56 protein-coding genes and 1 pseudogene are annotated in these 57,671 nt (G+C 41.1%); 22 read left to right on the top strand and 35 right to left on the bottom strand.

From position 1 onward, the window contains the following. Nucleotides 1–84 precede the first annotated feature (84 nt). The gene (locus TOL9009_RS39170) at nucleotides 85–3,387 is read right to left on the bottom strand and encodes a tetratricopeptide repeat protein (RefSeq protein ID WP_051502899.1); all 3,303 of its coding nucleotides are present in this window, start codon (nucleotides 3,385–3,387) and stop codon (nucleotides 85–87) included. A gap of 335 nt (nucleotides 3,388–3,722) precedes the next feature. Then, entirely contained in the window at nucleotides 3,723–4,067 is a 345-nt protein-coding gene (locus TOL9009_RS39165) for a hypothetical protein (protein ID WP_051502898.1), read from the bottom strand. Nucleotides 4,068–4,631: 564 nt separating this feature from the next. On the opposite strand from TOL9009_RS39165, the gene TOL9009_RS0114415 reads away from it, so the two are divergent. Next, nucleotides 4,632–5,243, top strand: coding sequence for a DUF4142 domain-containing protein (locus tag TOL9009_RS0114415; protein ID WP_029633430.1), 612 nt, complete (start codon nucleotides 4,632–4,634; stop codon nucleotides 5,241–5,243). A 79-nt stretch (nucleotides 5,244–5,322) separates the two neighbouring features. Here the strand turns inward: TOL9009_RS0114415 and TOL9009_RS47310 are convergent, their stop codons facing one another. From TOL9009_RS47310 to TOL9009_RS0114380, 8 genes are all read right to left on the bottom strand, one after another. Beyond that, entirely contained in the window at nucleotides 5,323–5,493 is a 171-nt protein-coding gene (locus TOL9009_RS47310; protein ID WP_186227560.1) for a hypothetical protein, read from the bottom strand. After that, the gene (locus tag TOL9009_RS0114410) at nucleotides 5,494–6,000 is read right to left on the bottom strand and encodes a helix-turn-helix transcriptional regulator (protein WP_313770060.1); all 507 of its coding nucleotides are present in this window, start codon (nucleotides 5,998–6,000) and stop codon (nucleotides 5,494–5,496) included. Continuing rightward, nucleotides 5,997–6,449, bottom strand: a complete 453-nt coding sequence (locus TOL9009_RS0114405) for a DUF6932 family protein (protein WP_029633428.1) — start codon at nucleotides 6,447–6,449, stop codon at nucleotides 5,997–5,999. Before TOL9009_RS0114405 ends, TOL9009_RS0114410 begins: the two co-directional genes overlap by 4 nt. 248 nt (nucleotides 6,450–6,697) lie before the next feature. After that, a complete protein-coding gene (locus tag TOL9009_RS0114400) occupies nucleotides 6,698–8,233 on the bottom strand; it encodes a peptidoglycan-binding domain-containing protein (RefSeq protein WP_029633427.1) in 1,536 nt (511 codons plus the stop codon). 62 nt (nucleotides 8,234–8,295) lie between these two features. Next, entirely contained in the window at nucleotides 8,296–8,502 is a 207-nt protein-coding gene (locus TOL9009_RS0114395; protein ID WP_029633426.1) for a hypothetical protein, read from the bottom strand. 217 nt (nucleotides 8,503–8,719) lie between these two features. Continuing rightward, nucleotides 8,720–9,610: an MBL fold metallo-hydrolase gene (locus tag TOL9009_RS0114390; RefSeq protein ID WP_029633425.1), complete on the bottom strand. Its 891-nt coding sequence runs from the start codon at nucleotides 9,608–9,610 to the stop codon at nucleotides 8,720–8,722. Nucleotides 9,611–9,621: 11 nt separating this feature from the next. Continuing rightward, nucleotides 9,622–10,005 carry an aspartate 1-decarboxylase gene (panD, locus tag TOL9009_RS0114385; RefSeq protein ID WP_029633424.1) on the bottom strand — a complete coding sequence of 128 codons (384 nt, stop codon included), beginning with the start codon at nucleotides 10,003–10,005 and terminating at the stop codon, nucleotides 9,622–9,624. 249 nt (nucleotides 10,006–10,254) lie between these two features. After that, complete coding sequence (locus TOL9009_RS0114380; RefSeq protein ID WP_029633423.1) at nucleotides 10,255–10,773, bottom strand: inorganic diphosphatase; 519 nt, start codon at nucleotides 10,771–10,773, stop codon at nucleotides 10,255–10,257. 304 nt (nucleotides 10,774–11,077) lie between these two features. Here TOL9009_RS0114380 and TOL9009_RS0114375 point away from each other — a divergent pair, with 304 nt between their 5' ends. Together TOL9009_RS0114375 and TOL9009_RS0114370 are read left to right on the top strand one after the other, a co-directional pair. Then, nucleotides 11,078–12,715, top strand: a complete 1,638-nt coding sequence (locus TOL9009_RS0114375) for an AAA family ATPase (protein WP_029633422.1) — start codon at nucleotides 11,078–11,080, stop codon at nucleotides 12,713–12,715. A 68-nt stretch (nucleotides 12,716–12,783) separates the two neighbouring features. Beyond that, nucleotides 12,784–13,158 carry a DUF1257 domain-containing protein gene (locus TOL9009_RS0114370; RefSeq protein ID WP_029633421.1) on the top strand — a complete coding sequence of 125 codons (375 nt, stop codon included), beginning with the start codon at nucleotides 12,784–12,786 and terminating at the stop codon, nucleotides 13,156–13,158. A 196-nt stretch (nucleotides 13,159–13,354) separates the two neighbouring features. Here the strand turns inward: TOL9009_RS0114370 and TOL9009_RS42580 are convergent, their stop codons facing one another. The 10 genes from TOL9009_RS42580 to TOL9009_RS45645 all read right to left on the bottom strand — a co-directional run bounded on the left by TOL9009_RS42580 (nucleotide 13,355) and on the right by TOL9009_RS45645 (nucleotide 21,466). Next, complete coding sequence (locus TOL9009_RS42580) at nucleotides 13,355–14,149, bottom strand: GUN4 domain-containing protein (RefSeq protein WP_084763364.1); 795 nt, start codon at nucleotides 14,147–14,149, stop codon at nucleotides 13,355–13,357. A gap of 7 nt (nucleotides 14,150–14,156) precedes the next feature. Continuing rightward, nucleotides 14,157–14,756: a hypothetical protein gene (locus TOL9009_RS0114360; RefSeq protein WP_029633420.1), complete on the bottom strand. Its 600-nt coding sequence runs from the start codon at nucleotides 14,754–14,756 to the stop codon at nucleotides 14,157–14,159. A gap of 114 nt (nucleotides 14,757–14,870) precedes the next feature. After that, nucleotides 14,871–15,779 (bottom strand): DUF4351 domain-containing protein, encoded by a 909-nt coding sequence (locus tag TOL9009_RS0114355; RefSeq protein ID WP_029633419.1) that lies wholly within the window; start codon nucleotides 15,777–15,779, stop codon nucleotides 14,871–14,873. Between the two features lie 136 nt (nucleotides 15,780–15,915). Continuing rightward, nucleotides 15,916–17,253, bottom strand: a complete 1,338-nt coding sequence (locus TOL9009_RS42160) for a GUN4 domain-containing protein (RefSeq protein WP_051502897.1) — start codon at nucleotides 17,251–17,253, stop codon at nucleotides 15,916–15,918. Between the two features lie 74 nt (nucleotides 17,254–17,327). Beyond that, a complete protein-coding gene (locus TOL9009_RS0114345; protein WP_029633418.1) occupies nucleotides 17,328–18,887 on the bottom strand; it encodes an Hsp70 family protein in 1,560 nt (519 codons plus the stop codon). Between the two features lie 17 nt (nucleotides 18,888–18,904). Next, nucleotides 18,905–19,156, bottom strand: a complete 252-nt coding sequence (locus TOL9009_RS43480) for a hypothetical protein (RefSeq protein ID WP_072022138.1) — start codon at nucleotides 19,154–19,156, stop codon at nucleotides 18,905–18,907. Beyond that, the gene (locus TOL9009_RS39140; protein WP_186227559.1) at nucleotides 19,110–19,757 is read right to left on the bottom strand and encodes a molecular chaperone GrpE; all 648 of its coding nucleotides are present in this window, start codon (nucleotides 19,755–19,757) and stop codon (nucleotides 19,110–19,112) included. Before TOL9009_RS39140 ends, TOL9009_RS43480 begins: the two co-directional genes overlap by 47 nt. Before the next feature lie 17 nt (nucleotides 19,758–19,774). Then, a complete protein-coding gene (locus TOL9009_RS0114330) occupies nucleotides 19,775–20,023 on the bottom strand; it encodes a DUF2997 domain-containing protein (protein ID WP_242055175.1) in 249 nt (82 codons plus the stop codon). A 743-nt stretch (nucleotides 20,024–20,766) separates the two neighbouring features. After that, complete coding sequence (locus TOL9009_RS43475) at nucleotides 20,767–20,952, bottom strand: hypothetical protein (protein WP_072022137.1); 186 nt, start codon at nucleotides 20,950–20,952, stop codon at nucleotides 20,767–20,769. 334 nt (nucleotides 20,953–21,286) lie between these two features. Next, entirely contained in the window at nucleotides 21,287–21,466 is a 180-nt protein-coding gene (locus TOL9009_RS45645) for a hypothetical protein (RefSeq protein ID WP_144238238.1), read from the bottom strand. Nucleotides 21,467–22,030: 564 nt separating this feature from the next. On the opposite strand from TOL9009_RS45645, the gene TOL9009_RS47305 reads away from it, so the two are divergent. Further along, on the top strand, nucleotides 22,031–22,177 hold the full coding sequence (locus tag TOL9009_RS47305) for a hypothetical protein (protein ID WP_186227558.1): 147 nt from the start codon (nucleotides 22,031–22,033) through the stop codon (nucleotides 22,175–22,177). Here the strand turns inward: TOL9009_RS47305 and TOL9009_RS0114325 are convergent. The 4 genes from TOL9009_RS0114325 to TOL9009_RS0114310 all read right to left on the bottom strand — a co-directional run bounded on the left by TOL9009_RS0114325 (nucleotide 22,174) and on the right by TOL9009_RS0114310 (nucleotide 25,608). Further along, nucleotides 22,174–23,145, bottom strand: a complete 972-nt coding sequence (locus tag TOL9009_RS0114325; protein ID WP_029633415.1) for a DUF362 domain-containing protein — start codon at nucleotides 23,143–23,145, stop codon at nucleotides 22,174–22,176. The two genes, TOL9009_RS47305 and TOL9009_RS0114325, sit on opposite strands and share 4 nt — an antisense overlap. Nucleotides 23,146–23,268: 123 nt before the next feature. Beyond that, nucleotides 23,269–24,702 (bottom strand): aspartate ammonia-lyase, encoded by a 1,434-nt coding sequence (locus TOL9009_RS0114320; protein ID WP_029633414.1) that lies wholly within the window; start codon nucleotides 24,700–24,702, stop codon nucleotides 23,269–23,271. Nucleotides 24,703–24,984: 282 nt separating this feature from the next. Further along, the gene (locus tag TOL9009_RS0114315) at nucleotides 24,985–25,389 is read right to left on the bottom strand and encodes a pepsin/retropepsin-like aspartic protease family protein (RefSeq protein WP_029633413.1); all 405 of its coding nucleotides are present in this window, start codon (nucleotides 25,387–25,389) and stop codon (nucleotides 24,985–24,987) included. Between the two features lie 6 nt (nucleotides 25,390–25,395). Continuing rightward, on the bottom strand, nucleotides 25,396–25,608 hold the full coding sequence (locus TOL9009_RS0114310; RefSeq protein WP_029633412.1) for a hypothetical protein: 213 nt from the start codon (nucleotides 25,606–25,608) through the stop codon (nucleotides 25,396–25,398). Between the two features lie 136 nt (nucleotides 25,609–25,744). On the opposite strand from TOL9009_RS0114310, the gene TOL9009_RS0114305 reads away from it, so the two are divergent. Then, entirely contained in the window at nucleotides 25,745–26,365 is a 621-nt protein-coding gene (locus tag TOL9009_RS0114305) for a Uma2 family endonuclease (RefSeq protein ID WP_029633411.1), read from the top strand. Between the two features lie 21 nt (nucleotides 26,366–26,386). Here TOL9009_RS0114305 and TOL9009_RS0114300 read toward each other — a convergent pair whose 3' ends face one another. Further along, nucleotides 26,387–26,665: a BrnA antitoxin family protein gene (locus TOL9009_RS0114300; RefSeq protein ID WP_029633410.1), complete on the bottom strand. Its 279-nt coding sequence runs from the start codon at nucleotides 26,663–26,665 to the stop codon at nucleotides 26,387–26,389. After that, on the bottom strand, nucleotides 26,634–26,921 hold the full coding sequence (locus TOL9009_RS0114295; RefSeq protein ID WP_029633409.1) for a BrnT family toxin: 288 nt from the start codon (nucleotides 26,919–26,921) through the stop codon (nucleotides 26,634–26,636). The genes TOL9009_RS0114300 and TOL9009_RS0114295 overlap by 32 nt, the downstream gene beginning before the upstream one ends. A 384-nt stretch (nucleotides 26,922–27,305) precedes the next feature. Here TOL9009_RS0114295 and TOL9009_RS0114290 point away from each other — a divergent pair, with 384 nt between their 5' ends. Beyond that, the gene (locus TOL9009_RS0114290; RefSeq protein WP_029633408.1) at nucleotides 27,306–28,250 is read left to right on the top strand and encodes an NAD(P)H-dependent glycerol-3-phosphate dehydrogenase; all 945 of its coding nucleotides are present in this window, start codon (nucleotides 27,306–27,308) and stop codon (nucleotides 28,248–28,250) included. A 290-nt stretch (nucleotides 28,251–28,540) separates the two neighbouring features. Here TOL9009_RS0114290 and ypfJ read toward each other — a convergent pair whose 3' ends face one another. Further along, nucleotides 28,541–29,380 carry a KPN_02809 family neutral zinc metallopeptidase gene (ypfJ, locus tag TOL9009_RS0114285; RefSeq protein WP_029633407.1) on the bottom strand — a complete coding sequence of 280 codons (840 nt, stop codon included), beginning with the start codon at nucleotides 29,378–29,380 and terminating at the stop codon, nucleotides 28,541–28,543. 294 nt (nucleotides 29,381–29,674) lie between these two features. Further along, nucleotides 29,675–30,838 carry a ferrochelatase gene (gene hemH, locus TOL9009_RS0114280; RefSeq protein WP_029633406.1) on the bottom strand — a complete coding sequence of 388 codons (1,164 nt, stop codon included), beginning with the start codon at nucleotides 30,836–30,838 and terminating at the stop codon, nucleotides 29,675–29,677. Between the two features lie 93 nt (nucleotides 30,839–30,931). Here hemH and TOL9009_RS0114275 point away from each other — a divergent pair, with 93 nt between their 5' ends. From TOL9009_RS0114275 to TOL9009_RS0114255, 5 genes are all read left to right on the top strand, one after another. After that, entirely contained in the window at nucleotides 30,932–31,555 is a 624-nt protein-coding gene (locus tag TOL9009_RS0114275; protein WP_029633405.1) for a class I SAM-dependent methyltransferase, read from the top strand. A gap of 175 nt (nucleotides 31,556–31,730) precedes the next feature. Then, a complete protein-coding gene (locus tag TOL9009_RS0114270) occupies nucleotides 31,731–32,309 on the top strand; it encodes a Uma2 family endonuclease (RefSeq protein ID WP_029633404.1) in 579 nt (192 codons plus the stop codon). Nucleotides 32,310–32,704: 395 nt separating this feature from the next. Next, complete coding sequence (locus TOL9009_RS0114265; RefSeq protein WP_029633403.1) at nucleotides 32,705–34,120, top strand: DUF2157 domain-containing protein; 1,416 nt, start codon at nucleotides 32,705–32,707, stop codon at nucleotides 34,118–34,120. Then, entirely contained in the window at nucleotides 34,113–34,349 is a 237-nt protein-coding gene (locus TOL9009_RS47300; RefSeq protein ID WP_186227557.1) for a hypothetical protein, read from the top strand. The genes TOL9009_RS0114265 and TOL9009_RS47300 overlap by 8 nt, the downstream gene beginning before the upstream one ends. Next, on the top strand, nucleotides 34,324–35,043 hold the full coding sequence (locus TOL9009_RS0114255; RefSeq protein ID WP_029633402.1) for a GDYXXLXY domain-containing protein: 720 nt from the start codon (nucleotides 34,324–34,326) through the stop codon (nucleotides 35,041–35,043). Before TOL9009_RS47300 ends, TOL9009_RS0114255 begins: the two co-directional genes overlap by 26 nt. Here the strand turns inward: TOL9009_RS0114255 and TOL9009_RS0114250 are convergent. Together TOL9009_RS0114250 and TOL9009_RS45640 are read right to left on the bottom strand one after the other, a co-directional pair. Next, entirely contained in the window at nucleotides 35,040–35,279 is a 240-nt protein-coding gene (locus tag TOL9009_RS0114250) for a hypothetical protein (protein ID WP_029633401.1), read from the bottom strand. The two genes, TOL9009_RS0114255 and TOL9009_RS0114250, sit on opposite strands and share 4 nt — an antisense overlap. A gap of 183 nt (nucleotides 35,280–35,462) precedes the next feature. After that, a complete protein-coding gene (locus tag TOL9009_RS45640; protein ID WP_144238237.1) occupies nucleotides 35,463–35,648 on the bottom strand; it encodes a hypothetical protein in 186 nt (61 codons plus the stop codon). 281 nt (nucleotides 35,649–35,929) lie between these two features. Between TOL9009_RS45640 and TOL9009_RS0114245 the strand changes: the two genes are divergently transcribed. The 4 genes from TOL9009_RS0114245 to TOL9009_RS0114230 all read left to right on the top strand — a co-directional run bounded on the left by TOL9009_RS0114245 (nucleotide 35,930) and on the right by TOL9009_RS0114230 (nucleotide 40,240). After that, nucleotides 35,930–37,093, top strand: coding sequence for a helix-turn-helix domain-containing protein (locus TOL9009_RS0114245; RefSeq protein ID WP_029633400.1), 1,164 nt, complete (start codon nucleotides 35,930–35,932; stop codon nucleotides 37,091–37,093). 25 nt (nucleotides 37,094–37,118) lie between these two features. Continuing rightward, complete coding sequence (locus TOL9009_RS0114240; protein ID WP_029633399.1) at nucleotides 37,119–37,400, top strand: glutaredoxin family protein; 282 nt, start codon at nucleotides 37,119–37,121, stop codon at nucleotides 37,398–37,400. 67 nt (nucleotides 37,401–37,467) lie between these two features. Then, nucleotides 37,468–38,964, top strand: a complete 1,497-nt coding sequence (locus TOL9009_RS0114235; protein WP_029633398.1) for a UDP-N-acetylmuramoyl-L-alanyl-D-glutamate--2,6-diaminopimelate ligase — start codon at nucleotides 37,468–37,470, stop codon at nucleotides 38,962–38,964. A 400-nt stretch (nucleotides 38,965–39,364) separates the two neighbouring features. Then, entirely contained in the window at nucleotides 39,365–40,240 is an 876-nt protein-coding gene (locus TOL9009_RS0114230) for a DUF928 domain-containing protein (RefSeq protein WP_029633397.1), read from the top strand. A gap of 171 nt (nucleotides 40,241–40,411) precedes the next feature. On the opposite strand, the gene TOL9009_RS0114225 is transcribed toward TOL9009_RS0114230, so the two are convergent. Then, nucleotides 40,412–42,634: a CHASE2 domain-containing serine/threonine-protein kinase gene (locus tag TOL9009_RS0114225; RefSeq protein WP_242055174.1), complete on the bottom strand. Its 2,223-nt coding sequence runs from the start codon at nucleotides 42,632–42,634 to the stop codon at nucleotides 40,412–40,414. Beyond that, nucleotides 42,573–47,570 (bottom strand): CHAT domain-containing protein, encoded by a 4,998-nt coding sequence (locus tag TOL9009_RS0114220; protein WP_029633395.1) that lies wholly within the window; start codon nucleotides 47,568–47,570, stop codon nucleotides 42,573–42,575. The genes TOL9009_RS0114225 and TOL9009_RS0114220 overlap by 62 nt, the downstream gene beginning before the upstream one ends. Before the next feature lie 269 nt (nucleotides 47,571–47,839). Between TOL9009_RS0114220 and TOL9009_RS39135 the strand changes: the two genes are divergently transcribed. The 5 genes from TOL9009_RS39135 (at nucleotide 47,840) to ispG (ending at nucleotide 55,282) form a co-directional block, all read left to right on the top strand. Further along, nucleotides 47,840–49,564, top strand: coding sequence for a ShlB/FhaC/HecB family hemolysin secretion/activation protein (locus tag TOL9009_RS39135; protein WP_084763215.1), 1,725 nt, complete (start codon nucleotides 47,840–47,842; stop codon nucleotides 49,562–49,564). Between the two features lie 82 nt (nucleotides 49,565–49,646). After that, entirely contained in the window at nucleotides 49,647–50,693 is a 1,047-nt protein-coding gene (gene fni / locus TOL9009_RS0114210) for a type 2 isopentenyl-diphosphate Delta-isomerase (protein ID WP_029633394.1), read from the top strand. Between the two features lie 202 nt (nucleotides 50,694–50,895). Continuing rightward, on the top strand, nucleotides 50,896–52,734 hold the full coding sequence (sppA, locus tag TOL9009_RS0114205; protein ID WP_029633393.1) for a signal peptide peptidase SppA: 1,839 nt from the start codon (nucleotides 50,896–50,898) through the stop codon (nucleotides 52,732–52,734). Nucleotides 52,735–52,900: 166 nt separating this feature from the next. Continuing rightward, nucleotides 52,901–53,866, top strand: coding sequence for a 7,8-didemethyl-8-hydroxy-5-deazariboflavin synthase subunit CofG (cofG, locus tag TOL9009_RS0114200; RefSeq protein WP_029633392.1), 966 nt, complete (start codon nucleotides 52,901–52,903; stop codon nucleotides 53,864–53,866). A 189-nt stretch (nucleotides 53,867–54,055) separates the two neighbouring features. Beyond that, on the top strand, nucleotides 54,056–55,282 hold the full coding sequence (gene ispG / locus TOL9009_RS0114195; RefSeq protein WP_029633391.1) for a (E)-4-hydroxy-3-methylbut-2-enyl-diphosphate synthase: 1,227 nt from the start codon (nucleotides 54,056–54,058) through the stop codon (nucleotides 55,280–55,282). A 168-nt stretch (nucleotides 55,283–55,450) separates the two neighbouring features. On the opposite strand, the gene TOL9009_RS48425 is transcribed toward ispG, so the two are convergent. Continuing rightward, nucleotides 55,451–55,591, bottom strand: coding sequence for a hypothetical protein (locus TOL9009_RS48425; protein ID WP_190909688.1), 141 nt, complete (start codon nucleotides 55,589–55,591; stop codon nucleotides 55,451–55,453). 38 nt (nucleotides 55,592–55,629) lie between these two features. Here TOL9009_RS48425 and ctpC point away from each other — a divergent pair, with 38 nt between their 5' ends. Continuing rightward, complete coding sequence (ctpC, locus tag TOL9009_RS0114185; RefSeq protein WP_029633390.1) at nucleotides 55,630–56,913, top strand: carboxyl-terminal processing protease CtpC; 1,284 nt, start codon at nucleotides 55,630–55,632, stop codon at nucleotides 56,911–56,913. A gap of 17 nt (nucleotides 56,914–56,930) precedes the next feature. On the opposite strand, the gene TOL9009_RS0114180 is transcribed toward ctpC, so the two are convergent. Next, entirely contained in the window at nucleotides 56,931–57,119 is a 189-nt protein-coding gene (locus TOL9009_RS0114180; protein WP_029633389.1) for a hypothetical protein, read from the bottom strand. A 219-nt stretch (nucleotides 57,120–57,338) separates the two neighbouring features. Between TOL9009_RS0114180 and TOL9009_RS47295 the strand changes: the two genes are divergently transcribed. Then, complete coding sequence (locus TOL9009_RS47295) at nucleotides 57,339–57,482, top strand: hypothetical protein (RefSeq protein ID WP_186227556.1); 144 nt, start codon at nucleotides 57,339–57,341, stop codon at nucleotides 57,480–57,482. Here TOL9009_RS47295 and ubiA read toward each other — a convergent pair. After that, a pseudogene (gene ubiA / locus TOL9009_RS47290) lies at nucleotides 57,479–57,671 on the bottom strand (4-hydroxybenzoate solanesyltransferase); the annotation flags it as partial. The gene TOL9009_RS47295 and the pseudogene ubiA overlap by 4 nt on opposite strands.

The following is a 57,671-nucleotide window of genomic DNA, read 5'->3' as shown; positions in this document are numbered from 1 at the left end:
CTACCGACAGAATCTCATTCTGAGCGCTTTTCACTTATTAGACATCCGCTAGCTAAATTATGCAAAAAACTTTTCCCGGATTTCTCACAAGTGAGAAATCCGGTTTTTGAGTTCTTGCTCCACCTTCCGCATATCGTCATTGTTATTTATAGAAGGATCTTTTTTTGCTCTTAGCATTTCTATCATCTCTAATGCTTGACGATAGCATTTATAAGCTTCTTCATCCTTCTTTAATTCATCATTCGTGTAACCCAAATGTTTCAAATCATATACTATATCTATGTGGGTTTCTAACATTTTAATTTTTATATTTAAAGCCTTTCTAAATTGATATCGAGCATCATCATAACGCTTCTGAAGTAAGTAGACCTTTCCTAAAGAACTTAAAATATTAGCTGTAGTGAGATGTTCCTCTCCTAGTAATCCTTGACTCAGCTTTAACGCTGCTCTATACCAAGCTTCAGCCTTTTTATAAACATCCTGTTCATAGTAGACTGTAGCTAGATTATGGTAACTTTCAGCTAAAGTGATATTTTCCTCTGTTGGGAGACGTTTACACATCCACAATGCTTTAACATATAGAAAACGAGCCTCTTGCCACTTTTTCTGTTCACGATAACAATATGCTAAGTAGCTTAGGCATTCTAGTTTAATGGGGAGTTTTTCCTGACAACGCCAATCTTGCACTTTATTAAAGAGTTCCTGTTGTGTATTTCTGTTTATGATATTTAATGCCTCATCAAGCCTCTGTTTAGCTTTGTCATAATCCTTAGTCAAGATGTATAGATAACCTAAACCATTCAGAGTTTGAGCGAAGTCAAGAGACTTTTCTTCGAGTTGCTCTCCCATCATTAACGCTTTTTCGTACTGGTCTTTCGCGTTTTGATAGTATCCCAGCAAGAGGTTTGAATTTCCTAGGACATTCCGAACTCTAGCTACTTGATTACTAGGTACATCAGAATGCACCTTTTCCAAATCTTTTAAGGTTTCTGTACATAGTTCTACTACTTTCCGAAAGAGATTTCGATCTTTCCAGCGAGTTGCCAAAATCTCTGTCATTGTTACTTGTATTTCTGTTTCATCCCCTAACTTTGCTAGTCGGTGAATCTCTAAAAGTCTTTCCTCTGAGATTTTTGTTTTGGTTTCTGCTTGTTCATACCATAAGTCGTATAACTCTTTTGCTGCTTTTTTATTTAAAGAGATTTCATCTAACTTCTCTAAACCCAAATAGCGGGGTACTCGTAGCAACTCCCAATCATAACTAGCTTCCAACAGTCCCAATTTTACAGCCTTATCGATGCACTCATCTAATTCATCTACAGTTTCACAAACTGCCTTTAACGCATCCTTTGGTACTGGTAACTCAAAAACTAATCCTCGTTGCAACATGTCTCGCATCAGCGAATCTTTTTCTATTTGATCGCGTAGTAGTTTGTCTAAGACTTCCTCTTTCCCAAGCAGTTCTGACAAGTTGGCTTTCAACTCATTGTAAATAAGAACTTGTAATTCCTTTAATTTCTTACTATTTTCATTTGATTTGTTTAATTTATTTAATTGATTAAATTTACTTGATTTATTTAATTCCTCGTGCAATTTCTCCAATAAGCGAGGATTACCATCCGCCAGCTTTTCCACTTGGGACTGCAAAATCTCATCTATTTGAATATTATCTGAGGCAGGGAGACGATTCCACTTCTTTTGTAAATCTGCTCCTCGCAGTGCATCTAACGGTTGTTTGTAGAAATGGTGTGATTTAGTAAAGTCGAAATCATAACGGCAGGTAATAATTATACGGTGACTAGAGTAAGTCTCTTGAATTGCCTCAACTATTGCACTCAAAACGCTTGCTGCTTCTGGTGTCAGCACATAATTATCATTACGAGGTTCCAAATTATTCTCAAAGTCATCTAGCACCAACAAAAAACTCTTTCTACCCGACGACTGGTCGAATACCCGCTTCAACCGATGCTTCAATCCCTCTCCAGAGTTTTTTAGCTGATTGCGCTGTTCCTGATCATCCAACTTATCTGCTAATACGTTCGCCAAGTTGTCTAAATTTACTTTTCCCACCCAGACAACTCGCTCTCTCTGTAAATATCTGTCACATAACCTTGCTGCTAAACTACTTTTACCCAAACCACCCATCCCATAAATCAACACTCCCACCTTATCGATTGAATGCTGAAATGTTCGCAAGCAATTTTGCAAGTGACGACGACGACCGACAAAACTTTCACGGGTAGCGACTTTGACTCTTCCCTCTGGATCTAAAAACTCGGGGGCTACTGATGGTGGTGGTGCAGGTGTTCGTACAGAATTACCTACTAAGGATGTAACTAACTCTCCTGGTAAAGTACCAGCCGTATAAAGACGCAATAAATGCCAATCTCGCGCCTTCTTTTCAATCAATTCCTCATAGGTACTAGCGACGGCTTGGGTTAGTTCCCTCCCCAGAGATAATTGTTCATACAAAACTTTTGCCGCTAGAATTGCATTTTCATCTAATACACTTTTACCCCAGCCTAAAACCGCCTTAGCACCAGATCTTATTAAAGTCTCTGACATTGAGAGTACAGTCCCAGATCCTGTTTTTTTCCCAGTGTTACAAGCTGAGAGAAATATTAGTTGGGGTTGTGATTGTGAGGATTTAATTTGCTTAACTATGTCTTGGGCGCTAACATAGTCAGGTTCACCCGTTATCTTTTCTGCTATAAAGCATCTTTTTCCATTTTTAATACTAGTATGACCTGTTAGGTGTAAAATATCAAAATAATTAAAGTTTCTAGAGCTTAATAATTTATTTAACCCTTCTAGAGAACCGCTTTCTTCCACAACCAACTCTATGGATCTTTGCCGTTCTGCTGTCTCCGTCGCTGCCAGAATACCTCTTTCCTCAGCCTCATAATCTAATAAAGTTTCTTCACCTATCGGCGACGAAGCCATAAATAAAACTTGTAATGCTCGTTCTTTTTTCGGATGTTGAATGGTTAATTTCTTTGACTTCTTTGATGATACCCATCGTACTGGAACAACCTGACGCTCAACCAGAAACTCGTTACCATCATGCAACAATTCCCAAGGCAGATGGGCAAGGTTTTCTGCTGTAGCAATCGCCAGGACAGTAACTTCACCCCACTGAGGCGAGTCCAACAAATTTTCCAGAATGCGATCGCTTCCATCCAACCAGTTATACAAGTCTTGTCCTGTTTTGGAATACTCTACCACTTGCTCAACGTAGTAGTCTCGTTGAGCTATATGATTCAATTCAGCGATATTTCGCTTGGTAAAATGGGGCGACGATAAATAGTCACTTGGCTCATCCAGAAAGTAGCGTAATGTTACATAATCACCTACAACTTCCTTAAGGTCAATGTGGATAATTGGCATATTCTGACTCCAGAACTTTGAATACTCCAACTATATCTTCAAATTCAGAGCTAACGATTCCAGATATTCATGGTTAATTAAGACAAGATTATCTGTAGCGCATCCTGTATAATTTATGTAATTATCTATAGATTTATAGGACTTTTTTTGACATTTTATTTTTTGCTATAGCAATCCTAAATGAGTTGTGAAAATTGATAAAGCAAGCTACCCAAATTCTTGAATAACTCGGGTAACTTCTTGTTCACGAATGATTTAGGAATGCGATAGTAACTTAAAAATCCACTTTTACAACTCAAATAGGATTACTATCTCAGCCTCGTACAAAGATTCAATCATTTTTGTCTATAATCATCAATTATCTTAGCAATTGTTATTTTCGTCTCATCATTAATTGTTTCGGTTATCAAAAGCAATCGTTGCCCATTAGGGAAAAAAATCACCACCTTTTCAATTGTTGGCTGTTGTCCTTTATACTTTTCATACCACTTACAAAATTGTTCTACTATTTGAACAGTTACACCAGCAATCGTAAATATTGCAGCAACTGTTGCCAGTGTCCCCTCTCTTTCAGGTGCTTCCGGTACTTCAGCATATCCTGAGATACCTGGAATTTCCAAAAGGGCATTTGTTGCAGCAATTGCATCCTCTCCTTCAATTTCTATCCTAATTTCTGTCATTGCTTCACCTGCTCATCATTGGAAAGTTTCAAATCTATTTTCTCATAGCTTGTTTCAGTTTATTGCGATCGCAATATCATAAATACTTGAATAATCCGTTTCATGTACAGTTGATTAAAGCACGCTGTCCTTGTAGACAATCACATTTTTTGTTGTTATCCGTTATTTTGATACAGATGTATTATTAATAGGACTTACGCACTCGTTACCAGAAAACAAGACTTTGAGATTGCTTCCTTGCGTCGCAATGACGGAAATATGTAGCCGGTGCGTAAGTCCTGATTAATTTCAACCCATTTACCCACATTTTATAGTTAGAGTACTCCAAGTAAAAAAATGCCCAATTGTCATTGCGAGCGCAACGAAGTGAAGCGTGGCAATCCCAATATCTTGCGATTGCTTCATTTCGCTTCGCTACATTCGCAATGACGGATTTTGGATCATTTATTTGTTGGAACACTCTTATGTAAAATTAAATTACTGAGTGCGAAATGTGAGATATTTAAATGGTCATCTTTGAAAAATCAATTGTTAAAGTATTAAATAGTAAAAGTTAAGGTAAATATGCTTAATCACAAGAGAAAGTTTATTAACACTTTCATCCTACTTCCTGCCTTCATAGGTTTTTCAATCGGTAGTTGCTCTAATGTTGCTCAATCTATCCGTGCTGAGAATACGCCAGGAATCAATAGTCCTTCTGGAAACACTACACTTCCTCCAAGAACTACAAATTCTCTTCCTTCACTAAGTCCTCTAGACCAAAAATTCATCACTAAGGTGGCGCAAAATGATATGACAGTTATTAAGATAAGTAATCTTGCACTCCAAAAGTCCAAAATTCCAGCAGTAAGAGACTTTGCACGACAAATGATTCAGGAGTATACAGATTCGAGTAAACAGCTGATGCAAATAGCGAAGGTCAAAGGTTTTAAACTACCAGAAAACATTAGTTCAGAGAATCCATCCTTATTGATGGATCTGAAGCAGCTTTCTGATGATAATTTTAACCGAGCATATATGGACAGCCAGGTTCAAGCTCATTCCAAAACTTATGAGGAGTTTCAAAATTATCTTAAACAAGGACAAGATTCTAAATTGAAAGCATTTGCAACTAAGATGTCACCAGTTGTTGCTAAACATCTACAGAACGCTCAAAGCATAAAAAATGGGCTTTAATCCTACCCCTTATCGAGTACCGTGCTTTAGCTCACTCTTCATTAGACATCTCCAGAAAAGACGTAGAGACGTAGCAATGCTAGGTCTCTACAAGGGTTTCGGGCAACGCATAATAAGCATAGCGGTCGATGTCTATTAGCGATCGCATTTTTAGGGTTATTGTGGTTATGCGATCGCGTTTCGGTTTGAGATGAAGTGCGATGTTATTCCGTAGTTTTGTGACAGGGTAGTTATAGTTGCCTTCCGTCAACTATTTTACATTAATTTTTTCTTTTCTCCACTTCTGCACAGTTTTTTTAACAGCTTCTATTTCCTGAAAATCTACCCGCACAACAGCACTTTCAAATTCCAACCCCAAAGCTGTACAAACTTCCAGAATTTCTCCAAAACTCGCACATTGATAATCAGTTTCCTCGTATTCCTTAACCCTTTGTTCATCAGTTTTCAATATTTCTGCTAGTTCTTGCTGGTTCATTTTTGCCGCTATTCGCGCTTTAATTAAAGCATCTCCTAGCTTATTGAAACTCCCAATTTTAATTTTTATTGGTTGATAATTATCACAATTAATCAGCCTTTCATATTCAGCAATTTCTGCTTTTAACTCATCAATTTGACTCTGATAAGAATCTCGATGTAATTTCCAACGCTTCAGGTCAGTTTTTAACTCTTCATTGCTATCAAATTCAGCCACAGAGTCTTCAAATCGCCGCAACCATTCTTTAGTCTTTTGATATTGTTGCTCATTTTTTATCATCATTGCTTCCACCTTTGTAAATCGATAGCAATAATACCCTTGCGCGTATTCGTTCTAGTATCAAATTGAAAAAAATCTATGTATGCGCTACCTGAATCATTCGCTGGGTAATTTGCAGGAAAAATTTCACCCTTATACTTGCTTTTTTGTTCGGCACGTTGCAGTGCAAAATTACATAAAGTAGGAGCAATTGATTCCAAATAATCTATATCAACTCCACTATCTTCCCAGCAAGCATCAAAATCACCAGGTTTTAGTTTATTGGTAACAAAACTACCATCAATATAAATTTTTGTACATCCTGCTGCTTTTAACTGTGTCATTGCTAGTTCTAGACCATTGATCATGCGCTGTCTAGTTAAATTAATACCAAATCTTTCTTGAAATTCCTCCCATTCACAAAAATGCACTCCTGGTGGTAAATTACCATTTTCATCAAATTCTGGAATCACTTTCCCACACCGTAACACATATTAATTATCCGGTATGCGTAGCCTACCATAACTAAAATTGGGCGTATCTTTGTTCCTTTGGCAATGCGAAGCTTTGCATTAGGGTTATTTTTGGTTATGCGATCGCCTTCAGTTATGACACTATAAACGATGTAATGTCCGTTTAATTAACACTAATAAAAACCTATCTACCATCGTAAAGACGTTCCGACGGAACGTCTCTACAATATGTGTGATTTGCCGGACTTTTATAAGTAATCTACCCGTGCATCTAAACCACGCGATCGCAATTCTCTAGAACGCTGTTCTGCTTGAGTGCGATCGCTAAATGACCCCGCATTCACATAATTACCCAATCTCGATTCAGCGGGGAAAGCATTAGGTACATACTGACGTACTATATTAAGAGTATCGTTATTGTAAATCGGCACTACTACGACATAGCGATTATTATTAGGACGATTCGCTACTGGGGAACCATTTAACCCTAACACCTGCCAAGTTTGTAAATCGACAATCCCAGTCGGTTTAAGTTGATAATTTTGCTGGAATGTAATTATAGACGATCTGGTGTATTCGCTGAAATAACCGTCAGGATAACCATTATAGTAGCCTAACTGCGTTAAACGCTGTTGCAGTGCTTTGACATTTTCTCCACTGTCACCTACAGAGATATAATTTCTGTTGGGTTCATTTTGATTAGCATATCTATCTTCCCAAGCTCTACGTACAGCTTCGAGTATTTGACTGTCGGCAATTCCATCGGCATAAAGCCTATAATCTTGTTGGAATCGACGCAAAGCATCTATGGTCAGCGGACTTACATTACCAGTTGGATTGGTGTTAAAATAGCCCAGATCCCGCAAACGCTGTTGCAGCTCTCTGATTTGGTCAGTAGAGAGACTGACTCCTGGTGGATTTGGTTCTTGAGAAGTTCTCACTAATGCGTCCCAAGTTTGGCGATTTGCCACGCCATTAGCAGGTAAACCGGAATTGCGTTGAAATGCAATCACAGCATTTTTGGTAATCGATCCAAAGTAACCGGTGGGATTAGGAGTAAAATAACCCCTCTGTTTCAATAACTGTTGTAGTCTGGTTACGGCTGAACCATTACTATTTTCAGAAAGAACAGGATAGTCGCCATCACCTTTACCTTCATCACGTCTGACAAGTATTGCTTGTTTGGTTCTAGAACCGACAATACCATCAGCACGCAATCTGGAAGCTTGCTGGAATTTAATGACTGCTTGCTGAGTATCTGAACCAAAATAGCTATCGACTCGACCGTTAAAGTAACCTAATTCGCGTAAATCTTGTTGCAACTTGGAGACGCTATCACCCCGACTACCTAGCCGCAAATCGCCGATAATAGTACCACCAGAATTTCTCGCTTGACATGCCTGTTGGAGCGATGCTAGCGTGCTGATACCCACAACTCCATCGGCAGATAGTCTATTCGCTCGCTGAAATCCGATTACAGCCTTTTGAGTCAAGGAAGCAAAATTGCCCGTCACAGGACCGTTAAAGTAGCCTAACTTTTTCAAACACCTCTGGGTGCTTGTAACATCATTACCCCTACTTCCTAACTTCTGAAGTGCCATAGCTTGTTCAGCTATACTCAAAACACCTATAGTTAGTGCTACAAACAAAAAATGCATTGCAGCAACGCTAGAGAAGTTTCTCCAATTATTAAAAAACTTAAAATTCACCCCCAGAGGAACAACCTCGATGCTTTTAGATGCCTCGTGGGTTGAGACTACACCAAAATTACCAATGGTTTCCATAATTTTTCCAAGTTTTCAGATTATAAAAATTTTTGTTGCAGTATTTACTTAGGCTGTTGATATCACATATTGACATCTTTGCCTCTGTGTGTATCAACTGTTGGCGACAATGAATCATCGACAAATGGTTTTGTCATGATTAACAACACATCGATAGAGTTGCTTTCCGGGAAGGTTGCAATTTTTTTTGTTATTAGAATACCATGTATAACAAAAACTTTAAAACCATTTAATTCCACCTTGGTTAAAAAGTTATTTCTTGCATACATAAATTGCGTTTTTTAATGAAGATGCCTATTCTATGGTATAATTTAAGGCTTGATTAAAATAGTTGCTAAATATAGCGGTTTAGGTGCGATCGCTCCTTAAACAAGATTTGATAACGAACCGCACTCCGAAGCAGAGTTGGAGTGCGATCGCACCTGGAGAATGTGGGATAGATTATTTGATTTACAAAGTGAAAGTCTAATCATCTGTTTAATTTTCTCACACAACAGGTAAAATTAACCCTTCACGCGCTAGTAATGCTTGAGGAAAAGCATTTTGAACTTCAGTTTGCACAGAGTCGAGAAAATCATCATGATCGTCTGGGTGATGATGAGAGATGACTAACTGTTTTGCACCAGCACGATCAGCTAAATTCACCGCAGTTTTCCAAAGGAAATCAGGTGATTCATGATTGTGAGCTGTTGGGGGAGTGTATGTAGCATTAGCTATGAGCAAATCTACTCCTTCAATTAGCTCTCTAATACATACTTGCTCGATTTCGTCGGCACCCTGATACAAATCTGTCATGTAGGCAACGCTGTAATTCTTCCAGGAAACTCGGTATCCTGCCGATCGCTGATTTTGATTGATCAATGCAGTTTTAATTGTTACATCATCTAAAGTTACCTGACTACCTGAAGTCAAGTTCTTAAACTGCAAGTCTGCTTGCATCACTTGCAAAGGATAAGGAAAATGCGGTTGCAGCATTTGATCGCATAGAGACTGCTTAATCGAAGCACCATTTGAGGCAGCTGTACCGTAAATATGAAAGCAATTTTCTCCAACAAATGCAGGAGCAAAAAAAGGAAAGCCTTGAATGCGATTTGATTGAGAGTTGGTAAAAAATAAATGCGCTATTAGTGGACTTTGGAACTCTAGCCAACTTCTTCCCAGGATGCGTAAACCTGTACCACCATCAAAAATCAAGCGTTTTCCAGCTACGCGCATTTCTACACAAGCAGTATTACCACCATAGCGACTGGTATTGCTGCTGGGGGTGGCTATTAAACCCCGTACACCCCAGAATCGTACAATAAATTCCCCAACGGGATCGTTGGGCGAAGTAATTTCTTTGATATTGTGGGAAGCTGGCAACTCAGTATTTGACATTTTGCTTATAACTAGACTTCACTGAGCAGGTCATCGTAGTGCCGCACTTGGGAGAGTCGGTTTTTTTCATCTACAATCACAACCGTAGGAGAGTAACTTTTTAACTCTTCTGTGGTGAACTGCCCGTAAGCCATTATAATCAAGCGATCGCCGATCATGCCTAGACGTGCCGCAGCTCCATTTAATTCAATTACTCCTGAGTTGGCTGGAGCGGGGATCGCATAAGTAATAAAACGCTCACCATTGGCAACATTCACTACTTGCACCTGCTCGTAGGGTAAAATGCCAGATTTATCTAACAAAATTTGGTCGATGCTGATACTACCGACGTAATTGATATTCGCTCCCGTCAGGGTGCAATTGTGAATTTTTGCCAAAAGGAGCGTGCGCTGCATTGCTTTTAGGGGTTTTGCAATAATTGAGCTATCAAGAAAGAATTCAGAATTCAGGAGTCAGCATAATATGTTACGCTCCTTTGGGGGATGAAATAGGGCGATCGCTTGCACCCCCCTGCTCATAGTATAGAGCCTGGACAAAAAATGCTTGTGGCAGTAAGAAACCCTACTCACCCTGCCACATTGCGTTGCCTTCTGACTTCTTGACTATGATTGAAAATTTGTTCAGGTAGTTTCTGAATCCGAATCTCAACCTTTTTCGCTACCAGCTTTGATGCACTTTTCTACTAAAGGCATAACCTGGTCAACATCTAGCCAACCGCGAATTTCTGTCACCTTTTTTTCCAAATTTTTATAACTGCGGAAAAATTCGGCAATTTCCTCCAATCGGTGTGATGGTAGGTCTTTGATGGATCTGATATCTTTGTAGCGTGGATCTTTGTCTGGTACACAAAGAATTTTTTCATCGCGATCGCCACCGTCAATCATCTCTAACATTCCAATCGGTCTTGCTGCAATGACACACCCTGGAAAGGTTGGCTCGTCGATTATGACCATACCATCCAGGGGATCGCCATCATCAGCCAACGTGTTGGGTACAAAACCATAGTCATAGGGATATTGTACCGAGGAATAAAGTACCCTGTCTAAGGCGAAAGCTTGTAAGTCTTTGTCAAATTCGTATTTGTTTTTACTTCCACCAGGAATTTCAATCAGAACGTTGATTAGACCCGGTTTTGGTTGGGCAGGAATACGGGATAAGTCCACAGTAAAAATCCTCAGCTAATAGTGAATCATGGGCGCACGCAACGGTGAGACCAGCCCCCGTCTTGGCGGTCTCCGTCACGATGGGGGACTGGCTCTCCCGTTGGGCTCCCCGTGTAGAATTTTAGGCTAATATGGACATATCCCAAAATACTTAGTTAAATTATATCCACAGCAAGACAACGCGGACTTGCAAGTTACTCCCCCGAATTTAGCAAAGCGCATTCGGGGGATTCTAGATTCAAACCGCGATTGCAGGCTGACATCACCTAATCTAACAGTCAGTGCCCTTAATTTTTATATTTTGATGAGCAATTTTCATCAACATGGAAAAGGAGATTCAACTCATAGCAGCGAGAATCAGCAATATGTCTCCCTAGTAGAGCAACTTGATTTGATGATTCGGGCACGGTATCCCTTACTGTATGTGATTTCTGTAGAAGAAGAACCTGTGGAAGAAGTGCTGCTGCAAGTTGCATCACGTTCTGTCCCCAAACGACAGCTTTTATTTTGGGATATTGTCCGGGGTTGGAGTGACAATGGTGCAGATAAGGGTTCGGTGATGGCAGCGTTAGGGCGAATTGGCAAAGCTGATGCCCAAACACCTGCGATGTTTGTACTGAGGGATTTGCATCCATTTGTAAAAAATCCGACTACTGAGAAAAATGCCCCAATTGTGCGGGAGTTGCGAAACTTGACGCGGGAGTTAAAGCGATCGCGTAAAATTATCATCACCACTAGCCATACTTTAGAACTTCCTGACGAGTTACTGCAAGAAGTGACAGTAGTGGATTTTCCCTTACCTAGCGTTGGCGAAATAGATAATTTAATCCAACAGTTGGTAGTACCAGATAAATTAAATGTTTCTGGTTTAGCGCGGGAACAGTTAGTTAAAGCCTGTCAGGGTTTAAGTCGCACCCGGATTTCTAGAGTGTTGGCAAAAGCTTTAGCTGCTAAACAGCAAGTAAATGAGTCTGACATTGACGGCGTATTAGAAGAGAAAAAGCAAGCAATCCGCCAAACTGGGATTTTAGAATTTTTCACACCCCAAGAATCACTCAAACGAGTTGGTGGATTAGATCAACTCAAACAGTGGGTACTAATGCGCCAAGATGCTTTTACCGAAGAAGCCAGACGCTACGGTATTCCTAATCCCAAAGGGATGTTACTTGTGGGCATTCAGGGAACAGGTAAATCTCTTTCAGCGAAGACAATTGCCCATGAATGGCGCTTACCTTTATTAAGATTAGATTCTGGGCGTTTATTTGGTGGGATTGTCGGCGAAAGTGAAAGCCGCGTGCGCCAAATGATTCAGTTAACTGAAGCAATGGCACCGTGCGTTTTGTGGATTGATGAAATCGATAAAGCCTTTGGCAATATTACCAGTAACATTGACGGAGATTCGGGGACATCGCGCCGCGTATTTGGCAGTTTGATTACCTGGATGCAGGAGAAAACCGCGAGTGTGTTTATTGTCGCCACGGCAAATAATGTCAAAATATTACCAGCCGAGTTGTTGCGAAAAGGAAGATTTGATGAAATTTTCTTTTTGAATTTACCTACAGAAGCCGAACGCCAAGAGATTTTTAAAGTGCATTTGCAACGGTTACGCCCCAATCGGCTGCGAGAATTTAACTTAGCTTTGTTAGCCAAACAGAGTCTCAATTTTAGCGGTGCGGAAATTGAGCAGGTAATCGTTGATGCCATGCACCAAGCATTTTCCACGAGAGTTGAGGGACAGCGCCGAGACTTTAATACAGAGGATATTTTGCAGGCTGTAGCGCAGACAGTGCCACTAGCTGCGATCGCACATGAACAAATTGAAGCATTAAAGCAATGGGCAGCACAAGCCGGTGCCAGAACCGCCTCCAATGATGTGCTGTTGGTAGAAGAATTAAAACAATACTCAACCGAACAAGGAATAGGTCCTTTAGAAGTCGATTAAAATAGAAAAACTATGTGTTTCTTGCGCCTCGTTTTTTAATCCAGAATCTCAAATCCAAAATTGGTATTATGTCTCATTTCACAACTATCAAAGTCCAAATCAAACACGGTGAAATTCTGCATCAAGTGTTGCAAGAATTAAACTATCAAGTTGAATGCAACACGAATGTACGCGGATATCAAGGCGATACGACTCAAGCCGAGTATGTAATTCGCCAGAACAATGGTTATGATTTAGGTTTTCGCCGCAGTGGTGAAAATTACGAAATAGTTGCAGACTTTTGGGGAGCAAAAATTCATCAACAGCAGTTTGTTAACTCCATCAGCCAAAAATATGCTCATAAAACCTTGATGGCAACAGTGCAAGAACAAGGTTTTAATGTGGAGGATGAAGAAGTTTTAGCAGATGGAACCGTGCGAGTAGTTGTAGGACGTTGGGTGTAATTATATTGTGATAAACAAGATCCCCGACTTCTTGAAGAAGTCGGGGATCTGAAGCTACTGGCAATTCTTACAAGTCTGAATGGTGAATTAGTTGATTTTTTTCGCGCAAAATCGCAAGCATAACACAAAGGTATTTTGTTATTAATTTTGGGTGAGAAATTATTTATTGATAAATATTAATAATTATCTTTAAGCTTTAAATGTCACAATTTACAAGTCTTGATGAAATAAAAGCGACAAAGTATGCTTTCTCATAATCAGATCCACCAGAGTAAGGTTTATAGCAAATATCAATAGAAGCAGGGAGGTGTCCTTTTGGTGCTTTTATATCAAAACTAATCTCTCTGTAATACAACCATAAGTGTCGTGGCATCCATCCTATCTGTAAACCAAACTCTCCCCAAATTTTATAGTTAGACTCTCGTGTTACCCCCAAGCTGTGAAAAATACGCTGTTGAACAGAAAAGCCAAAATGTCCATTACTGTATTTGACCCACAAATCGTCAATAGTGCGGAGGTCTTCACAAGGGAAGTTCTGAATATCTTCTTCACGCAACCAACGTTCTTTTTGCCGTTTCGCAACCGCGAACATCACTCGCCATGTTTCCTTATCCGCTTCTCTCCACTTCCCATCTGCGAGGAAGTCACGCAAGCGGGTGTAGTCTGTTATTCCTCCTAGTCTTAAATGTACATCGGACTCTATTAAAACCTGTTGAACCCTTGTTTCTGTGCGAGTATTTAACAGCAAATAAGCCTGTTTTTGTACTTCTACAAACTCATTATTTAAAGCCTGAATTACTAAATCTAAGCCCTGTTCTCCATAATTCAAAGCTTGCCAAAGTCCTGCAATTCTCACCTTTGGGTCTGCATTCTTCAACCGTAATTTTACACCTTCAATACCACCTAAAACTACTGCACCTTCTAGTGAGGGAATATTTTTTCCGCCAAGTACAGCATCATATTCTCTTGGTTGATTGGGATTTTCTGACATTGCTGTTTTATTTAGAAAATGCTTGTACTCTGTCAATACAGCCCTGCTGCACTGCTTCAATTAAAATATCTTTTACACCTTTTCGTTTAAAGTAAAGTGCTGCATAATTACGTTGTATCTGTGTGCCATTGAAAAGATAGTATCGAATTCGGTCTTTCCCGTCATTGGTATTAACTAAACTTAGTGTGTAGTCAACTAACTTGGTGGTCGCGGTATTTTGTTCATTTTCCAAACTTTCCATGAGCGTATCAACATCAGATACTCCTCCAGTGCGCCCCATAGCAACAAAAACATCATATCTACTGCTTTTTTGATATTCCTGAAGCGCTTGTTGCACTATGGAATCTTGGTGATTTACAAGTAGTAAATAAGCTGCTTGTCTTACTTTCCATAATTTATCTTCCAATGCCAATATTACCAATTTTAAGCCTGCATCGCCATATTTTAGTGCTTCTTCTAGCGCCGCAATTTTTTGCTCAACAACTGGATTTGCCAAGCGTCTTTTAACACCTTCTAGACCTCCCAAGACTACAGCACCAGGCGGGGCTTTTTCTTGACCACCAAGGACAGCATCATAAACTCTTGGGCGATTGGAATTTTTTGACATCGTGCTTTTACTTTTGAAACTAGCTTATTTAATTTGCGATCGCTACTATTGGCTTGATAACTTTTGAGCGATCGCTCTTAACCCCTTCATCTGGAAAAGAGGGAAAAACCCTAACTATCTAGCCTCAAACCAAGCTTCTAAATCAGCAGCAGTTGTAAAATCTAGTAAAGCTTCTCCCAAAGTTTCTAACTCAGCCGTTGACAAAGTTTCAATACGTTCTTGTAATTCCGGATTCACTTCACCTATACGGCGGTTAAGTAGGCGTAAAATCAGCATCAATTCGCCTTGCTGTATGCCTTGCTGTATGCCTTGTCTCATCCAACTGGTGACGATTTGCATAACTCTTTCCTCCTGCTTTGGTTCAATACTAGCAAGTTGTTCTTGAAACATGATTTCTTCTTGAGAATTCAAATCGAGATATGTATCAATAAACCCAGAAATTAACTGGATTTGTGCGGGGTTGAGTCCCAAATTCGCTAGCAATTGTAGCGACATTAGCTTTACTGTTGGGCGTTCTTGAACATCAATCTGCATTTTCGCCATCAAAGCGCTAGCTATAGGATTTCTCTGATTGACGAAATCCTGCCATTTTAATTGATTTAGCTGGACAACTTCATAATTAAATTCCAGCACCCGCTTGTTGGGAAAATCGATGCGATAAGAGTTTGGTTCTGGTGTTTGGGGAGAATCATGAGAATAAATGACTATTGGGTACACTGGGAGGGCATATTTTTCGTGCAGTCGAGCGAAATATGTAAACATTCGCTGATTGAAGTTAGTTTGGGAATAAGATTGATGTTCAGTGTGAATGATAAATAAAGTATCTTGGTTTCTCACTGAGACTTGCAGAACTATATCGAGTATTTTACGCTCTCCCTCAGTCACATCTGTGAATACCTCTTGTGGTAAAAACTCTATTGAATCTCTCTCCCAATAAGCGCTTATATCTGGGAAAAATAGCTCGATAAACTCTGGGAAGAAGTTGGAAAGAAGTTCTTTAAATAGGCGATCGTGGTCAATCATTTGATGGTTTTTCTGTTAAATTACTTTTTAGTAATATGATGGGATGCTTGAGTGCGATCGCAACACGGACCTAATTTGAGAAATACTCGTTTTTAGAACTGCGATCGCTGTTGTTTGTGAAGTAGGTTGGTGCAACCTATACTATGTTGCAACTTGCCAATTTTGATGCTAAAGCAGACAACATTATACAATTAGTCCAAAAGTCACCTAATCCCCAACCGATAAAAGCACCTCCGCGTGGAAGGTGTCCTTCTGGAACATTCAAGTTAAAAGTGACATCATTCCACCACAACCAAGAACCATTTATACACCACCCAACACGCTCACCGAAACGACACCAAGCTTCCCAGTCAGCTTGTGATGTTCCTCCAATACTCTGCCATATTTGTTTTTGGACACTAAAACCAAAGTGACCGTGGCTATTTTCTACCCAGAGTCGGTCAATAATGCCTAAGTATTCACAGGGAAGGTTTTCTATATCCTCTACTCTAAGAAAACCCTTTTGTTCTCGATTACATAACTTTAGCATCACTAGGGCAGTTTCTTGGTCAGCCTCTCTCCAATTACCCCTTTCCAATAAGTTTTTTAGCTTTGGAAAATCAACACCAGCTATAGATATTAATCCATTATCAGTAACATCTTCTTCAGATATTTCTAAAGCTTCATTATCGTATTCATCTTCATCTTCATCTGCATAAGCATTCAAGATTAGCCCATCATCATAAACATTTTCCTCTGAGGTTTCTATAGGTTCATTTTCGTCTCCAAACTGATCAAGCGTATGAAGTAGCTGTCCTGATTGCACTGACCACAGTTTAATTTTGTCGTTATCAACACTTACTACAAATTGACTATCGGGACTAAAGGTAAGTGTTTCTAGTGAATAACCTTCATTTAATAGAGTATGAAGTAATTGTCCTGTCTGAATTGACCAAAGTCTAATCGTATCGTGCATATTGCTGCTGAGGAGAATTTTCCCATCCGGACTGAAGGCAAGAAATTGTGTTGTCTGGTAATGCTCGTAATTATCTTCAAAGCTATAGGATATCTGTTGAGTTTGTAGCGACCACAGATGAATATAGCAATCTTGATCGGTAGTAGCTATAGTCTGTCCATCTGAACTGAAGACAACCATGTGTACTCCAAATGAATTTCTCACAAGTGTGGAAAGCAACTCAGACAGTTGATGAGAATTATCATCCTGTAATACTTGATTTGTCGTATACTGAATTAATAGCTCGTGTGCAACCTGTTCTATCTGCCTTGATTCATTTCTGAGTTGAATCACTAAATCTAAGCCTTCTTGTCCATACTTAAGTGCTTCAGAAAGTGCTGCTAATCTTACTTCTACAACTGGACTTTCCAAGCGTCTCTTCACACGTTCCAGCCCTCTCCAAACTACATCATTTAGAAATGCTGCTTGTCCACCAAGCACAGCATCATATTCTTTAGGTTGATTCTGATTCTCTGTCATTGTATTTTTACCACTCTACTATTAGTAGTATTCCCATATTTTTTTAACGAACCGCCAAGAGCGCCAAGGTAAGATTATTTTAGTTTAGCGATCGCTCCCCTCTTAACTAACATTTTCCCCGTCAATAAATCCTTTACCGTCACTACTAATACCCGTTGTTCATTCACTTCAAATTGTGCTTGTATTCGGTCTATTCCTGTTTGTCCAGGCGGTTCGATATGAGCGACACATACTTGTTGATGATGAGTTTCCAAAGAGCGATAACTATCTTGTTTGACTAATTGGCTACTCGTCATCCTTCCTTGAGGATCGTAATAAACTTCCGCTTGGGAAACTTCTGCTACTTCCCCAATATCGAGGCGAATTTCTCGCTGTCCCTCTGTGGCGACTTGCAGAGTTAAAGCTTCAGAACGCGCCCCTGGATACTTTGCCCCTTTTTCAATCAAAGTTAAATAAGAATAACTTTTGCTGTGGGGTTCCCAAAGACGAATCGCATAACTGTGGCGCAGGTAATCATCAACTGCTGCCATTTCACTTAAAGCTAATGCGCCATGTGCGACAGCTTCAAAGGGTTTGTCTAACTTTACCTTTTGTCGTCCAAAATAGGAAATTACTAGTTGTTGTACGGCAGGAATTTGACAAGTACCACCCACTAATAAAACCTGTTCAATTGTAGATTTGCTGATACCTTTAGCAAGTGCGATCGCTAATACTTCATCTAGGGTTTGTCTTAACTGTTCTAATAATTGTTGATTTTCTAAAATTTCGCCTAACTCATCCCGATGCAATTGCAATTCATGGGACATAAAATTTTCATCATCAAACCAACTTTCTTTCGCCTCATCTGTTATCGAAAGTTGAATTTTTACCCTTTCTGCTACTTCCAGCAAATTCATAAAGCCGATTTCTCCAACATCAGCACGGGAGGAACCGATTTTTTGCAGGTAATGTTCAACAATCCATGTATCAATATCTACGCCGCCAATAAAAGCATCCGATTTGGCGATAACTTCGGCACGCACTACTTGCTGTTCAGATTCAGCGCTGACAGTTCGTACTAAACTTAAATCTAGAGTACCGCCGCCAAAATCAACCACCAAAACCACAGCCCCAGGATGCTTGACAGCATAACCAAGGGCTGCTGCGGTAGATTCATCGACAATTTGCACTGCGGGAATATTTAACTTGTCGCCCAAGTTGCGGAACCAGTCAAGATATCGCTCAAATGCACCCACGGGAACTGTGAAAATAACGCTACTGGGTTGTAATTGCTGTTCAACCTGTTGCCAAATTTCCTTGAGAAACAGTTCCGAAACCACCTCAGCGCTGTAACTATTACCATCCAACTGTCGCGGAGGTGGGACAAAATCTGCTGCCAAATCGCGTTTAAAAGCTCTAAAACAGCGTTCCGGCTGGGCAAATCCCAAGCGTTTGGCGCGTACAGATTCACCAAAAGAAATGCGATCGCGCCCTTCCACAAATACTAAACTGGGTACAACGCTTACCTGTTCTGCCCCAACCTCAAACCGACGCGACATCGATTCAAATCTCAATGTCCGTGGTTTTTGCGTAATCAAATCAGTAGTACAAACAACAGTATTGCTTGTACCAAAATCAATTATTACTGTAGTCATTTGTCATTTGTCATTAATCATTTGTCATTTGTCATTGGGCATTGGGCATTGGGCATGGGGCATTGGGCATTGGGCATTGGGCATTGGGCATGGGGCATTGGGCATGGGGCATTGGGAAAACACTTTCTTTCTTTCTTTCTTTCTTTCTTTCTTTCTTTCTTCATCCCCTTGTCTCCCTTGTCTCCCTTGTCCCCCTTGTCCCCCTTGTCTCCCTCATCCCCCTCACTTCCCGCCTCCCGGTAAAGTGCGACTAACTTTGGCAGGGACAAGAATTTTTCCTTGATGCTGATAACCAACGAATCGAATATAAACTAACTCATATAAAGCAATATCAGCAGCGTCTGGTTGATGAATCTGCGGATTGTAAGCTACTTTTTCCCAAGGTTTACCTATCTGTTCGTAACCCCATTTATTGAGGAGGTTATCTAAAGAGGTAAACATCGAAAGCAGATTTTTCGCAGGTAATTCTGGTTTAATCTGCACCATCTGATGGATGCTGGGATAGTTTGTTAGCAATGTCTGCAATTGCTCAAATGTCGCAGAGCGAAATTCCTCTGATAGTTCAACTCGTTGCTGCTGCAATTCTTCATGTAGTCGCAAGCCTTCCTGATGTAACGCTGCTTTTTCAGCAAGTAACTGTTCTATTTTTTGCTGCTCTCCTAAGTAATTTTTGCGTATTGCTTTTAGTTCATTTTCTAGTAATTCAATTTGCGTAGACGCTAACCTGTTCGTCGCTAGACATCGTGCCAATTCTAACTTGTTAGTTTCCAAGTCTGCTTGGCGAGCGATCGCAGCACTAATTGCTGGAATAATCAACAACAGAGTGGAAATCCCTATTGCCATTGTCAAAAGGCTTAAAAGAGAAAACATTCCTATCTGCATCCCTCTTAGATTTCTTTGAGAGACTGATTTTGTGCCACTGTCTCGCTCTCACCGCCTTCGTAATACTCAGGCAACAATTCTTGATTTTCAACTTCTCCTAAAGCCTTTTCAATTCCCGATGTTGTACTTGTGCAACTCGAACCAGAAGCATTGATGACTGTTTCAGTAATTTTCCCATCTTTACCAATGCGATACTCAATTTTTTGATACTCAGCCATAAATAGAGTCTTTTGATTTTGTAGGGTTTTAATCATGTTGTACCAAATTCTAGCCAACGGCAATTAATACTGGCACTAGTACAAATAAATACGTCACAAAGAAGGGTGTGGGGAAGACGGCTGATGCTCAATAGCTTGAACTCCGACCAACGCTATCGTCGCTCTTCGACGGGGCTTGTATCCAAGATGGTTGTCGGGGCTATTTCTTTTCCCCACACCCCACACCCCACACCCGCCCCTTTAAGGGGGCTGGTCAGAGCTTTTGCCAATACATTGAAACAAATGTACTAATCTAGGTCAATAAGATTTAACATAATTTACGCACTATCAGGAAACAAACCGATCCAAGGGCGGACATTCATGGTTGGACGGCTACTTACATACCGAGCGATCGCGCCAATTGTAACCATGTGGTGCCCAGGCTAAAGCGCCTGAACGCGATCGCGTTCAGGCGCAGGGCAATAAAGCGCAACCTCATATACAATAGACATAGGAGTAAAAATTAATTATGCGTTGTCCGAAACCCTTGTAGAGACGTTCCGACGGAACGTCTTTACGTCTTTTCTACCAGATGTCTAATTGGTATAAGTAATTGTGGCGTTTATAGCCGAACCATAAATGTGGGTGTTGGGCAGTAGTATGAAAATACGCCCTAGTTCCTAGCTTATAGAAAGCCGAGTCATGAAAAATTCGCGATTAAATTCTGACGCTAACGTTCGCGCAAAATCTGCTTTCTGTTGTCAGAGCGTTCTTTTTTTGAGAATTCTGTTGTTATTTGCTTAATTTTCACTATTTTTTATGTTGTATGTAATGGGTTGTTGATTATTCTGAACGCTGGTTGAAGAATAATTAGCGATGACTAAGATTGGTAACGTTAGAGTTAACATAGCGATCGCTGTTCCCACAATGTCTGCCAAACGATGGGAATATGTGTCGGGATTGGCAGACGGGCTATTTGAATTCATAGAAGATTGGAGGTTTTCACTTCACTTGTTGCTCAACTCTCAAAGTAAAGAGTCTTGCTGTTATTTTAGTTATTTATCAATTATAAGCTATTTAGTATTCAATAATATCAACCACTTATCAAACTGTCATAATATTTCTTCTCTAATACCAAAAATATTTGATACGAAGCCGCAATTTGGCTGTTCTTCTTTGTTAGTGACTAATATCTCAATATTCTTCATGGTACGGTGTAATGAATAGATTCCATATCTGTGACGGTAACAGCATTAAAAATTACAATTATTTTTGTAGTTTAGATTACTAAAAAAAATATATTTGAGTAATCTTTTACAATTAAAACATCCGAAAGCGCTTTTGTAAAGGGCGTTTTGCGGTTATAAATTGTTGTTTGATACCGAGTAACCATACTGAATAATCACCCAGAAGGTATCTGTGTTTTCGATAATTATAAGTAGTTACACGATAATTTTTGGAGAGGCGATCGCAACTTGAGCTATAATCAATTTTTATCATCAATTCACACCGAATAAATACAGAGAAATCAAAAGTGTTTGAAATTGTTAATCAATGATTGCACTCAGAGAAATATTCAAAAATTTGAAGATTATAATCTGAGTGATATTACTTGAATTTTGTCAATCTATATATAGGTAGAGTACAAATACTTTTTATCCTAAATAAGAATCATCTCTTCTGATTAATACAGAATTCAAATTATTCATGAAGAGGGGAAAGGGGAAAGGGGAAGAAAATATTATTTTTTATTCCTTTTCCCCTCCTTGATAAAGTCATCAGTCAAAAGCTGAAAAAAATTCCTAATAAAAAATGATATTATAACGATTTAACAAATGAAAAAAACCGCCACTATAATAGGGCGGTTTGGTTAAGCAATCGGAGGGTAATTACAGCTTACTCTGCCAATAATCAAGATTGTTGTAGCGAAGTTTGCATTTGTTGGTTGGGGAGCATCCCAATTTGGCAAAAACGCCTACAGGTGCGAGATTCCTGGGGCTACACAAACAAAGCCTGCCTTGTCTACGACACGCTTTGTTTGTGTAGCGATACCCTTCTAGGGTATTGCGGCAAAATTGGGATGCTCCCGTTGGTTGTTGGTTGTTGGTTGTTAGTTCTTGGTTCTTGGTTGTTAAAATTTACCACCATCCACCATCCACTATCCACTATCAACCATCCACCATCCACTATCAACTATCAAACATCAACTAACCTTTCCCATAAGCACTCATCGGTTCTTTGATAAAACGGATATAAAGATGCTTAAACGTAGATTTAATCACACGGGGCATTCCAAAATCGATAGGCATTAATTTATCTGGTAGTTGCCAATCATCTATTTTGACTAAATCAGGATGTAAGTGGGGAAAGTCAATTTCCGCAAGTTCTGGACACAACCCCAGTCGCTTTGACGCAGCTAGGGTGGGTACTTGTTCGGGTAAAACATTGAGGACTTCCACCATTGCCCTATCGAGAGCAAATACATTTGCAGATGCGGCTAAAACGCCGAGTAGACGAGGTTCCCCACCGCTGGGACCATTACCTTCATGACCGATGATGCCATCTAAAATAGTTAAATTTGGGTTAATTGCCCTAGCAGTTTCTACTAACATTTCTCCAAATCGGTTGGCATCTTTCCCAGCTTCCATGTGCCACCAAGCTTTCATTTTGCCGGGAACGCAACCAAAGAGGTTTTTTACCCCCAAGGTTAACGTCAACTGAGCGTGAGATTTCACTTTCGGCAAGTTAATTACTACATCTGCTTCCATCGCTTCTTTGCATAGCAGCAGATGGTTAAAGTCTTCGTTAACGGTTTCGTAACGCGATCCATGAAAATCTATAATTGGAAGCTTGAGTTCTTCAATAATCGGGAGATAGTTATTTGCGATCGCTACTTGCTTCGCACTGCCAAAAGCAGGACTATCTCCCAAAAATGGCTGACCACCAGCTTCAATTACCATTTTAGCAACTTCATAAACTAATTCGGCGCGGGTGGTACACTCTTTACTAGGACGCGCTCCGGTGAGTAGATTCGGTTTTAATAAAACCCGTTGTCCTGGTTTGACGAATGCTTGCATTCCACCTAAAGGTTCTAAGAGCGTTGCTAAAGATTCTCTTAAAGCCTCTTGTTCGTAGGAAGTAGCCCGAATCAAACTAACAGATGGTTTTTGAGTCTGCATGGATAGGGAATGGGGCATGGGGCATGGGGCATTGGGGAATGGGGAATGGGGAATGGATACTAGCAAAGAATAACTATCTTTGTCCGATGCCCAATGCCCGATGCCCAATGCCCTTATTCCTTTTTAATCTATTTCTACCTCAAGTGCCGTGAGGGGTAAGATACCGCTCATCTGTTCTAAATTTAACACTTGGGCTAATTCCAAGTCGCTCATCAGACCTTTTTCTAAGACAATTTGCCGCAGGGATTTACCAGTTTCTAAAGATTCTTTGGCTACAGCAGCAGCATTTAAATAGCCTATATGGGGATTTAATGCGGTGACTAAAGCTAAACTACCTTCAGCGTAAGCCAAACAACGATCGCGGTTGGCGGTGATTCCCTTGATGCAGCTTTGGGTAAGTGCTTTGATGGTATTTCCTAAAATTTCGATGCTGTGAATTAGGTTGTAGGCAATCAACGGCATCATCACATTTAATTCTAATTGTCCAGCTTGTGCCGCAAGAGCGATCGCACTGTCATAACCCATGACCTGAAAACACACCATTGAGGTCATCTCTGCCATCACTGGGTTATATTTTCCTGGCATAATTGAGGAACCCGGTTGCACTGGAGGCAATTGAATTTCTTTGAAACCTGTTTTTGGACCCGAATCCATCAACCGCAAATCGTGGGATATTTTGACTAAATCCTGTGCTAAGTTGCGTAAAGCACCAGAAACACTCACAAATGGTGCCATACTCTGCATTGCAGCCATTAAGTGCGATGCAGGTTCTAGGGGACATTCTATCAATTCAGAAATTGTTTGCACCACACGAGCGCGATAATCAGGATGAGTATTCATACCCGTTCCGGCAGCGCTACCTCCCAAACCCAGCACCATCAAATCACCAGAAGCAGTATAAATGCGGTTTTGGTGTTCTGAGAGGATTTGTGCCCAAGCGCGGAAACTTTCACCCAAACGCACAGGTACAGCGTCTTGTAAGTGAGTTCTGCCAGATTTGACGATATCTTGAAATTCGTCGGCTTTTTCTTCGAGGGATGCGATCGCATTATCTAAAGCTGGTTGCAATGTCTTTGATAATGCTAATAAGCCACCGATGCGAATTGCGGTGGGAATCACATCATTGGTAGACTGTCCGTAGTTAACGTGGTCATTGGGACTAATTTGCTTGTAATTGCCTTTTTCGCTGCCTTGAATTTCTAAAGCACGATTTGCTAGTACTTCATTGACATTCATATGGTGAGAAGTACCGGCTCCCGCTTGATAAATATCTACCACAAATTGATCGCGAAACTTACCCGCAAGTATTTCATCAGCCGCTTGCACAATTGCTTGACTAATTTCTGGGGGAATGGATTTTAAGTCTCCGTTGACGATGGCGGTAGCTTTTTTGATGATTATGCAAGCATCTACGTAAGTATTTAAAGGTTTAATGCCGCTGATGGGGAAGTTTTCCATTGCCCGCAGCGTTTGGATGCCGTAATATGCGCTACTAGGAATTTGGCGATCGCCCATCGAATCGCGTTCTATACGGAATTGGGAATTTGTTTGAGTCATAACGATTTTGGATTGGGTTGAGTTATTAAAACTAAGCTGATGTGTGGCTTGATAAAACACAAACCATATCAAATAGAATTATCTGGGTTAGTTGACAATTTTTAATTTGAAGTTACCCTTTGACAAAAAGCGTAGTGTATGCATAGAAGCCACGCATTCGTTCAAAGTTGAGTAAAATAATTGTGGAAAACAAATAGCGATCGCGTTTACTCTACTTTCTGCGAGAGTATCGCGCTTTATAACAACCCCGTTCACCTGCACCATATTGCTCTGGCTTGTTGTCTACGATTTCGGATTGATCTCAAACTCTGACTTGGAACGATAGAAGCAAACATCGAATTCAAGAAAAGAGTTGGTTTGACCGAGGATCAGTGGTGCATTCGGACTGCATACCCAAGCAAACACTAACTCAGTTGGTGCAAAATCTGCAATTTCAACAGTTGCGGAAAAAGGCATTGCTGGCTGATTACTGAGATTACCCGCTAACTGAATAATGGCTTTGCGATCATCCCAAACAGCACCCAACTGAAGACCGAGTTCATGAGACAAGACATTAACTGTAGCTCCGCTATCTACCAAACCCATCGCTTCAACGCTTCGATCACCCCACCGTAATACGAGTGGAAGTCTTGGCAGGCTGTCAAACTCGTTTTGAGTTGGGCTAGTGATAGAATACTGGAATCGCATATATTATCACTGATCTGTATTTGACCGCTTGAGTGCTTCCATTAAAACTGCACCAGCCCCAAAACTATCGTATGGAGTTGGCAAGTCATAGGTTTTGAAGGGTTCTAACGGCGAAATATCCTCTGCTACGTCCAAATCTTCTACTAGAATCCGAATCAGTTTGAGTTTTTCTGTCGCAGAAAGCCGTCGGACGGCAGGCAGCACTTCAGCTAGTGTCATAAGGTAACTTGGTAAGCGGGAAACTCAGTCAGGAAGCACACCACTATATTATACGGAATGTGTTGAACCTGATGTTACTGTCCGCAGTCCCCTAGATTAGAGATAAAATCATCCAAATGAATAACTCTCAAAACCGATGACTCAAGCCTTACCCAAGCTCGTAACATTCAAAGAATTTGTCGATCGCCTACCTGAAAATTCCGCAGTCCGCTACGAACTTCATAATGGGGAAATTATCCAGATGGCACAACCAGTAGGAGAACATGAGGAAGTTACAGGTTTTTTGACGATAAAGCTTAGTGTTGCAATCGACCGATTAGACCTTCCTTACTTTATTCCCAACCAAGCTATAGTTCGACCTCCTGAAAAAGATTCTGGTTACTTTCCAGATGTGCTGGTGCTAAACCGTGCCAACCTAAATAATGAAGAATTGTGGAAAAAAGAATCGACAGTCAGCGATAATGCCTCAATTCCTTTGATTGTCGAAGTTGTCTCAACCAACTGGCGCAGCGATTACTACCTAAAGTATGCTGACTATGAAGAGATGGGCATACCCGAATACTGGATTGTGGATTACGCAGCGTTGGGTGGACGTAATTTTATCGGCAACCCCAAACAACCGACAATATCCGTCTGTAACTTAGTTGATGGAGAATATCAGATAAGCAAGTTTCGAGATAGCGATCGCATTGTATCCCAAACTTTTCCCGATTTGAAGCTCACCGCAAACCAAATTTTTCAAGCTGGTGTAGTGTAGCAAACTTTTGCAACAGAATTGTTAGGCTGATGGACGCGCATTAGCAGCATTTTTTTGTGCTTCTGCGTAAATTCGTAGGGCAGCAACCATATGCTGTTCAGCGTCTTCACCCTTTGATTGAAACCATGCCAAAGTCTCAGAATCAACACGAATAGCGACGGTAGTCAATGACGAAGAAGGCATCCGCAATTTTGCTTTTGAAAAAAACTCGTCCGTAAGAGGTGGAATATCTGACGTGTCAATTTCATTGTCCGTCATCGCATCAATTCTAGACCAGTCGGTTCTTGAGGTATTGCTCATAACGCTTCCTTTCGTGAGAGAGTGCTTTTCTTAATGAGATGATACGAATTGTTTCTTCATTGAGTTCAGTGTAGATAACCACTATAATTCGTCCATCCAGCATTCCAGTTCCAATCCATCGATCTTCACCATAATCGCTGCGCTCATCAAGGTCAACTGCCATTGGTAAGTTAAAGATCCGGTAAGCGTCAGCAAAATCGAAACCATGTTTATCAATATTAATTTCGTTTTTCTGCTCGTCCCACTCAAAATTCATGAATTAAACTTATCACACCTGTAATCTAACAAACAGTTTTAAGTTATAACATAGCCCATACGGTTCAGTTAAGGATTTTTAGACCTGTAGAGACGCGAAATTTCGCGTCTCTACACTCGTATTTTGGACTTAACTGAACTGTATTGTGACATAGCCCTGCCACTCTTCTGGACAGCAATATTAATTAAGAAGTTATTGTATCCCAAACTTTTCCCGATTTGAACCTCACCCTTCGGGTTCGTCAGTTTGACGGGACGGTACAGGCAACCGCAAACTGACTCACCGCAAACCAAATTTTTCTTTTCTGGCGTAGTGTAACTTATATTATTGATGGTGCGTTGCGCTTATCGCACATACCCTACTACGAAAACTTAAAATCCAAACTTGACTAATCTAAAATCGACTAATCCAAAATCAATAGCTGTTCTCGGTGCCGGTGCGTGGGGATCTGGTTTAGCATCTATAGCCGAAGCTAACGGTCATCGGGTTAGCATTTGGTCGCGTAATGGTTCCTATACCTTGGCAGAGGTTGTGGAAAATGCCGATATGATTGTTTCGGCGATTTCCACCAAAGGAGTGCGCGAAGTCGCTACACAATTACAGGGTTTGGCAATTCCACCGAAAGCGGTTTTTGTGACTGCGACCAAAGGATTAGAACCAGAAACCATCAGCACACCATCGCAAATTTGGCAAGAAACTTTCCCTAGTCATGCGGTTGTGGTGCTGTCGGGACCGAATTTATCTAAAGAGATTCAACTAGGATTACCAGCAGCAACGGTAGTAGCTAGCAGAAGTAAAGATGCTGCTGAGTTAGTACAGTTAGTATTTTCCTCTAGTCGTTTCCGAGTTTATACGAATTCTGACCCTTTAGGAGTGGAACTTGGGGGTACATTAAAAAATGTGATAGCGATCGCATCTGGTGTCTGCGATGGTTTACAATTGGGAACCAATGCCAAAGCCGCTTTAGTCACTCGTGGTTTAACAGAAATGGTTCGCATCGGTAACTTTTGGGGTGCGAAGACAGAAACATTCTATGGTTTATCTGGTTTAGGTGATTTGCTAGCAACCTGCAATAGTCCTCTAAGTCGCAATTATCAAGTTGGCTACCAAATGGCTTGTGGTAAAACACTGACAGAAATACTCGCTCATTTAGAAGGAACCGCAGAGGGAGTCAACACTTGCCAAGTTTTAATGCAACAAGCCAAGCAACGAAATATATCCATACCCATTACCGAACAAGTTTATCGCTTACTTCAAGGTGAAGTCACCCCACGACAAGCACTTGATGAACTGATGCTGCGAGAAATTAAGCCAGAATACAGTTATTAACTTTATGGAAATAGTTAAATTGTGCTAAAGCAGCTTTTGATGCAGCTAAGTATAGTTTTGCATATACCAAATTATATCATGTCTGGGGGCACACCCATAACTCATGAAGAACCCCACCCGCCTGTGGCACCCTCCCCGCTTGCGGGGAGGGTTGGGGAGGGGTTCTTTTATTATCGTTGTTTGACCGGACATCATATTAAATCTTGCAACCCGATGCAATGCCAATGCAGAGCGATGCAACGTTGCCTTTTAACTGGAGTTTTTTTATGCTAGGAAAACTTTAAGTAAAATTATTTACTTGCCGTCGCAAATGTGTTACATTGCTTAGAATCGCCCGTTTGAATACCTTGCTTAAACCAGCGAACTCGTTGAGCCGAGGAACCATGCGTAAAAGATTCTGGTACAATATAACCTCTAGCTTGTTCTTGCAGGCGATCATCGCCAATGCTACTTGCAGCATTCAGCGCTTCTTCGATGTCTCCTTGTTCAAGAATTTGTCGCGATCGCTCGGCACGATTTGCCCAAACTCCCGCAAAACAATCGGCTTGTAATTCTAACTTGACAGAAAGCTGATTTGCTTCTACTTCACTTACCTGGCTCTGCATCGCTTGGACTTTATTGGAAATACCGAGTAAATTCTGAACATGATGCCCAACTTCGTGAGCAATCACATATGCTTGGGCAAAATCTCCTGGTGCTTGATATTTATTTTTCAGATCGCGATAAAAACTCAAGTCAATATAGACTGTTTGATCTCGCGGACAATAAAATGGACCAACTGCCGATCGCGCAAATCCACAAGCAGATTTAACGGCATCGGAATAAAGAACTAATTTCGGTTCTACGTAAGTATTGCCTTGTTGTCGAAATATACTGCTCCATGTATCTTCTGTATCAGCTAGCACCACAGAAACAAAATCAGCCATTTTATCTTGAGCTTGAGTTGTGCGGGGTGATTCAGTAGTCGGGCGATCGCCTTGTTGCCAAATCACGCTTGGATCGCCACCCAGAAGCGCTACCACGAGCGATAAAATCACTGCACCAATACCCCCACCTACCACAGGAGCGGAAATCCGCGATCCACGGCGATCTTCTACGTTCTCGCTCCGACGACCTATTTGCCAACGCATAATTACTATTTAGTCAAGTTACATATATTGCACAGCTTTAATTAGGTAAAAGAAAACCTTTACCCGTCATTCAGCTATGTTAATAAGACTTTACTCCTTTAGTGCATTTAAATCTTCTACCTGTAGACGAAGGGGGAAGCAAAAATAGTCAGCCTTAATGAATAATTCTTGTAAGCGTTTCCTTTCTTCAGGACGTGGAAATGATTTTGCATGATTTCAAAACCTTTGTAGAGACGTTGCACATGCTTCGTCTCTATACCAAAATTCATACATTTAATCAGCAACGCCCAATTTTTACAAAAGATGTAACATATGTAGCAGACCGCGACCAGTAATTAGCTCGAAAACTAAGGCAATAAAGCCAAGCATGGCGATACGACCATTCCAAACTTCCGCGCTAGTAGTCATACCCCATTCCCAACGCTCTGGTGGGTAAATTCTCACCTTTTTCTTCATCTGATAGACTTGTGAAAGCTTCAGACTGGGAGATTTGAGTGCATCTAGAACTAAATCTGCCAAAGCTCTAATAAACAATGGATGAGTATTGGGAGCTGGTACCCGACGGAAGTTTTCAATTCCTGATTCCTCTGCAAGTTCCCGATACTCAATATCAATTTCTTGTAATGTCTCGATGTGTTCTGAGACAAAACTGATGGGTACAACGACCAAATCTTTCACACCTTTTGCCCCTAGTTCTGGAAGGGCATCATCAGTGTAAGGTTGCAGCCATTCTACCGGACCCACGCGACTTTGGTAAGCTAAGGTGTGTTCATTTGTTCGATTGAGGGTCTGCATAATTAAAGCAGTACATTCCTCAATTTCTTGCTGGTAGGGGTCTCCTGCTTCTTCAACGTAGTTTTTCGGTACACCATGAGCGCTGAAGAAGATATGAACAGAGTCGGGATTGGGAAATTGATCGAGTTCTTGAGATATCAGTTCTGCCATTGCTTGCAGGTAGCTTGGTTGTTTGTACCAAGAGGGAATAACCTTGTATTCAATCTGCTGAAGTTTTGGGTCTTCTTGCCAGAGTTTATCTAACAAGCGAAAGCTGGAACCACTGGTACTGATGGAAAATTGCGGGTAAAGAGGTAGAATTACTACATGTTCGATGTTGTCTTGAGTAAGTTGGGCGATCGCTTCTTCTGTATAAGGATGCCAGTAACGCATTCCTACATATATCTTCGCTTCTTGTCCTAAAGCTTGCAATTGTTCTTTTAAAGCTTCTCCTTGGGCTTCTGTGATCCGCCGCAATGGAGAACCACCACCAATTTGCTTGTAGTTTTCTTGAGATTTTTGGGTTCGCCTTGACGCAATCAACCACGCAAGAGGTTTTTGCAACCAACTAAAGGGTAGACGAATAATTTCTGGATCGGAAAACAGATTATATAGAAATGGTCCAACATCTTCCAATTTATCTGGACCACCCAGATTGAGTAATAAAACGCCTACACGATCCATAGCAATTACATTCCCCCAATCTTTTCAGATTTTTTACTAATGTTAACAATATATCTTTATTAAATATAAAGGCTAACGGGGAGCGTGGAAACAATGGCAACAATTTTCCGGGATTGGAGTTATCGCTATCAATGGCTATATGATGCTATATCTCGCTTGGCAGCTTTAAGCGTCGGTGGTGAAGCGCGTTTCCGACAGCTTGCAGTGCAAGGCTTAACCATTGAATCAGCTACTAAAGTTTTAGATTTGTGTTGCGGTAGCGGTCAAGCTACACAAATCTTAGTCAAATATTCACAAAATGTAACAGGACTTGATGCTTCTCCGCGATCGCTAAAACGGGCAAGGGAGAATGTGCCGCAAGCAGAGTATGTGGAAGCTTTTGCAGAGAAAATGCCATTTGCAGATAATCAGTTTGATGTTGTGCATACTAGCGTAGCCTTGCACGAAATGCGCTCTGGACAATTGCAACAAATAATTAAAGAGGTTTATCGAGTGCTGAAACCAGGTGGAGTGTTTACATTAGTAGATTTTCATAATCCCACAAACCCCTTATTCGTGCCTGGGTTGTCGTTATTTTTGCTGTTGTTTGAGACAGAAACGGCTTGGCAGTTGTTGAAAACCGATTTGCCTGGATTGTTAACAGAGACAGGATTTCGAGAATGCGATCGCACCTTAACTGCTGGTGGAAGTTTACAATTAATCAAAGCCAGAAAATAGCTCGTATAAAATGTAGAGACGCGTTAGCGAAGCGGGACGAAGTTCAATTTCGCGTCTCTACAAGGAGAGGGGTTTTACGCATGTACCTCCTAAGGAGTGAAATTTGCTGTAATAGAAGATATATGTGCCAGTTGCGCTCATTCCTATTTTTTCACGATTCAATTCGGATTGCTATATGACCGCGATTACCATCAACTTCAACAACGTCGTTAAACTTAGCGACGACCAATTTTACCAACTGTGTCGGGATAATCCCGATGTCAAATTTGAACGTAATGAGTTAGGAGAAATAATTGTAATGTCACCAACGGGGGGAGAAACAGGAAAAAGTAATGCCAAACTAACTACACGATTTGTCCTGTGGAACGAAGAAACAAAACTTGGTGAAGTATTTGATTCCTCCACTTGCTTTAAACTTCCCAATGGTTCCGATCGCTCTCCCGATGTATCCTGGATAAAACTAGAGAGATGGAACGCTCTTAAACCAGAACAACGTGAGAAATTTCCTCCCATCGCTCCCGATTTTGTCTTGGAGTTAATGTCCCCATCCGACAGTTTGAGGGAAACCCAGGCAAAAATGCAAGAGTATATAAATGCAGGTGTAAAATTGGGTTGGCTAATTGATAGAAAAACTCGCAGTGTTGAAATTTATCGACAAGGGCAACCAAAAGAAGTATTAGAGTCTCCCACAAGCTTATCTGGGGAAGATATATTACCAGGTTTTATTTTGGATTTACAATGGATATGGGGGTAATACCATTTCTGTGTGAAGCTGCGCCTAATGAGTGCCCACGCAGGTGTTCCTTGTACCTGTAGCCGCGAGTTTACTCGTCGGGTTATTAAACGCAGCCTCATAAAGAATTGGTATAACACGAGCGACATTTCTAAGTGATATGTGATCGCCCTTTTGATGCCAAATCAAACTTACTTTTGACAAAACCATCAGTCAAACTGTCACAGAAGAACAATTTAAGAACACTAATGGTATCATACTAATAATATTATGACCGCCTGATAGCAATCCGCATAGTGATTTGTGAACGGTGGTAGGTGGGGATTTTCTTCTGCGTTACATCCATCTCTGCTCACCCTGTAAAGTCACAACACAAAATGGAGTATTGCTATGACTAAACGGCATTGGAGATTGTCATGGTATTAGACAATTTTCGCCGCAAATTACGCCAAGAAGCACAAAAATGGCGGGATGAAGGAATTATTAGTTCTTCATGTTATCAAGACCTGGGAAAGCGTTATCAATTTGATAACCTGGAAATAGCTGCACGCGATCGCTTTGTTTTCATGGTGGTTGCGATCGGCAGCATTTTGTTAAGCTTAGGCATAATTACTTTTGTAGCCGCAAACTGGCAAGCATGGTCACGAGATGTAAAATTTGTGATTTTGATCAGTTTGTTTTTCGCAACAACCATCACAGGTTTCTACTCTTTTAGAGAACCTACAGTTAATGCTGAAGGAAAAAAACAGCCGCGCAGCAAACAACTATTAGGAGAAGGTTTGCTAATTTTAGCAGCTTTGATATTAGGTGCAAATATTGCGTTAATGGCGCAAATGTTTAATATCAGCGGTTCAACTTCCCAACTATTTCTTTGTTGGGGGTTGGGTGTTTTAATCATGGCATATGGACTTAGCTTGACTTCCTTAGGAATGTTATCAATTATCCTCATACAAATAGGATATTGGACGGGATTAGGTGAATTATCCTACTCTGCAACTGACTTTAGTTGGTCGCGGTTGTTGGTGCAACATATGCCATTATTTATTTGGTTGCTGTTTGTACCCTTAGCTTATTTATGCCGATCGCGTTGGATATTTGCTATTTCTGCGATCGCCTTTACCATCTCCTTGCAATTAAACCTCAATCCACTGCAACGTCTAGCTTATTCTAATAATACAGCGCCTTGGGTTGCATCTTTTGCTTTTGCACTTCCAGCCGCACTGTTTTGGAGTTACGATGACCTACTATTGCCCACAATCAATTTTAGGTTATTTCAACCCCTCGCCCAAAGTCTCTCGCTATGGTTTTTCGGAACTCTATTTTACGTCCTTTCCTTTTATTGGGTTTGGCAATATCCATCTTCCGGATTTTATCCGCTAACAACCAACTCACAAATTCAGTCTTTTCCCCTAATTGATTTAGGAATTCTCAGCGGTTTAGTAGTATTGCAATGGTTGTTTATGCTGCGTTATCGCAACAGCCTAACCCGCAGAGGAATGGATATCACCAATGTCTTCATTACCAGTTTTATTGTCATTGTTGCCTTGATTCCTTTTTGGCATCAAGCTGTTACTCGCATTCCTGGTTTAGCAGTTTTTATCTTCAATATTCTTCTGGGAATATTTGCCTTTGGACTAATGCGACACGGCATAGAATACGGTAATAGGCGCACATTTTGGGGCGGAATGCTGTTATTAACCCTGCAAATTATTAGCCGCATGTGGGAATATGACACAGACTTAATTTTCAAGTCATTTGTCTTTGGTATGTGCGGTGTCGGTATCATTAGCGCCGGACTTTGGTTTGAACGACGTTTAACAGTTAGTGGTTAGTGGGAATTTGAAGAGGGGGAAAGGGGAAAGGGGAAAGGGGAAAGGGGAAAGGGGAAAGGGGAAAGGAAAAGAATTATTACCAATGCCCCATGCCCCATGCCCCATGCCCAATGCCCCATGCCCCATGCCCAATGCCCCATGCCCAATGCCCCATGCCCAATGCCCAATGCCCACTATCAATCATCAATCATCAACCATCAAAAATGAAAAGCAATTCCAACGAATCTAACAAATCTTTGACACCTGAAATGGAATTCTCCAAAAAGGTGACTTTTGACGATTACATTAAAGCTAATGAACAAAAATCAACAAAGCCTTTACCATTTTGGCGGTTGATAGTTCCTTTGCTAATTCAAACAGCATTGATTATGGCGATACCATTTCAAGCGATGTTTACTCATTTCACTGGCAAAACAGTCATCTTGCAAACTGTACCAGTAAATCCTAACAATGCGCTACAGGGTAATTCGGTGAACCTTAATTACAACATCGCTCGTTACAACACTTTGAAAAGATTACCAGGATGGCAAGAATTAGTTAGACGCCGTTCTAATAGAAATGGAGAATATGTTTCTTTAGCTGAGGGAACCAACTTTTATGTAACTTTGCAAGAGCAACAATTTCCCAATTCTCGTAATCCTAAAGCTTGGAAGCCGGTGCGGGTTAGTGCTAATCCCCCCAGAACTTTAGCGGCAAATCAAGTTGCTTTAAAGGGTGTTTATGAGAATGGAGCTATTAACTATGGTATGGAATCATATTCCATTCCAGAAGACCAAAGGCAGCAAATTAATAATAATCTGTTTCAGGCACAGCAAACGCAACAAAGACGGCAACAACCGATTTTAGTTGAAGTTAAAGTAGATGCAGAGGGTAACGCTGTGCCGGTTAGTATGTGGGTACGCGATCGCAACTACCGCTTTTAATCTTCACGTTTTAACTGCCATGCGGCACCAAAAGCTGCCCCAGCCCCAGCTAGCAAACCAGTGCTCATACCTTCTATAGTTTTGTTAATGGGGTTTTGGGTCAAGCAATCACTCGTCACGGTATCAGCTTGCAAGCAAATGGTGCTTTCTGCCCAACTTGCCGTACCTCCTAAAACTACACCGGTGACACTACAGGAAACAATTAGCAGTAAAAGGCGTTTGATTTTTCTATCCATAGAGGGTTGCGTAAAATCTGATTAATGGTATATCGCTCTCAACTACTTTACACATACGTGAAAATAATGTCAGCTGTTCCCGTCTAAAAAAAGCGATCGCTTACCAAGTAGGTGTAAAAACTGGGTAGTATGACAGGCAAATCCACTATAATAAAAAACGCTAAAACCCTGTAGAGAGCGCTCTTAACCCGCGCACGCGAGTGGCTCCGTTACATGTAACGTCTCTACAATATGGGCAATAAATCTGACATGATATAATTGCGGAGGTATTTCCCCGCTTTTGCCGCATATACCTGGTTTGCGATCGCTTAGTTGCAAACAGTAACCCAAAAGTAGTAAAATTACACCAGAAAGATTACGGCTGTACATCTGTTTATTGCGCTCAAAGCTAGTTAAATAGAAGAAATGTTAAGAAAATACAAACGTAATTTATGCACACCGTAATACGTGTATAAAAATAGCTAGTTAATTTATCCTCAACCCAAAGTATTTCTCAAGTCGTAACCGAAAGCTACCGTGCGGTAGAAGTGCAAAAAAATTATAATATTTAGTCTCTTGATTACGAGGGAATAGCCTTAACAACAAACCTATATGTATACATTTTGTTGGTAATCTGAGCGATCGTCAATTGGCTGAGGTGTAAATTTAAGGTGAACGTAGAAAAGTTTATTCAACGGACAGAAGCATTCCACAGACGTTTAGCAGATTTAAACCAAACTGCAAATGCGTTGCCTTGGATAACGTCGGACATGTTACCGCAAGCTTTTAAAGAACTTGGCAGCAACTCCAGGATGTTGCAGTTGGCAGCGGAGGAATTATATCTACAAAATGAGGAACTAATCCGTACACGAGGTTTGGTAGAAGCAGAATGCCAGCGCTATCAGAACTTATTTGAGTTTGCACCAAACGCCTATTTATTAACTAATATTGAAGGCATAATTCAAGAAGCTAACTGCGTTGCTACTATATTGCTTAACGTTCCCAAACATTATCTAACAGGCAAACCATTAATTAACTTTGTTCCTTTAGAAGAACGCCGGCGCTTTCGCAATGAATTAAGTGAAGTATCTAGGTCAAATAGCAATAGAGAATTATTAGTAAATTTGCAGCAGCGCGATGGCAAATTATTTCATTCAGCTTTGACAGTAGCCCCTGTACGCAATCAGTACAATAAACCGATAAACTTACTCTGGGTGCTGCGTGAAATTTCTGAGCCTCAGCAACCCGAATCAACTAATAAGGAATTTGACTTCCGTGAAAATCGCTCTATATATCAACATTGTAAAGGAGAAACTATAACCCTCAACCCATCAGAAATTTTTTATGTTTGTCAGGGTTTAGTTAAACTTAGTACATTTTGTGAAACTGGCGAAGAAGTGCTGACAGGGTTAGCAGGTGAAAAAATGGTTTTTGGCTCTAGTTTGACTTCTCTACAAACTTACCAAGCAACTGCGCTGACTGATGTTGAGTTAGTTTCAATTGATGTTGCAGAAATAGCACAATCTCCGGTACTGAGTCATGCGCTTTTACCGAAATTTAATCAAAGATTGCGGCAGACAGAATCCTTTTTAGCTATTTCCGGAAGGCAACGAGTGCAAGAGCGTTTACATTATTTATTCCTACTTTTGAAACAAGAAATCGGTCAATCTGTCCCAGAAGGAACTCGCTTAAATGTTCGTCTCACCCACGAAGAAATTGCTAGCGCTTGTTGTACTACCAGAGTTACAATTACGCGATTGATGGGCAAGTTACAACAAGAAGGTGTAATTAGATTTGATTCAAAAAAACATATAATTTTGCAAAATTTAACTTAGGGTGATAGAGAGGTTTTTTGATTAAATGCGATTAATTTTATACAGTAAATCTGGTTGCCATTTGTGCGAAGGGTTGCAGGAAAAGTTAGAACAAATCGTAGAGACGCGAAATTTCGCCTTTCTACAGTTAGAAATTCGGGATATTATGACTCATGATGAGTGGTTTGCTGCATATGAGTATGAGGTGCCAGTGCTTTATGTAACGAACCGCAGAGACGCAGAGGAAGCAGAGGAGGAAATGATACCGCGTCCTTCACCGCGTGCAACTGTGCCACAATTGGAAAAAATGCTCCGGAAGTATTTATAGGTGTTTGTAGAAACTGAAAAATAGTGCAGAATAGGCGCAATGTTAGCGCGTAACGAGGTTCGCTCATATGAAACTGCGTGAATTATTGACGGGTGTAGAGGGAATTGGACAATTACCTGAACATTCAGCGATGGATGTAGAGGTGAAGGGTTTGAAGACGAATTCTCACGCTTGTGGTGTGGGAGATTTGTTTATTGGGATGCCAGGAACACGGGTTGATGGTGGGGAGTTTTGGGAAAGTGCGATCGCATCTGGTGCAGTTGCTGCTATTATCTCACTGGAAGCGGCAGAAAAAAATCCTCCCACAAGTGAGGTTTGTCTGATTACTGCAAAAGATATGACTAAGGCTTGCGCCCAAATAGCAGCAGCGTTTTACAATTATCCTGGGCAAAAACTCAAACTTGTGGGGATGACGGGTACCAATGGGAAAACTACCACTACCCATTTGATTGAATATTTTCTCCACAAGGCGAATAAAAATACCGCTTTGATGGGAACTCTCTATACTCGTTGGGCAGGTTTTGAGCAAACTGCTGTCCACACTACCCCGTTTGCGGTGGAGTTGCAGCAGCAGCTAGCAGAAGCTTTAAATGCTGGCAATGAGTTCGGGGTGATGGAAGTTAGTTCTCATGCTTTGGCGCAGGGTAGGGTGATGGGTTGTCAGTTTGAGGTGGGGGTGTTTAGCAATCTCACTCAAGACCATCTTGACTATCACCGCGATATGGAAGATTATTTCGCGGCGAAGGCACTACTTTTCAATTCTGATTATCTCATAGGACGGGCGATAATTAACAGCGATGATGTTTATGGAAAGCGATTAATTTCGTCTTTGAATCCAGATAAAGTTTGGAGTTACAGTGTTAACGATTCTACGGCTGATTTGTGGATGAGTGATTTGAGTTATCAGCCGAATGGTGTCAGTGGTACAATGCATACACCTGGTGGTGATGTTGCTTTTCAATCGCCTTTAGTCGGTCAATATAATTTAGAAAATCTCCTCGCAGCAGTAGGTGCAGTTTTACACTTAGGAATCGAAGTGCAGTTAATTGCTTCTGTGATACCTGAGTTTCCGGGAGTTCCCGGACGGATGGAACGAGTGCAAATTAGTTCAAAGCAGGAAATTAGCGTGATTGTGGATTATGCTCACACTCCCGATAGTTTGGAGAATTTGCTGAAAGCCGCACGTCCGTTTATTCCTGGGAAGATGATTTGCGTATTTGGTTGTGGAGGCGATCGCGATCGCACTAAACGTCCGAAAATGGGTAGAATCGCGGCTGAGTTAGCTGATGTAGCCGTTGTGACATCAGATAATCCCCGGACTGAAGACCCAGAACGAATTTTAGCAGATGTTTTGGCGGGAATTCCTGATACAATTAATCCGACAGTTATATGCGATCGCGCTACTGCCATTCGCACCGCAATTCTGCAAGCTCAACCCGGAGACGGTGTATTACTCGCCGGTAAAGGTCACGAAGACTATCAAATTCTCGGAACCGAAAAAATTCACTTTGATGACCGAGAACACGCTCGCTACGCTTTACAAGAAAGAATGGGCAATGGGTAATAGATATACCGTGTCAAGAATGTAGAGACGTAGCACAGAATAGTCTTGTAGGGGTTCTGGATAACGCATAATTAATTTATGGAGATGTCTAATGGACATCTGGTAGAAAAGACGTAGAGACGTTCCGTCGGAACGTCTCTACAAGGGTTCCGGGCAACGCATAATTAACTTATGGAGATGTCTAATGGACATCTGGTAGAAAAGACGTAAAGACGTTCCGTCGGAACGTCTCTACAAGGGTTCCGGGCAACGCATAATTAATTTATGCAGATGTCTAATGCGTAATTGAAGTGGGGGAAAGAATTCTTCCCTCAACCCTATTACCTATTCCCAATTATTTGCGGAATTAACTTGAATTTAACTGTAGTAAAGAATATAATATTAATATCCGGGAAAAATTATGATAAAAATATTCTCGATCAGATATCTGTCTGTATTCTTGGCATTAGGGCTATCTGTTAGTTTTAATAAAGTAATCCTTGCTCAAGCACAGTCAGATTACAACCAGTATATGCAACTTGGTTACGCCGCAACAGCTCAAAGAAATTATTCAGGTGCTTTGAATTATTTCCAGCAAGCATTACAGCAACGTCCTGGAGATATATACGCGAGTACAGCAGTAAATAACATCCAAAGTTATATTAAAAATCGTCGTCAAGCTACTTTAGGCTTTGTTTCTAGTATAGGACGTCCCGGTAGGCGCGAATCAGCCGCATCACGGGCAGCATCTTGTATGGAAACTGGACAAGCTCCCATGTCTGTAACACCAAAAACAGATCCGCAGCTCACAACAGCAGCATATCCAAGTTTCTTTGTTTATGTTCCGCAAAACTCAGCAGAAGCGTTAGAGTTTGTTTTACAAGATAATACCACCAATAGGGAATTATATAAAACAACTTTGAAGCCTAGTAAACAATCTGGTGTTGTTCGTGTTAACTTCCCGAATAATGCAAATTTACCATCTTTACAAAATGGCAAAGAGTACGCTTGGAGTTTCTCGGTAGTTTGCGATACTCAAAGTCGTGATAAAGATATAGAAGTAACAGGCTCAATTCAACGCATTCAAGCTGATCCTAATTTAGCGATTCAGTTACAAAAAGCACAACCCAGAGAGCGTGCTGCTTTATATGCAACATCGGGAATTTGGCAAGATACTTTAACAACTGTAGCAGATTTACGACGCAGCAATCCTAACGATTTACGAGTTAAAACTGATTGGGAAGATTTGTTGAAATCAGTCGGTTTAGAAAAAATTGCCAAAGCTCCTTTACTATAGTGTTTCGTATTGACACAATTTAAACTTGAATGAGGGAAGAATTTGGCGATCGCACTGGTTTATCCCTGCACACTCTGCTTAGGGTCATAAATTATCAACTTAACTTGATAACGCTGAATAGCACGTTGGATAAAAGCCTGAATCCTTAACACAATTAATTGTGTTAAGGATTCACAACGGCAATAAAATCTTCTCCAAACTCTGTAAAACCTCTTCTATTGACTGATATCTTTGGATAAAGTCGTAAGCTACCATCTTATCTAATACAGTGGCTAATTTTTGACTAATATTACCTAACTTATACCAAATTACTGCATCGGCATGTGAATCACCTTTAAATACTAATTCTCCATGCGGGTTTCTTTGAAATTGCCTCGCAGATATTCCAGTTAATGCTTCAATTCCAATCATTCCCAAAGCATAAATATCACTATTTAGTCTAGGATGTCCTAATAGTTGTTCTGGAGGAGCGTAACCAGCAGTACCAATTGCAATCGATTGATTATCTTCAATTTGCTGAGATTGAATTTGCTTGACAGCACCAAAATCAATTAAAACTAAACGATTATCTTGTTGTCGTCTAATGAGGTTAGCCGGCTTAATATCTCGGTGAATTACATGATGACTATGAACGAAAATTAGTACCCGCAAAACATCTTCGAGTAAATCAATAACTTGCGCTTCTGATAAACGTTTACCAGATTTAATTTCTTCGCTGAGAGAATGTCCGGGAATAAATTGTTGCACTAAATAAAATTGTTGACTTTCTTCAAAATAAGCTAAGAGTTGGGGAATGCGATCGCTCTTTCCCAAAAGTTCTAAAATCTCTCCTTCAGTTTTAAATAAACGTCTAGCAACATCTAAAAATTCTTTATCTTGACGAGCGGGTTGCAAGTGCTTAACTACACATTCCGGATTACCTGGACGCTGAGTATCTGACGCTAAATAAGTTTTCCCAAATCCACCAGAACCTAATGGTTCAATAACTTTATACCGTTGATTGACTACAGTGTCTTTTTCAAGGATATAAATTCTTGTTTGCGTTTGATTATCTGTATCCTCACCTTCAGATAAAAGTGCTTGCAATAACTTGATGGTTCTTTCTTGTTCTTGAATTTGTCGTGCGATTTTTTCTTGCTCTCGTTTGTAGCGAAATGCGCTGTAGGCAACGACACTTGCTGTCGCTACTATCAAACCTAGTGCGGGAGAGACTACCGGAATCCATCCGGCTTGGGTAAATATGATATAATTTATTCCTAACAATGAAGTTAAAATAACCCCAGTCGCAAGGGTCAAACGCAGTGGATGTTCAATTCGCCATGCCACAATTCCTCCCGCTAAACTCCACACCCATATCCAAACAACTTCACCCCATTCAGGGAAAAACCAAAATAAAGGTTGTTTGTTGACAACAGCGCTGAGAATTTGACTTACCATTTGCGCTTGGACAACAACTCCAGGCATTTTTGGGTTATCTTGTTGATTGGCGCTATAAGGTGTGTTAAAAATATCTTTGATGCTGGGTGCCGTTGAGCCAATAAGGACGATTTTATCTTTGACTAATGCTGGATCGAGTTGATTTCCCAGCACTTGGCTAACACTGACAAGTTTGACAGGGTTAACAGAACGGTAATTTAGTAGAATTTGAAAGCCATTTGTATCTACTTTCTGATAACCTCCAGAGTTCCTCTGTAACGGTTTAAATATGGTATTATTAATTTGCAGTTCTTTATTCAAAGAAAATTTGGGTTGAATGTTTCCCAAATACCGCAGTGCTAGTTGTAAGCTAAGAGAGTAAGGAGTTGTACAAGCTGAAGTGGATTCTGGTTGTAGCAATAGTAGATTTCGCCGAATAATATCATCTGCGTCTGCAACCACATCGCTAAATCCTACTTGCTCTGGTTGTGTTCCTGCTGCTGGTGGTGTGGGAGAATTAACAGAATCAGAATGTTTGCAGACAGAAATAATGCGATCGCTCTTCTGTAAATGTTGCAATAATTTATCATGACCTGGCTCCACTCGCAAATCCCGAAAGATATCCAAACCAATTACTCTCGGTTGATATTGTTCTAATTTCGTAAACAGCTTATCAAGAATTTCTCCTGATAAGGGCCATTTTTGTAACTTTTGCAAATCTTTTTCAGTCACTCCCACAACCAAGATGCGAGGATCTAAACCAGGATTGCCCCGCATCTGTATCATCTGGTCAAAAACCTTCAATTCTATCGGTTCTAGCATTCCCAAGCGCTGAATTCCAAAGAGCAACATTGTGGCGATCGCACTAGAAATAATCGCCGGCTGTTTGATAAAGTTTCTCAATACAAACATAACATCACCAAGGATTGCCAACCATTGTAAATGCTGCCCAATAATAAGGATGGGATAATAGTCCATCAGGTTGCTGGATACTATCAGCGGGTAAAGGTAAACCTCCAACTTCTCCCAAACCTCGTATTTGCGCGTTTTTTAAGTAAATCTCTCCTTTTGCCATCGCTACTTGAGCCTCTCTTAAAGCTTCTGCTCGAATTCTAGAGGTTTTCAAGCTTTGGTAAAATTTCGTCATCAAAGCGGCAGAACCAGCATCATTGACTGCCCACAAACTTGCAACACTGGTTTTCACACCTGCCAGCACTGCTAATCCAGCAAATCCAATTTCTGCCTCTTCATCTCCCAAAGCTGTTCTACAAGCACTCAACACCAGCATCTCTACTTGAGGTTCATTAAAGCCTAATTTCCGAATCTGGTTTAAGCGTAACTTGTCTTCCCACAGTTGAATATATGAATTACTCACAGGACCCGTGTTAAAATCAGCATGAGTTGCCATGTGAATAATTCCGAAAGGCTGTTGACGACGGATAGCTCTGAGATTGTCTAAAGTCGCTTGCTTATTGAGAAATAATTTCCCTTGCCAAAGCTTAAACACCAATGTTGATAATTCAAGGGGAACTGCTGGTAAAGGCTCTTGTCCTTGAGTTGTTTGAGAAACTCCCATCGCTAAAAGCTGAGATTTTTTGATGTCTGTGTAGAGAGTGTTGGTTAAGGTGAGACTGGGCATCAAGCCAATACTGTATTTTTCTACCAAAAATCCTTTACCATTGTGTAAAGCCGCCATCGGGGTAGAACGTAAACCAACATCTGGGAGAAAAACTAGGTTGTCGATTTTTTGCGCTTCTAAATCTGCTTCTAATGGGGAAATTATCCAGCGATAAAGTTGCTGTGAGAAAGGTAAATAACCGTCAGTGCGACGATTTCGCGGAATCACGATTTGGTTGCGAAATTCCTCAGCTATTTTGAGAACTTTGGCTTTTGTCGCTTCGGGTATCCGTTTGCGGATCGGATTTCCTGTTCCTGTCACCATGACTAATTCGAGTTGATCGCTGTTCTGTTCTGCTGTAGTATTAAGTTGTTTATTACCGGAAACAGATAAAGGAGTAATTTCTACAGGAACAAAGCTGATGTAGATAAATGCAGGTTTGACACCAGTAGCTTTTTCAATCTTTTGAGCGATCGCTTTACCATCATCCAATGTTTTCCGGTTGGGAATGGGTATACCCAACTGAGTCGCAACTCTACTGGTAAACTTGTCTTCCGGAGTGGGATTAGTATCAAGTAGCGATCGATTTCCCTCAGAGGGGATGGTGGTGATAGAAACACGGTTATCCCGCTTAACTGGATTATTATCGCATTGAACTGTGCAGGGATCAGGAGTTGGAGTTGGGGTTGGTGGTTCTGGTGGTATAACTGGTGGTTCTGGTGGTGGAGTAATATTAAGTCCTACTTGTTGAGGTAGTGAAGAAGAAACGCGATCGCTTGCTCGAACTGTAAAAGCATTAGTTGCTCCAGTTGCATTACTTGATGATGTATAATTAAGGGTTTCACCAGGAATTAAGACATCTCCCGGATTTAAAACGGTGTTACCTCGCGTTAATGTTCCGGCTTGAATCGCATCAAGGACGATAGAGGTATTATCAAGATTGACATCGCTGGTGTTTGCTGTAAAAGTAAAAGGAAAAGCAACACCAGCTTGAGCATTATTTGAGATTAAGGAGTTTGTCGTTAATGTTGGTGCGGTGTTAACAGAATTAATTGTAATCCCCGCAGGATTACCAATAGTAACAGATCCACCATTAGCTAAAACTGGAAAAGGAGGATTACCGGCAGATATAGAGTTTACCCCCGCGTTAATACTTCCTGCTGTACCATTAAGAGTTGCATCCCCAACAATAAATGGCGCATTATCTGCTCCGCCATCATGTCGAATTGTAACAGTTCCTCCACCAGTGGCGATCGTATCACCAATTCCGGTTCCTTGAACAAGTCCGTTTGTCAGAACTTGCACATTCCCACCTGTAGTAAAGATACCTTGTTGAGGATCGTTTTGACCAGCTTGAGTGTTGATGCTATCAAAACGAATTGTGCTACCAGCTGCATTAGTAGTTTGTAAAGTTACATCACCACCTGTAGCAGTTCCACCACGTTCGCTAGTGTTGATGTTTGCGGAAGAGTTTATTGCTCCTGTAGTGATGTTACCACCGCTAGTGGCGATGATGGTGCCACCTGTACCCAAACCAAAACCATTATTTGAAGAGGAATCAATCGTATTAGTCACGATATCGCCTGCGGCAGTTAAAGTTACTGTTCCTGCCGCATTCCCAAGAGTAAAGCCGTTATTATTGCTTGTATTTAGTTGATTGAGGGTAATTCCGCCGCTGGTGGTGGTAACATTAATATTGCCAGAACCATATCCATTTCCAACGGCAATTATATTACGTGCATTAATATTGCCAGTTGCAGACAAGCTTACATTACCGCTAGTGGTAAAATTACCAGTTGTGTCGAGATTACCCAAAGATAAACTCGCTCCAGAAATGTTGATATTTCCCCCAGTATTTCTGATTGTGTCATCAGGATTAGCAAAGATGACAGAACCGCTTTGAGAAGATAAGCTGAAATTTCCAGCGTTCAATGTCGCTGTACCTGGGGTAGTTACTCCGGGGGTAGCTCCAGTAATGGAATTAATGGTAATATTTCCAGTAGCCTGTAAGTTGATATTTGTCGCTAAACTTAAAGCTCCCCAAGAAATCGTATTCGCACCATTATCAGGTAATGCAAAAGGAATATTACCAGCCGTACCATCAAAACTACCACCTGAAGGCGCATCGATAATCGTTAATGTGCTCGGATCTAATAATAAAGTACCAAAATTACCGCTATTCGCTGAAGTATCAACATAACCTTGAAAAGTTAAGAAATTTTTCCCAGATACTTCCACAAAACCACCATTCCCAGCATTAACCCCACCGCGAGCGGATATATTACCAAAAAACTGAGTGCTGTCATTACCCCAAACAATAACACGTCCGCCATTGCCATTCAACTTACCATCAGCATTAATCACAGAGTTGGCATCAACATAAGTCTGATTCGCATTGGGAACCGTTCCCTGACCTTGATAATCACCACCAATTAACACCGTACCACCATTATTACTGCCAGAAGCGTCAATATTTCCATTAATTACCGCAACTTGCTTACCCAAAACATTGACTGTACCCCCGGTGGAACCTGAGACATCAACTTTGCCAGATATAATAGTTGTACCTGGGGAAGTTGGAATTTTCAGGTTTGAATTTGTTAGTTGTACAGTACCATCAGAATTAGCAGTTAAACCAGTATTCCCCACAGTGAGCAACTCTGGTAAAGAAGCGACGGGAATAGTGGAGTTTGATTCATTGCTCAAAGGCTGAATTTCCAAACTTAAAATATTTCCCGGTTGACTCAAGCGTACCCAATTTTGTCCAGGAACAGAAGTAACGACGATTTGCCCCCCAGGAGCGGAAAGTTGCCCAGTATTAATTACTTTACCACCTAATAAAGTTAAATTTTGACCCGTCCCCACACCTAAATTCCCAGCATTAATAATTGCTCCTGGTTGGTTAGTTGTAAAAGCGAATCCGTTGGGTTTGCCTACCAACGCAGTATAGTTATTATTGGCGATCGCATCAAACCAAAGATTCCCAAATCCAATACCATTTGCCGTTGTCGCTGTAAAAGCACCAGGAACGTTTAAACTAGCATTTGCACCAAACACAATTCCAGCTGGATTCAGCAAAAATAAATTAGAACTTCCACCCGTTACCTGAATCAAACCATTGATAATGGAAGGATTACCCCCCGTAACTCTACCCAGAATATTTTGCAAAACTGGATTAGCCTGAAAATTAGCGATTTGTTCTCGTGAAATGCCAAACTCTTGAAAGCTGTGAAATAAATTTGCCCCATCCCCAGAAGTTTTACCACCACTAATATCAAGTCTATTTCCGTTAGGCGTCACAATCGTACTTGTTCCATCCGCAGCGGGAATAATTTGTTGCGCTGAAGCTAATCCCGCGCTTATCGTTGCAAATAGGGGAAGAAGACTTAGTGCAACATAGCGGAAATTATTATTTACAGGACTTATGCAGGAGTCACCGAATAAGGAACCGCAGAGTACATGGCAGTTTTTGTCTAAGTCTTGATTTGGTTGAAAAAGCTGACTGTAGAAGCTTTGTTTTTTTCTGTCTTCTAATACTTGCTTGCGCTTCAATAAAAACCGACCGTTGGATAATTCTAGATCAATTTGATATTTTTCAGCAAGTCCCCGCCGTTTTAACGCTTCAGCAATTACCCGCTGGGATAATAGAAGCATTTCCAATCTACGCTCTTGGGTAATATTCCCTGGATGAGTCCGATAATAGTAAAGTGGCTTTTTCACCCGTCCGACAGCAGCAACTTCAGAGAGTCGCAGACATAAATCGTAATCTTCAACGACATCTGGTGAACCTTCAAAACCCTTAACTTGCTCGAAAAGAGATCGCCTAACTAAGCGAAAATGGAAAGTCATAAAGTCTACCAACAGCCGTTCAAAAGAGTAGGGAATCGAACAGCGATGACCGTAACTGGTAACTTTACCACTTGCATTTATATCATAATAATCAGTATAAACAAAACCCATTTCCGGATTGCGTACAAGTACAGCGGCAGTTTCCTTTAAAGCGGTAGGAGCCAGCAAATCGTCGCTATCTAAGAAGCCGATGTATTCTCCTGTGGTTTGCAAAGCTGCTGCTTGACGCGCTGCCGCAATACCTAAATGAGGTGCTTTTACTACCCGTACTCGCCGATCTTGTTGAGCAAACTTGTTCGCGATTTTTTCTGATTCATCTGTAGAACCATCATCCCAAATTAGCAACTCCAAGTCTTGCCATGTCTGTCCTAAGACGCTAGCGATCGCTTCTCCCAGGTAATTTTCCCGATTGTAGTTGACGATAATAATGGAGATTAATGGCGACATGGAACGCTCGTAGCAATTCAAGGGTGTAATCACAATATAATGCTCATCTGGAGCATCTCAGTGAAATCACTAAAAAATGTAACTATTTAAAGTACAAAAATCCGATTTAGTCGCAGATATGACATACTCAGACATCAGAAGAAAGAAAATAAATGTAACAGACGTAGCACTGCTACGTCTGTTGGTTTCAGGTAACGCATCATAAACAAGCAGTCAGTGTCTATTGCTGAATATCAAAGGCGCAGTTTCCACACTTCCTAGTATGTCTTATGAAATCCCTAATTTATCCTAGAGACGTTCCACCGAAACGTCTTTACCATAGCACCAAAAATATATGTGTCAGATATGGTTTGTTAATTCTGCACTCAATCTGCATTGTTTGCATAGCACTAAAAGCTACGGCTGACGATGGCAATATAAATAACGTAACATTTCCCCCAATTGCACAGACATCAGATATTAACCCAGCAACAAAACCAGAAACAAGCGAACGCACTTTTGTCCGTCAAATCAAAGTTGTCGATAGCACTGTTTTTAGCGAAAAAGACTTTAACCCTATTTTACAACCCTATGTCGGACGAGAATTAACGATTGAAGAAATTAGACAAGCCGCAGATAAAATTACTCAGCTTTATTTAAATCAAAAATATATCAATTCCAGAGCAATTCCGGTAACTGAGCAAACTAAAGACGGTGTGGTGGTAATTCGTGTCATCGAAGGACGTGTATCAGAAATTCAAGTTCAAGGAACAAAGCGATTAAATCCAGGTTATATTCGCGATCGCATCAAACTTGGTGCTGGCATCCCTCTTAATACTATACAACTTGAAGACCAACTAAAGTTACTGCGAATCGATCCACTTTTCACCAATGTGGAAGCTAGTTTACGTCCTACAGGTAAGGTTGGTCAAAGTATTCTCATTGTCAGAGTGCAAGAAGCGAACCCGATAACCGTTAACTTTGGTGTAGATAACTATTCACCACCTAGCGTTGGTGGAGAAAGATTGGGTATTGAATTGCGCGATCGCAACTTAATCGGCATCGGTGATGAGTTGGCAGCCTCATATTACCATACCCTCTCAGGTGGTTCTGACGTTTTTGATTTTAGTTATCAAATTCCCGTTAACGCCATGAATGGCAAGGTACAATTTAGAGTTGCTCCCAATCGGAATGAAATTACCGAAGCTCCATTTAATAGATTAGGCATTCGGGCAGATGAAAATTTATATGAAATCAATTATCGTCAGCCGTTAGTGCGATCGCCAAGAGAAGAATTTGCTCTTTCGTTAGGATTTACCTATCAAGATGGTCAAACCTTTCTTTTTGATCGACTTCCCACCCCTTTTGGCATTGGTCCCGATGAAAATGGAGTTAGTCGTACCAGTGTAATCAAGTTTAGCCAAGATTATGTCAAACGCGACCCGCAAGGGGCTACTTTTGTGCGATCGCAATTTAATTTTGGTATTGGCTTATTTGATGCTACCATAAATAATGGCTCTATTCCTGACGGTCGTTTTTTCAGTTGGTTGGCGCAAGCACAGCGCGTACAACAACTGAATAACGATAACTTATTGCTGATTCAAGCAGATTTACAACTAACACCAGATAGCTTATTACCTTCCCAACAATTCGTAATTGGTGGTGGACAGTCGGTGAGAGGATATCGGCAAAATATTCGTTCTGGGGATAATGGCTTTCGTTTAGCGATCGAAGATCGATTCACAGTCAAACGCAACGAGTCAGGATTATCCATTATTCAGCTTATACCATTTCTCGACATGGGAGCCATCTGGAATCAATCTGATAATCCTAACAAACTACCCAGGCAAAGATTTTTAGCAAGTGCAGGTTTAGGGGTATTGTGGAATCAAGCATTAGGAATCGATCGCCTAACTTTACGACTCGATTATGGAATACCCTTCATCGATTTAAACGATAAAGGTAATAATGCCCAAGATGAAGGCTTTTATTTTAGCCTGCGTTATCAACCGTAGTCAGGAATGCGCGTCCTCAAATTAGAGCGCTGAAGCGCTCACTACAGAATTATAATTTATACAAGTTTCAGTTAATCTACCCGTGAACGTTCCCATCAGCTTTTCTACCCAAACTCGCAAAGCAGATCACATCCGTATCTGTCTTGAGGAAGACGTTCAGTGTCAGCAAATCACTAATGGACTCGAACGCTATCGATTTACTCATTCTTGCTTACCCGAACTAGACCGTCAGGACATTGACATCAGCACAACGTTTTTAGGGAAAACTCTCCTGGCACCGTTGTTAATTTCTTCCATGACTGGTGGTACAGAACAAGCCGGAATCATTAACCGTCGTTTGGCAGAAGTCGCACAACACTATAAAATAGCAATGGGCGTTGGTTCTCAACGCGTGGCAGTAGAAAAACCCTCTGTTGCGAATACCTTTGCGCTGCGAAAGTACGCACCAGACGTTTTGCTGCTTGCGAATTTAGGCGCTGTGCAATTTAATTATAAATACGGTATAGATGAATGTCTGCGCGTAGTCGATATTTTAGAAGCCGATGCTTTAATTTTACACCTGAACCCGTTGCAAGAATGCATCCAAGCGCGAGGCGATACAAATTTTAGCGGATTGCTTGACAAAATTGCCGACTTATGTGGTAAAATAAAATTACCTGTAATCGTGAAAGAAGTTGGAAATGGTATTTCTGCAAAAATGGCAGAAAAGCTGATTGCTGCGGGAGTGACAGCAATTGATGTAGCCGGTGCAGGTGGTACATCTTGGGCGAAGGTAGAAAGCGAAAGAGCAGAAAATCCTTTACAAAGACGTTTAGGAGAAACCTTTGCTGATTGGGGTTTACCGACAGCAGAGTGTATTACAAGTATTCGGAGTATTGCACCAAAAGTGCCATTAATAGCTTCTGGGGGATTGCGTCATGGATTGGATGTGGCAAAAGCGATCGCACTGAAAGCAGATATTGCAGGTTTGGCAATGCCATTCTTGCAAGCAGCAGCCGTGGGAGAATCAGCACTTCACGATTTGGCTGATGTCTTAATCGCTGAAATCACCACAGTGCTATTCTGTACTGGTAATGCTACCTTATATGAGTTGCAAAATTCTGGAAGTTTACAAAAAATAGAAACCTAACCCCCTCTTCTCGACAAGGATATCATTGGCGAATCATGGGTATTACCCCTTAATATAACGATTTTTCGTTATTCTACACGATTGTAGAGACGTTCCGGCGAAACCTCTTTACAAATGTTAACAGTGAAATATTCGGTGGAATTATAAACAAGTCAATCGTCCAAGGTTTTTGACTATTGACTAATGACTAATAACTAAAAAAATGCATAATTTTCTCAAACAAACTTTTGCTAGCTTAATTGGCAGCTTACTGGGACTAATTATTTTTTGCGGTGTCGGCACCAGCACACTGTTCTTTTTGTTGATCATTGCCGCTACCTCAAAAGACACTGGACCACTAGTTAAGGATAAATCAGTGTTAGTTTTTGACTTGGCAACGAAAATCACTGACAGCGAACCAAGTTCTAACGAAGTTTTTCAGCAAGCACTATCAGGAGAAATTGAGAATAGAATGTCACTCCGCAAGGTGATCGATGCTTTAGAAAAAGCGCGACGTGACAAACGAATTGTTGCTATCTACTTAGATGCAACTCACTCCTCAGCAGGTAGTAGCGTTGCGGGTTTTGCGACTCTTAAAGAAATCCGTCAAGAGTTGGAGAAGTTCCGCGCCTCTGGCAAGAAGATTATAGCATACGGCATGGAATTAGGGGAACGGGAATATTACTTAAGTTCAGTTGCCGATACCATTATCGTCAATCCCTTAGGAGCGATGGAAGTTAACGGCTTGAGTACACAAACAATGTTTCTGACGGGAGCATTGCAAAAGTATGGTATAGGTGTTCAAATTGTGCGCGTTGGTAAATTTAAAGGTGCGGTGGAACCGTATATACTACCAAAATTGAGTCTGGAGAACCGCCAACAAACTCAAAAATTGTTGGATGATGTTTGGTCAGAATGGCGGACTGCGGTGGGTAAAAGTCGCAAACTTACCCCTCAAAAGTTGCAAGCGATCGCCGATAATCAAGCTGTCTTAATGGCTGACGAAGCCAAAGCTGGGGGTTTGGTGGATCGGGTAGACTATTTCGATGAAGTAGTTAGCGATTTAAAAAAGTTAACTGATAGCGACAAGGAAGATAAAACATTCCGCCAAATTGACCTAGCAGAATACGCTGGAGTTTCTGGTAAAGAATTTGGTATAGAACGCGACTCTAAAAATAAAGTTGCTGTGGTTTATGCGGAAGGCGAAATTGTCGATGGAGAAGGAAATGATAGCGAAGTTGGAGGCGATCGCTTTGCCAAAACCTTCCGCAAACTACAACAAGATAAAAACGTCAAAGCCGTAGTATTGCGGATCAACAGTCCCGGTGGTAGCGCTACTGCCGCTGAAGTGATGCAGCGAGAAATACGACTAACTCGCAAAATCAAACCAGTAGTTGTCTCAATGGGTGATGTCGCTGCCTCTGGTGGTTACTGGATAGCTAGCGATTCCAACCGCATTTTCGCCGAACCAAACACCATCACAGGTTCAATCGGTGTCTTTGGCTTACTGTTAAATGGGCAAAAATTGGCAAATGATAACGGCATCACCTGGGATTCAGTCAAAACCGGACGCTATGCTGATAGTCAAACCGTTTCTCGTCCCAAATCTCCCGAAGAATTAGCTGTTTATCAGCGCAGCGTCAACCACATTTACAATCTATTCCTCAACAAAGTTTCTCAAGGACGCAAACTCCCCCAACAAAAGGTAGCAGAAATTGCTCAAGGACGAGTTTGGTCTGGGGTAGCAGCAAAGCAAATCGGTTTAGTTGATGAAATTGGCGGCATTGACGCTGCTATAGATTATGCCACTAAAAGCGCCAAATTAGGAAACGATTGGGAATTACAAGAGCATCCCAGACACAGCACCTTTGAAGAACGTTTTTTTGGGAGGGCAACTCAAGAAGTGCGGACTATTTTGGGAATTGAGAAAGCAACAACTAAATCACCCGACTTACTAACCGCTGAATTCCAGAAACTACAAAAAGAATTAGCGATTATGCAAAAAATGAACGATCCCCTCGGCGTTTATGCTCGTTTGCCATTCAACCTTACAATTAAATAAGCCATATCCAGTCAGAATTTAGTCTAAGTACAACAAGAGCATAAATTCATGACGAAAATTTATCACAAAAACTCTGCGTCACTCTGCGTTTACCTCCGCGTTCCTTTGCGTTAAAAAACGCGCTCGAACTTGTGCAAAGCTTTACTAAGTTAATACACTGTATTTTATGCAAAGTTTCCGCACAATTACTTACAGCCCTGCTTATACAATTGTTCCCACATACGAGTGCTTTAATCGTTGTACCTACTGCAACTTTCGGACAGATTCGATTAGCCCCTGGATGACTATATCAGCCGCAGAAAGTCTTTTAAAACAACTTCAAAGCAAAAATGTCTGTGAAATTCTCATACTCAGTGGTGAAGTGCATCCCTCTTCATCCAGGCGCCAAGCCTGGTTTCAGCGGATTTATGATTTGTGTAAATTGGCACTTTCAATGGGATTTTTGCCACACACCAATGCGGGAGTGCTGAGTGATGAAGAAATGGCAAAATTAAAGACAGTTAATGTATCTATGGGGTTGATGTTAGAGCAACTAAACCCCGTACTATTAAATACAGTCCATAAATACGCACCAAGTAAAGTACCATTCGTGCGATCGCAACAATTAGAGTTAGCAGGTAAATTACAAATTCCTTTTACAACCGGGTTACTACTGGGAATCGGGGAAACTGAGGATGATTGGTGGGAAACATTAGAAGCCATTACTCACCTGCATCAGCGTTATCATCACATTCAAGAAGTCATCTTGCAACCTCATAGCCCTGGATATCAGCAAACCTTTGATGCACCTGGTTTTGACCTGTATAATTTACCAGAAGTCGTTTTTCAGGCACGTCAAATTCTCCCCCCAGATATTACCATTCAAATTCCCCCGAATTTAGTCAAAGATCGCAAATGGTTACTCGCTTGTCTAGAAGCTGGTGCCAGGGATTTAGGGGGAATTGGACCAAAAGATGAAGTAAATCCCGATTATCAGCATCTTCAAATAGAGACATTGGAAGAAATTTTACAGCAAGATGGCTGGGAAGTTGTGCCGAGGTTGCCAATTTACCCGCAGTTTGATGATTGGTTATCAGTGGAATTGCAAGCAGTGGTGAAGCGATCGCGAACTAATGCCCATAAAAAAGTATGAAAAAATGTAGAGACGCGAAATTTCGCGTCTCTACAAGGGTTGTGGATAGCGCATATTTAAATTCGGTCGATGTCTTTTCATCTTTCATCTTTTTTTCAACTACCTACTCCAAAAAATGCCTCATCTGTGGCAATCTGGGAAACAGGGCTTTTTTAATCTGATATTTTAGCTACAGGAAATTTACCTGATATGCAAACCTTACCAACACTTCCTACTTCAAACACCCCATCTAGTCAAACCTCTTTTGACACAACTATTAAACGACGCAAAACCCGTCCTGTGAGAGTTGGCAATGTCACCATTGGGGGTGGCTTTCCGGTGGTAGTGCAGTCAATGATTAACGAAGACACACTTGATATTGATGGTTCTGTAGCAGGAATTCGGCGTTTGCACGAAATTGGCTGTGAAATTGTCCGAGTCACAGTACCAAGTATGGCTCATGCCAAAGCATTGGCAGAAATTAAACAAAAATTAATTAAAACTTACCAAGACGTACCCATCGTTGCTGATGTGCATCACAACGGCATGAAAATTGCCTTGGAAGTTGCCAAACACATCGAAAAAGTGCGGATTAATCCTGGTTTATATGTGTTTGAAAAGCCAAATGCGAATAGAAGCGAATTCTCTAAAACGGAATTCGATGAAATCGGCGAAAAAGTGCGTGAAACTTTAGAACCTCTAGTAGTTTCCTTGCGCGATCAAGGTAAATCAATGCGAATAGGTGTAAATCACGGTTCCCTAGCCGAAAGGATGCTATTTACCTACGGCGACACGCCAGAAGGAATGGTAGAATCTGCTTTGGAATTCATTCGCATCTGTGAATCTTTGGATTTTCATAATTTGGTTATTTCCATGAAAGCTTCACGAGTGCCAGTAATGCTAGCCGCATATCGCTTGATGGCAAAGCGCATGGACGACCACGGTATGGATTATCCTTTACATTTAGGCGTGACAGAAGCTGGTGATGGCGAATACGGACGGATTAAGTCCACTGCGGGTATTGCCACCTTGTTAGCTGATGGCATTGGTGATACAATCCGCGTCTCTCTAACTGAAGCACCAGAAAAAGAAATTCCCGTCTGTTACAGCATTTTGCAAGCTTTAGGATTGCGAAAGACGATGGTAGAGTACGTAGCGTGTCCTTCTTGCGGACGTACTTTGTTTAATTTAGAAGAAGTGCTGCACAAAGTCCGAGAAGCAACAAAACACCTAACTGGGCTAGACATTGCAGTTATGGGTTGTATTGTCAATGGTCCGGGAGAAATGGCTGATGCTGACTATGGTTATGTCGGCAAAACTCCTGGGTATATTTCTCTGTATCGAGGGAGAGAAGAAATCAAAAAAGTACCAGAAGATAAAGGTGTAGAGGAGTTAATTAATTTGATTAAAGCAGACGATCGCTGGGTAGAACCGTAATAAATTAGGGATTAGGGACTAGGGACTAAAGACTGGAGTAATACAGTTGGTGTTAAGGATTTGGTGGTAAAAAATAGTATGTAACACACGTAGCAATGCTACGTCTATACGAGGATTTGGGGCTGAACACCAAGGGTATTGGGGACTAAGGACGCTTGAAAGAGATTATCATTGTGGTTCTGTTCTTCCCAATCCCCAGTCCCCAGTCCCCAATCCCCAATCCCCAGAAAAACCGGATTGCAAATCATTTTTCTGAAATAAGAATACATGCCCGGTCTTTACAGTGATACCCTGTGTTAGATTGGGCATACTGAATATGTTTTTTCCTTAGCCGCGCAGCTGTCATTATGGTGATTACAAAAAATGGACTTGTTTTGGGTGCTACGGCAGTAACATTAACCACAATTGCTGTTACTAGCCTTGGCATTAACTCCCAAGGACAGGCTTTATTTAAAGAAAGTCCCAAAGAATTGGTAGACGAGGTTTGGCAAATTGTTCAACGTCAATACGTAGACGGTACTTTTAATCAATTAGATTGGCAGGCTGTTCGTCGTGAGTACTTGAGCAAGTCCTACACCAACAAGCAAGAAGCTTACAAATCCATCCGGGAAATGCTGAAAAAGCTGGATGATCCCTATACCCGGTTTATGGACCCTGGGGAATTCAAGAATATGCAAGTGGACACCTCTGGCGAATTGATAGGCATAGGCATCACAATTAGTCAAGATGAAAAAACGAAGCAGTTGGTTGTAATTGCCCCGATTGAGGATACACCAGCTTTTAAGGCTGGAATTCTGGCAAAGGATAAGATCCTCAAAATTGACGGGAAATCGACTAAGGGAATGGATACTAATAAGGCTGTATCCTTAATTCGTGGCGAACCAAATACTTCGGTAAGTTTAAGTGTTGAGCGTAACGGTCAACAAAAAGATTTTCAAATTAAACGCGCACGGATTGAAATCCATCCAGTGAAGTATTCCCAAAAGCAAACACCAGCAGGGAACACCGGGTACATTCGCTTGAACCAGTTCAGCGCTAATGCGGCTAAGGAAATGCAAACCGCAATTAAAGATTTAGAAAGCAAAAGGGTTGCTGGCTATGTTCTGGATCTGCGCGGAAATCCAGGTGGTTTATTATTCGCTAGTGTAGACATTGCCCGAATGTTTATAAATAGCGGTACCATTGTCTCAACTATTCCTCGCCAAGGTCAGGCAGAAAAAGAAGTGGCAAACGGACGCGCTTTGACAAATAAACCGCTGGTGGTGTTAGTAGATAAAGGTTCCGCTAGTGCTAGTGAAATCCTCTCCGGCGCATTGCAGGATAATAAGCGTGCTGTTATAGTTGGTACTCAAACCTTTGGTAAAGGTTTAGTACAATCGGTGCGTCCTCTAGACGATGGTTCAGGATTAGCAGTAACGATCGCTAAATATCATACCCCCAGTGGCAAAGATATTAATAAGCATGGAATAGACCCAGATGTCAAGGTAGATTTGACTGATGCCCAAAAACAACAATTGTGGCTGCGCGAGCGTGATAAACTGGCTACACTAGCCGACCCGCAATTTGCGAAAGCAATAGAAGTTTTGGGTAAAGAAATTGCCACCAAAGGCACTACAAGGGCAGAAAAATGAAATAGGTAACTTTTATTTTATACGGGTTGACATTTGCCTGAGCGAATCAGCCCTACGCGGCGGGCGATCGCTTCTCCAACTGATGTAAATGGTCCCCATTGTTCTATAATTTTTAGATTATCGTCCTCGGTTATTTCTTGGCTGGGGACGATTTCACAATTTCCGGTAGGGCGCTTGACAATATGCCAAGATTGTGGATAATTCATACTTCCTCTAAAAATTTTGTTTCTTGATGATTCTATAGCGCTTCTCGGTTGCGTGCAATAGGCGGTGTAGAGACGTAGCAGTGCTACGTCTCTACAAGATTTTGGGTTTTATATATGTACTTCCTAAACCTGAAATCTGCTGTAAATTCAAAGTTTTGGCGATTTTTGCGTCATATCATGTCCTAATAAATAACCATAATAAAAGAACCCCACCCGCCTGTGGCACCCTCCCCGCAAGCGGTGAGTCCACTCGGCGGTGTCGGTTTCCGTCCCGTCGAAGTGGCGAACCCGGAGGGGGAGGGTTGGGGAGGGGTTCTTCATCAATTATGGGGATTGCCCGGACATGATATTACATCTAATTAGAAAGAGCCGGCAATCATTCCTCCAAGGATAATAAAACCAATCCAAACATTTTGTTTAAACATTTGAGCGTAAACATCATTAGGAAGGTCTTTTTTAATTAATTGAAGATATTCCCAAACCCAGGCAACAGCAGCAATTGTAAGACTAATCCAAAATGCATACTTAAGATGCATTAAAACACCTAACCAA

This window comes from [Scytonema hofmanni] UTEX 2349 (assembly GCF_000582685.1).
GTDB lineage: Bacteria > Cyanobacteriota > Cyanobacteriia > Cyanobacteriales > Nostocaceae > Hassallia > Hassallia hofmanni.
Note: the sequence above shows the minus strand (reverse complement) of the source record. Positions and strands in the feature narration are given on the sequence as shown.

Excerpts from the sequence above, each read along its gene's own strand:
- TOL9009_RS0114415 (WP_029633430.1), top strand. The coding sequence starts at position 4,632 with ATGCTTAATCACAAGAGAAAGTTTATTAACACTTTCATCCTACTTCCT.
- TOL9009_RS0114250 (WP_029633401.1), bottom strand. The coding sequence starts at position 35,279 with ATGGATAGAAAAATCAAACGCCTTTTACTGCTAATTGTTTCCTGTAGT.
- TOL9009_RS45645 (WP_144238238.1), bottom strand. The coding sequence starts at position 21,466 with ATGATAAAAATTGATTATAGCTCAAGTTGCGATCGCCTCTCCAAAAAT.
- TOL9009_RS43475 (WP_072022137.1), bottom strand. The coding sequence starts at position 20,952 with ATGAATTCAAATAGCCCGTCTGCCAATCCCGACACATATTCCCATCGT.
- TOL9009_RS0114315 (WP_029633413.1), bottom strand. The coding sequence starts at position 25,389 with ATGCGATTCCAGTATTCTATCACTAGCCCAACTCAAAACGAGTTTGAC.
- ctpC (WP_029633390.1), top strand. The coding sequence starts at position 55,630 with ATGGTGATTACAAAAAATGGACTTGTTTTGGGTGCTACGGCAGTAACA.
- TOL9009_RS0114395 (WP_029633426.1), bottom strand. The coding sequence starts at position 8,502 with ATGTATGCAAGAAATAACTTTTTAACCAAGGTGGAATTAAATGGTTTT.
- TOL9009_RS39165 (WP_051502898.1), bottom strand. The coding sequence starts at position 4,067 with ATGACAGAAATTAGGATAGAAATTGAAGGAGAGGATGCAATTGCTGCA.
- TOL9009_RS0114300 (WP_029633410.1), bottom strand. The coding sequence starts at position 26,665 with ATGAGCAATACCTCAAGAACCGACTGGTCTAGAATTGATGCGATGACG.
- hemH (WP_029633406.1), bottom strand. The coding sequence starts at position 30,838 with ATGGATCGTGTAGGCGTTTTATTACTCAATCTGGGTGGTCCAGATAAA.
- TOL9009_RS0114225 (WP_242055174.1), bottom strand. The coding sequence starts at position 42,634 with ATGGACTATTATCCCATCCTTATTATTGGGCAGCATTTACAATGGTTG.
- TOL9009_RS0114265 (WP_029633403.1), top strand. The coding sequence starts at position 32,705 with ATGGTATTAGACAATTTTCGCCGCAAATTACGCCAAGAAGCACAAAAA.
- TOL9009_RS0114370 (WP_029633421.1), top strand. The coding sequence starts at position 12,784 with ATGTCTCATTTCACAACTATCAAAGTCCAAATCAAACACGGTGAAATT.
- TOL9009_RS42580 (WP_084763364.1), bottom strand. The coding sequence starts at position 14,149 with ATGTCAGAAAATCCCAATCAACCAAGAGAATATGATGCTGTACTTGGC.
- TOL9009_RS0114275 (WP_029633405.1), top strand. The coding sequence starts at position 30,932 with ATGGCAACAATTTTCCGGGATTGGAGTTATCGCTATCAATGGCTATAT.
- TOL9009_RS42160 (WP_051502897.1), bottom strand. The coding sequence starts at position 17,253 with ATGACAGAGAATCAGAATCAACCTAAAGAATATGATGCTGTGCTTGGT.
- cofG (WP_029633392.1), top strand. The coding sequence starts at position 52,901 with ATGCAAAGTTTCCGCACAATTACTTACAGCCCTGCTTATACAATTGTT.
- sppA (WP_029633393.1), top strand. The coding sequence starts at position 50,896 with ATGCATAATTTTCTCAAACAAACTTTTGCTAGCTTAATTGGCAGCTTA.
- TOL9009_RS0114360 (WP_029633420.1), bottom strand. The coding sequence starts at position 14,756 with ATGTCAAAAAATTCCAATCGCCCAAGAGTTTATGATGCTGTCCTTGGT.
- TOL9009_RS0114310 (WP_029633412.1), bottom strand. The coding sequence starts at position 25,608 with ATGACACTAGCTGAAGTGCTGCCTGCCGTCCGACGGCTTTCTGCGACA.
- TOL9009_RS0114345 (WP_029633418.1), bottom strand. The coding sequence starts at position 18,887 with ATGACTACAGTAATAATTGATTTTGGTACAAGCAATACTGTTGTTTGT.
- TOL9009_RS45640 (WP_144238237.1), bottom strand. The coding sequence starts at position 35,648 with ATGTACAGCCGTAATCTTTCTGGTGTAATTTTACTACTTTTGGGTTAC.
- TOL9009_RS0114375 (WP_029633422.1), top strand. The coding sequence starts at position 11,078 with ATGAGCAATTTTCATCAACATGGAAAAGGAGATTCAACTCATAGCAGC.
- TOL9009_RS0114325 (WP_029633415.1), bottom strand. The coding sequence starts at position 23,145 with ATGCAGACTCAAAAACCATCTGTTAGTTTGATTCGGGCTACTTCCTAC.
- TOL9009_RS0114400 (WP_029633427.1), bottom strand. The coding sequence starts at position 8,233 with ATGGAAACCATTGGTAATTTTGGTGTAGTCTCAACCCACGAGGCATCT.
- TOL9009_RS0114230 (WP_029633397.1), top strand. The coding sequence starts at position 39,365 with ATGATAAAAATATTCTCGATCAGATATCTGTCTGTATTCTTGGCATTA.
- TOL9009_RS39140 (WP_186227559.1), bottom strand. The coding sequence starts at position 19,757 with ATGTTTTCTCTTTTAAGCCTTTTGACAATGGCAATAGGGATTTCCACT.
- TOL9009_RS0114320 (WP_029633414.1), bottom strand. The coding sequence starts at position 24,702 with ATGACTCAAACAAATTCCCAATTCCGTATAGAACGCGATTCGATGGGC.
- TOL9009_RS0114255 (WP_029633402.1), top strand. The coding sequence starts at position 34,324 with ATGAAAAGCAATTCCAACGAATCTAACAAATCTTTGACACCTGAAATG.
- TOL9009_RS39170 (WP_051502899.1), bottom strand. The coding sequence starts at position 3,387 with ATGCCAATTATCCACATTGACCTTAAGGAAGTTGTAGGTGATTATGTA.
- TOL9009_RS39135 (WP_084763215.1), top strand. The coding sequence starts at position 47,840 with ATGAAATCCCTAATTTATCCTAGAGACGTTCCACCGAAACGTCTTTAC.
- TOL9009_RS0114390 (WP_029633425.1), bottom strand. The coding sequence starts at position 9,610 with ATGTCAAATACTGAGTTGCCAGCTTCCCACAATATCAAAGAAATTACT.
- TOL9009_RS0114355 (WP_029633419.1), bottom strand. The coding sequence starts at position 15,779 with ATGATTGACCACGATCGCCTATTTAAAGAACTTCTTTCCAACTTCTTC.
- TOL9009_RS0114220 (WP_029633395.1), bottom strand. The coding sequence starts at position 47,570 with ATGTCGCCATTAATCTCCATTATTATCGTCAACTACAATCGGGAAAAT.
- TOL9009_RS0114240 (WP_029633399.1), top strand. The coding sequence starts at position 37,119 with ATGCGATTAATTTTATACAGTAAATCTGGTTGCCATTTGTGCGAAGGG.
- TOL9009_RS48425 (WP_190909688.1), bottom strand. The coding sequence starts at position 55,591 with ATGCCCAATCTAACACAGGGTATCACTGTAAAGACCGGGCATGTATTC.
- TOL9009_RS0114270 (WP_029633404.1), top strand. The coding sequence starts at position 31,731 with ATGACCGCGATTACCATCAACTTCAACAACGTCGTTAAACTTAGCGAC.
- TOL9009_RS0114180 (WP_029633389.1), bottom strand. The coding sequence starts at position 57,119 with ATGAATTATCCACAATCTTGGCATATTGTCAAGCGCCCTACCGGAAAT.
- TOL9009_RS0114295 (WP_029633409.1), bottom strand. The coding sequence starts at position 26,921 with ATGAATTTTGAGTGGGACGAGCAGAAAAACGAAATTAATATTGATAAA.
- ypfJ (WP_029633407.1), bottom strand. The coding sequence starts at position 29,380 with ATGCGTTGGCAAATAGGTCGTCGGAGCGAGAACGTAGAAGATCGCCGT.
- TOL9009_RS0114235 (WP_029633398.1), top strand. The coding sequence starts at position 37,468 with ATGAAACTGCGTGAATTATTGACGGGTGTAGAGGGAATTGGACAATTA.
- ispG (WP_029633391.1), top strand. The coding sequence starts at position 54,056 with ATGCAAACCTTACCAACACTTCCTACTTCAAACACCCCATCTAGTCAA.
- TOL9009_RS0114410 (WP_313770060.1), bottom strand. The coding sequence starts at position 6,000 with ATGATGATAAAAAATGAGCAACAATATCAAAAGACTAAAGAATGGTTG.
- panD (WP_029633424.1), bottom strand. The coding sequence starts at position 10,005 with ATGCAGCGCACGCTCCTTTTGGCAAAAATTCACAATTGCACCCTGACG.
- TOL9009_RS0114330 (WP_242055175.1), bottom strand. The coding sequence starts at position 20,023 with ATGATTAAAACCCTACAAAATCAAAAGACTCTATTTATGGCTGAGTAT.
- TOL9009_RS0114305 (WP_029633411.1), top strand. The coding sequence starts at position 25,745 with ATGACTCAAGCCTTACCCAAGCTCGTAACATTCAAAGAATTTGTCGAT.